Source organism: Bacillus cereus group sp. BfR-BA-01380, from assembly GCF_022663535.1.
Taxonomy (GTDB): Bacteria; Bacillota; Bacilli; order Bacillales; family Bacillaceae_G; genus Bacillus_A; species Bacillus_A cereus_BB.
This window is the reverse complement of the sequence record NZ_JAKUFS010000009.1, coordinates 115,344-167,499: the sequence shown is the minus strand read 5'-3', so window position 1 is coordinate 167,499 and position 52,156 is coordinate 115,344. Positions and strand designations below refer to the sequence as shown.

The window sequence follows — 52,156 nt, the reverse complement described above, 5'->3', positions numbered from 1 at the left end:
ACCACCTAGAATTAGTACAACCATTATTCATAAAAAAAATGAAAATTATACATAAAAAGTGAAAGCTTCTTCGATTAAATCGAAGAAGCTTTCACTTTTTCAGTGGCCTCTTTATGTAGGGGATGTTTTTTTGTTTCATAAAAAGGTGTTTTATGATGCTACATAAGAAGAGGAGTCCTTGCGTTCTAGGAAGAATAGATAGTAAATATTTTAGAAAATGGAAGGGAATGAAATGTATGAAAGGTATAAAAGAAAGCGCACAGCGAGTACAAAATAAATTATTAGAACTAGGATATACGAATCAAGTAATAGAATTACCAGAAAATGCATGGACTGCTCAAGAGGCAGCAGAAGCAATCGGCTGTAAAGTTGCGCAAATTGGTAAACCAATTATTTTTAGGCTACAAACTTCCGATAGACCACTGTTAATTGTTGCAAGTGGAATAAATCGGATTAATGAAAAGAAACTCGCGAACCAGTTACATGAAAAATTAAAAAAAGCTGATGCTGATTTTGTACGGGAACATACTGGATTTGTAATCGGAGGTGTTCCGCCATTAGGACATGAAGAGTCAATTATAACACTTATTGATGAAGATCTTTTGCAGTATGATGTGATTTGGGTTGCTGCAGGACACCCGAAAGCAATATTTCGTTTAACACCTGATGAACTAGTACAAATGACAAAGGGTCAAGTAGTTTGTATAAAGTAAACTAACAAAATGGAATGTATATAAAAAAACTACCTGTCTCTATACTCACCGAAGGGGCAGGTAGTTTTTTAATTTCCCCTTTCAATATGTCACAAGTAAATAGGTCAAATCGTTTTAAGGGTAAAGGGGGAATGAAGATGAAACATATTGTTATTTTAGGCGGAGGATTTGCTGGTATTAATTTGTTAAATGGATTAAAGAAAGAATTGGGTCATTCATTAGGAAAAGAAGTAAAAGTTACGTTAGTGGATAAAAATTCGTTTCATTTTCGGAAGGTCTTATTGTTTAAGTCAGTTGTTGAAGATGCGGATTTAAAAGTTCCATTAAAAAGGTATTGTACAGATAGAATGGAATATATAAAAGGGGAAGCGATAGCGTGTAATCATTCCGAAAGAGAAATAGATATAAAATTAGAAGATGAAAGAATAAGAACAGTGCAATATGATTATCTTGTATTAGCTCTAGGGAGTGTTATTCAAGAAATTCCTAGTACGTTAGGCGGGACAACATTAAGTAATGTGCAGACTGCTTTGGACGTAAGACAAAAATTGCTTTCTTTAATTCAACTAGCAAAAACAGAAGGAAATAAAGAAGTAAGACGAGAACGATTGCGAATCGCTATTGTTGGCGGAGGAATTACTGGTATTGAGACTTCCGCAGAAATATGTGTTTGGTTTAAAGAAGAAGTTCAAAAAACTGGGCTTAATCCAGCTGAGGTAGAAGTCATTTTGTTTGATTCAAAAGAACATTTATTACGTGGTGTTCCGGTAAAAGTAAGTGAACGATTAACATATGAACTCAACAAGATTGGAATAAAATTTATGTCTAAAACGAGAGTGATGAAATTTGAAAACGGTCAGTTACTTTGTACAGACGGAACAACATATGCAGCGGGAGAGTGTGTTTGGACACCAGGTGTGAAAGTGAATCCTATCATTCAAACATTTCATCTGCCATTGTCGAGTGGGAACCAAATATTAGTTACGGATACGTATTGTATAAAAGGGCACTCACATATATATGCAATCGGAGACTGTGCAAGAGTTGTTGACAAAAAAACGAATCAAGTAGATGGAATGACGTGTAAAGAAGCGATTCCTCAGGCAACGAGATTAAGTAAAATTTTAAAGAATGAGATATATGGAATATCTAACTCTATTACTCACAAAGCGTATCCGGTAAAATTATATTGTATTAGTCTTGGACCTAATAATGGATTCGTTTGGGTTCAAAAATGGGGACTTGATTTTATTTTATCCGGTAAAATTGGTGCTCGAATTCGAGAGCGAACATGGGATCAAGCCAGTTTACTTGTCTAATTGCGCCTAATGGAATAGAAAGTGAGGATTTTACCTATGGAAAACGCTGAACTAAGCCAATTATATATCGAGTACAAACCTCTTCTTTTCTCACTTGCTTATAAAATGACAGGTAGTATTGCTGATGCAGAAGATATTATTCAAGATGTGTTTATAAAGTTGAATGAATATGAAATGAAGTATAGATCAAATATAAAAACATTTCTGTGTAAATTGGTTACGAACCGTTGCCTAGATCTATTGAAATCTTCTAAGAAAAAACGAGAACTATATGTTGGGACATGGCTGCCGGAACCTATCGCTGTAATAGAAGCAGATCCATTACAGGAAATGATGGTAAAAAATGATATGTCATATGCTTTGCTTGTACTATTTGAACAATTGAATCCAATTGAAAGAGCCATTTTTATACTTCGTGAAATTTTGGAATATGACTATGATACGATTGCTGAAATTGTGCAAAAAAAAGAAGCAAATTGCCGTAAAATCTTAAGTAGGATAAAAAAGGCGCTTCCAGAACTTGAAAAGCAAATTGCGGTTGAAAGTGTGAAAGGAGATCATGAACAAGTCATCACATGTTTTATACACGCTATTCGGCAGGGAAATACAAATCAAGTGATGGAAGTTCTATGGGAAGACATCGCTTATTATGCAGATGGCGGCGGCAAAGTAACCGCTGCAGTCAAACCGATTTATGGTGCAGTGCGTGTAAAACAACTTCTTATTGCTTTAGTAACTAAATTTCTTATGAATCAAGAAGAATACTCTATGATGCAAACAGAGGTAAATGGTTCTCCCGGAATTGTAATAAGAAATCACACTGGAGTACAAGCGGTAATGAGTTTTGAATTTGAAGGGGATAAAATTAAATCCATTTATAATATTTTAAATCCTGATAAACTAAGAGGTTTTCATATTGATACCCATTCTGCAGATTAAAAAATAAGATAGAAAAGTAGATATTTCATATGGAGCATACATGTAATTATAAAAGGGCTGATTCCTATCATATAGAAATCAGCCCTTTTATTTATGTTAAATTCGTTTATCATGCCAAAAGTTTAATTCGAAATGTTCGTTTTCATTATAACTGTCAAACTCATAGCCTTTTTCTTTTAACCCTTTAATAATAGCAGCTACGGCAGAAACAGATTGTGGATGAATATCATGAAGCAGGATTACTTCTCTGTTTGTTTTTGCACCTGCAACTACATTTTCTACAATTTTAGCAGAAGCAGCATCCACTGGCATTTTATTATATTTCCAATCTAAAGAATCAATAGTCCAATCCCATACTCGCAAACCATTTTCAGCGACTTGATTTCGCAATGCATCAGTAAGTCCTGGCATAGAACCATATGGTGGACGTGTTAATTTTGGATCTCGTCCAATAATATTAGAAATTAATTTTTGATCTTCTTTCATTTCATTCACATAACCGCCTTGCTTGTATAGCTTCGCGTAGTCATGTGACATACTATGCATGCCGACATAGTGACCTTCTGATAATTCTCGTTTCACTAAATTTGGATATTCTTTAACGTTAGAGCCAATAAGGAAAAAAGTAGCTTTCGCATCATTTTGTTTTAATGTATCTAATAATTGAGCTGTGTACTTTCCTGGTCCATCGTCAAAAGTAAGATAAGCTACTTTTCTAATTTGACCATTGTATTGTTCTGGCGCCTCTTTTGGAGCTAGTGCAGTTTGCATTTCACTTACTAGCTGAACAGATTGTGGGGAATCTTCTGTACTAGCACTTACAATGTAGTTCGATCCTACAGATGCCCCGTATAGGCATGAAATTCCTACACACATAATAAGAGTTCTTTTAAATAAAGTTACGAGAGATGATTTGTTACGCATAAATGTCCTTCTTTCTATTTCTAATAATCCCATTCTTTATCATTCTATTATATTAGTAATTTTATGTATAGTACTGTAAAAAAATATATTTACAAGTAAAGAAATGATTTATGAAATCAATGCAAGATTTTTTGGATTTTGTTTATGAATCGTGTAATAAAATCATACATTTAAAAAAACGTATGATTTTGAGGTGAAGTGGAACTATGAAATTCTTTCATTTAAAGGATGGGAAATTCCCTTTTTTTCAACGACTTATACGAAGGGAAAACTTAAATACGCGTACAATTATTATGGGAGCAATTTTGCAAAAACAAAAATGGAGAGAAGGAAACGCACAAAGTGGTGAAAGAATACAAAGAGAAGAGAATATAGAAAAATATTTTCGTCCTTCATGCTTTTCTGTTCTAAATAATCGGTTTAACTATCAATTTTTTGATCCTTTCATTGATAAACAGTACAATCAAATTGTTCTTCCACCGTCGCTTATGAATTCACCAGAACATACAATTATTCATTATTTTAGTGTTTTACGGGAAGCTGAAAATCTTACAAAAAATAAAAAGGGAGGATGCGGAACTGTTGGAATGTCAAAAATACCGTACCCAATCGCTTATAACTTTTTTACAAGTCAATATCAAGAAAAGGTTTCCTATAAAAGCTATTTTCGTTCGTTCGAAGGAATTGGACATATCAATTTAATAAAACTAGCATCGTTACAGCGAGATAAAAAATATCCAAAGGCAACTCGTTATTTCTTTGAAATTGAAACAATTGAAGGTTCAGCCAAAGAGGTAACATATTTTTCTTATTATTACGGTTATATTTATATTGAAAAGGAAGGCAATTCATACAAAATTGCTGATATCGACCTATACGGTGAAGATTTTTTATGTGCCGCTTATCATCTTTGGCAGCATAATGCAGAGGCGGTTGTTGATATCCAGTTTGGGAATTGGTGTAAACTAGTAAAGGAAAGACTACCAACAAAACAAGAAGGTTATACGAAACAAATTGATGTGATTGGAACCGACGGGAACAAATATCGCTTTGTATTTTTTCAACTAACAAATGATACAGATATTTTGGTTACGCAATATAAAAAGAATAAGAAAGGACAATGGGAGTTTATTGAAATCGATCCTGAAAAATGTTTGTAAATTAATTTATGTAAATACAAATTGAAAAATCGACATCCTCCTTTTTTAGGGGGAATCTGGAAACGAATAGAAACGGTCAGGTCCTTTTTCTGCCACATGTAAGGTTAAAACAAAAAGAGAAGACGAGTGCAGGTCATGTTTTATTCTGCATAGCAGCGATTTATATGTTAGAAAAATATAATAGAGAAAAATTTAATTACTAAAAAATTTATTAGAAATTTATTTTTATCTCGTATCCTTTCAATATAACTTGAAAGGAGAATGCTATGAGAAATTTGTTTAAAGTATTAAAAAATATATTTGTTGGGTTCATTGCGGTTATTTTACTTGTTTCAATATCTGTATGCATATACCATAACTACCAATTAAGCAAGGAATCAGCGTTAATTAAAAGTAAGGGAACGTTCGTTCATTTTAATAACAAAAAAATGAATGTATATAATGAAGGTAGCGGTGAGGATACATATGTATTTATGTCTGGTGCTGGGATAGCTGCTCCTGTTTATGAATTGAAAGGTTTGTATAGCAAATTTTCAAAAGAAAACAAGATTGCTGTCATTGAAAGAGTGGGTTATGGTTACAGCGATGCTTTTAGAGATGACAGAGATATTGATACAATATTAGAACAAAGTAGAGAAGCACTACTTCAAAGCGGAAATAAACCACCGTATATATTAGTGCCACACTCTATCTCAGGTATAGAAGCGATTTACTGGGCACAAAAATACCCAAATGAAGTAAAGGGGATTATTGCTTTAGATATTGGTTTACCTCAGCAGTACGTAACTTGTAAAATGGGTCTAGTGGATTCATTGAAAGTAAGAGGAATAAATATGTTAACGAAAATTGGTTTTCAGCGACTCATTCCCTCTGTGACTTATAATCCCGAAGTCATTCGACAATCTTTTTTAACTGAACAGGAAAAAGAGGTATATAAAGCACTAGCATATAAACAATTCTTTAATGATGATATGGAGCAAGAGCTTTTACAGGCATATGAAAATGGGAAGAAATCAATTCACCTACCGTTCCCAAAAGAAACACCGATATTGTTTATAGATGCGGTTGCTGAACAATATAAAAATTCGAAAATTACAAAACAGAAGAATGAAGATTATAAGTATTTTGCTAAACAGCTGTCAAATTCAGAAGTGATAACAGTTAGTGGTACACACTGTATTTATTTATACGAACCAGATGAAATCTACAATCTTACAATGGAGTTTATGAATAAGAAAGATAAAAAATGAAGGGTTTTACGTGATGAAAGGATATAATATTTTAATTATTGAAGATGATTTGATGATTGGTGATTTATTGCAAAAAATTTTGCAACGCGAAGGGTACAATGTATGTTGGAAGAAAGAAGGAAAAGATATTACTGAAATCATCCATGAGATAGATTTAGTCATAATGGATATTATGTTGCCAGGTGAAGATGGCTATCAAATTACAAAGAAAATAAAAAATCTCGGGTTAAATATTCCAGTTATTTTTCTATCTGCTCGAAGTGATATGGATAGCAAACTCCAAGGTTTGACAATAGGTGAGGATTATATGGTAAAGCCTTTTGATCCGAGAGAGCTGTTACTAAGAATGCAGAAAATGCTAGATAATCAATATGGTATTTTTACGCAAATTAAACATTTATATATTGATGCAGAACATAAAAAGGTTTTCAATACTAGCTTACATAATGAAGTTGTTTTTACCGCGATTGAACGTAAAATATTCTTTTATTTATATGAAAATAGGGATAGAGTTTTAACGAAAGAACATTTCTTTGATTATTTATGGCAATTGGAAGACAGAAACCCCAATATTGTGAACGTACATATAAAAAAGATTAGAACAAAAATTCATGATCAAACGGGTGAAATTATTCAAAATATATATGGAGAAGGGTATCGACTAAATACCTATATGAAGAAATGAAATTAAAGAAGAAGTACCAGTTATTATTATTTTCCGCTATTATTAGCGTACCTTTGTTATTGCTACTGATTAGTGTGCTTATGTCAGTAATTTATGATAGTGTCTTTAAGACGAAGAATAAGTACATTCCTTTCCATGAATCATTTGCATATCCTACAATGCTAGTTATCTTTTTTGTATCACTATTATTGTTAGCCTTTTTATTTTCGAAAACAATTAACTCGCTATTAAATAAAATAAATATATTAAATAAGACAATTCGACATTTAGCTAGCGATAAAAAGGTTCCAAATACATTAGATGTGGAAAGTGAAGATGAAATAGGAGAATTAATTAAATCAGTAAATTTATTAATTGAAAGAACTACATATCGGGAATTAGAACTGAAACAGCAAGAGGAAATGAAAAAGGAACTTTTAAATAAATTAAGGCATGATATTAATACACCTTTAACAGCTATGAGATTACAACTATTTTTTATAGAAGGCCAATATAATGAACAAACACCAATACTAGAATCTTTATATCAACAAATACAGTATATTGCTGAATTAACCAATGAATTTAAATTACAATCTACAGATACGTTAGAGAATTCTTATATTGTAAATGATGATGTGAATATACATAATGTATTAGAAACGATGGTTAAAAAGTGGAGTTATCTGTATAGTATGCATGACATGGAATTAATATATAATCCAATACATAAAGATTTGATATGGACTAGTAACGATTTGTGGCTTCAAAGGTTGTTTGATAACATTTTTCAGAATGCGTTACAACATTCGAAGGCGAAAACACTTGTGGTAACGATTGAAAATAGTGTTGTTTCGATTAGAGATAATGGAATGGGGTTTGATATGAATGTTGAAAGTACGGGACTTGGATTAAAAATAATTGAGGATATATGTAGATTGCTTAATATCAAATATACTGTACAGTCAAATAAAGAGGGGACTATATTTTGTTTTACTACCATTGGAAAAATAACGTGAAACTTTAATCAGCGGGTTTTTTTCATTCCCCACTGATTATCAGCTCTCACCAATCGGGCGCATGCCAGCAGTTTATCTCCCACCTAACTTTTTAAGAAAAGCGGAAACGACCGGAGATTCTAGCCACTGGAACTGGACAATGCTTTCGCCGAATTTTGAGGTGGGAGTATTACTGCCCGCGAATAGCGGGATAAAATTAAGTTTATAGGAGAAGGATTCATTTTGATTACTGTCTTGTCAAAATGGATCCTTTTTAATTTATTAAGAGATATGCAGGCTATATAAAGAAGTAGTTTTTTAAAATTTCACATACCGTATTTTTAATAAATAATAGGAAAAACAAAAATAATGTCGAATATATCAAAAGTGGTAATAGATAGTAAAGAATATATAAATAATGAATTATTAGGAGGGATAAATGTGGAACCAGTAGAAGCAGCTAAACAAATACTTGCATCTCAATTTCCAAATTGTGATGCGGCTCTTTTAGGTGGAAGTATTGCAAGAGGAGAGGGAACAAAAACTTCAGATCTAGACATTATCATTTTTGACAGTTCGCTTTCTTCAGCATATCGTGAATCATTCATAGCAAATGGATGGCCTGTTGAAGTGTTTGTACATAATTTTACATCTTATAAAGACTTTTTTGCGAGTGATTGCAAACGTGGCCGTCCTTCTTTACCGCAGCTCGTTACAGAAGGAATTGTGCTAAAAGATATAAAAGGCATCATACCAGCTATTAAGAAAGAAGCGCAGCAACTATTGGAAAAAGGACCTGAACCTTGGACAAAAGAAATGATACAACAGAAACGTTATTTTATTACAGATGTATTAGACGATTTTGTTGGTGCAACAAAGCGAGAAGATGAATTGTTTATCGCAAATCATCTTGCTAATCTTGTTCATGAGTTCGTGTTACGTATGAATAATTGTTGGACTGGGCAATCAAAGTGGTTTATGAAAACCTTAAAGAAATATGATGAACAGTTTGCTGCAGAGTTTGCAGCGGTGTTTGAACAATTTTATAAAACGGGAGCGAAAGAGCAAGTTATCGTATTTGTTAATGGCATTTTAGACATGTACGGAGGTCGACTTTTTGAGGGGTTTTGTATTGGGAAGGTGGAAAAGTAATGGGACTTAATAAACTTTTGATAAAGGATATCCAACAACTCATTCCTTCTTCTGTTGAAATAGGTCTGTATTTGTATGACACAAAAACAAGGGAAACGCTATGTATAAATGAAAATAAAAAGTTCCCTCTAGCAAGTTTGGCAAAATGGATTGTAGGTAGTATTGCTTTTCAGAAAAACGAGCATATAGCACCAATAACAATTAAAGAGGCTATTCGTAAACATTCGAGAGAAGCATATGATTCTATTTTAGAAAAAATTGATATAAGAGAGATGAATATTGAATTACAGCATATGAAACTCGATATACTCGTTAACAAGGATAATACGAGTATAACTAAAAATTGCGGTACACCAGCTAGTGTATTTCAATTCATGAAATTCTTATATAAGCATGAAACAGAGAATATGTTTATCTTCGAATCTTTAAAAGAACAAGAAGACCCAGACGGTTTCCGATTCTCAAATCAACATGAATGGCTACATATGACTGGTGGGCTTGAAACAGTTTGTAATGATGCTGGTTATTTATATTTAGAAGATCGAGTGTTATTTTGTATTGGATTTGTTCAAGCAAGCGATGAAAATACAGAGTGGTATCAACTAGAACAAGTGCTGCAAAATATAGGAGAACTAATTGTACAAACATATAAAAATGAGGAATGATTACATGTTTAATTTACCGAATGTTCAATTAAGAGAATTATCACTAAATGATATAGAAGAACGCTATCAATGGTCTTTAGATAAAGAAGTAACGAAGCATTTGGTTGTTCCAGATCAATATCCACCTTTCACACGTGAAGAGACAAGAAAATGGATTGAAATGTGTGTTAATCGTACAAATGGTTATGAACAAAGAGCGATTTGTTCTGAAGATGGTGTGCATATTGGCTGGGTAGATTTGAAAAATTTTGATAGAACAAATAAAAATGCAGAGCTCGGAATTGCGATTGGAGATAAACGATATTGGGGAAAAGGATACGGAATGGCTGCTTTATACCAAATGCTGCAAATTGGCTTTAATCAGTTTGATTTAGAAAAAATTTGGCTGCGAGTAGATGCAGATAATATAAAAGCGATGAAAAGTTATGAACGGGCTGGATTTGTATGTGAAGGATTAATGAGAAAAGATCGATTGAGACACGGGGGATTTATTGATCGTTATCGTTTTAGCATGTTAAGAGAAGAGTTTTTTGAAATGTTGCGGAGTGATAAAAGTGCACATCGTCAAAAATAATCAAATATCTGATGAAGTGATAAATAGCTGGCAGGATTTATTTGTTCCTGATGAAGACTATTTTTTCTTTGAAAAGAAACCAGCATTTTGCAAGGTAGAGGAGAGAAATGCAGTATATATTCCTGTAGATAAAAGAACCGCATATTTAACATGGAATGTTCGAAATGAAGCCTTTTATATTGCTAGAATGTCTAATGAAGAATTTTTAACATTAAATAATCAAATCCAGAAACAAATATTAAGAGAACAAGTTCGATTACAGCGTGGGTTTATTTTCGAAGTACATCAATTAAGAGGAATATTTCAAAATGGTGTGCGAATCAATCCAGTAGAATGGGAATCTTGGCTCGAGAGACATACTTTCTCATATGAAAATAAGGAACTGATTATTTTGCAAGGACATATGTGGAAAGAACTTTCGGAGCAATTAAGGATCTTATTATTAATACATGTTGCAGAAATGTTTGTGCAGGAACAGTCCGTATTAATTGATGATTTCATGAAGAATAATATTTCGCCTTATATAAATCAATTCATTAATAAAAATGGACCTAATTGCTTAGCTGCTACTTTGGCGGCGATTGAAACAGATAAAAAAAGGCTACAGAATACATAAGCGAATAGATACAAAGATCATTCAGGAAGGTGATGTGCTCGTTTGGGAACAAGATGGATTAATTGTTCATGCTTGCTATGCATTAACTGATAATCTCGTATTTAATAAAGATGGTCAAACGATGTTTAATCCGTACCAATGTATAACGGTAGAGCAAGCTATGCGTAATTGGGAGCATATTATAGAGCGAGGTGGTCGTTTTATTTTACATAGAAAAGGAGAGTAGCCTATTGAAAATATATAGATTTGATAAAGAATTTGGAAAGCAAATGCTACAAAAGTAGCACGTAGAGTATCCCTCTTTAAGTGGATTCTTTTACTATGTATATCTTATACACTAGTAGTAAATAAACATTGTGAGGGATGCTAGATGATTACACATTTTTTAGATATAGAATTACAAACATTATCCATTGAAGGCGTAAAACAAGTATATGCTGATATACTACAATTTCCTATTGCAAAACAAACGGAAACGTACATTCAATTTCAAATTACTCCTTTTACAACCATTAGCTTCAAAGAAATATTAGAACCAATTGTGCCAACTCATTTTGCTTTTCAAGTGCCGTACTCTCTGTTTGATGAAATCGCATTGTGGCTCACACAATCGGGTGTCCAAATTTTAAAGGATAAACGAGGCGAAAAGGTTATGCATCATTCTACAATCAGTAAAGCTGTATATTTTAAAGATGGTGACGGAAATATTCTTGAGATTATTTCACATGAATATGTACAAGAAGATGTTTTACAAAGAAATGGTCCTTTGCAAGTTATGTATGTAAGAGAAGTTGGATTTCCAGTTCCGTCTGTTCCTATGTTTCGAGAATGGCTAAAAAATACATTGCAAATGAGGACGATACATGACCAAGATATATTTAATTTTGTAATTGGAGGAACTGCACATGCGGTTGTTGTGAAAGAAGGAAGGCCGTGGATTCCAATTGATATGAAGGCGTTAATGCCAACAATGAATGTTACCTTTGGAACTCCAAATCTTGAGTTTATCCAAAACGTAAACAAAAAAGAAAATACATTACAGTTTAACCAGCATTCTTATTCTATTAGATTGAAATATACACCAGAGTTTTTACACGCTATTCCGAAACAACTGCATTTACCTTTATCTTTGTGAAATAAGGAGGAATTTGAAATGAAGGAAGCTGCCTTATATGTAGAGAAAAATAACAATTATTATATTTCAACAAATAAAGATTTGTTACAAATCGATACGATTCATGATTTTCATTTGCAATGACTCCTATTGGGCGGAAGGGATGCCTAAAGAATTGGTTGTCGAAGTAATTAAAAATTCATCGCTTTGTTATGGTGTATATGAAAGTGAAACAGATCAACAAATAGGGTTTGCAAGAGTTGTTACCGATTTTGTTCGCTTCTCTTGGTTAGCAGATGTCTTTATTTTACCAACTTATAGAGGAAGGGGATTAAGTAAGAGGTTAATAGAGACGATTGTAAAGCATCCAAAGCTTCATGGCACACGATTTATGTTGGTTACCAAAGATGCACATGCGTTATATGAGCAATATGGATTTGAAAAAATTACAGAATCAGAGAAATTCATGATGAGAAAGTTAAACATAGAAGTTGTTGTGGGAAAATATGGGTTAGAGCTATAAACTTATAGTGTAAATAGATTCTTTAGAAAATGGGGGATACATAGATGGTTCAAATATTAGTAATGGGTGGTACGCAGTTTGTCAGTGAAGCTTTAGCAAAGTTTTTCATTTCTAAAGGATATGAAGTAGATATTTTTACTAGAGGAACACGTGAGATTACGTATGAGGGAGTACGTACACATCTGATAGGAGATCGAAATGTTCCTTTAGACGTAAAGAAGAATATTTCAGATAAACAGTATGACTATATTTTTGATATTACGGCTTATCATAAGAATCATGTGAAAACATTGCTTGATTATGTAGATACAAGTAAATTAAAGCGATATGTATTATGTAGTTCAGGAGCAGTGTACGCTCCTTCTAATCAAACTTTATTTGAAGATTTTGAGCGGACAGAAAATTATAATTGGGGACAATATGGACTCGATAAAAAAGAAGCGGAAGATTATTTATTTTCCTTACATAAACAAGAAAGATTTCCAATTACGATTTTTAGACCTTCGTATATTTATGGTGAAGGCAATAATTTGTATAGAGAAGCGTACATATTTGATCGCTTGACAAAAAAACTTGCTATTCCTATTCCAAAACATGTGGGGCCAGTGCAATTTGTGCATATTGATGATGTCGTTCGAGTGATGGAAAGTGTAATAGGTTCAGAACAATCTAATGGACAAGCTTATAATTTGTCGTATCCGGAAGATATTACATGGAAGACACTTGTCGATACAGCAAGCCAAGTAGTAGGAATAGAAGCACGTACTGTGGAAATAGATGAAACAGCATTAGACCCTGCCATTTCAACACGAAATTATTTTCCGTTCCGTAATGTTATTTACACGATGAATATAGAAAAATTAAATGCGCATCATTTATATGTGCCACAAGTAAATTTGCATACCGGTCTACAAAAGGCATATCATTTCTATCAAACTGAAAATCATCAGTTAACTGATGCCACTATGAGTAAAGTTGATGAAGTGCTTCGTATTTTTTCATTAAACAAGTAAAAATATTTTATAATATTATTATGTAAACTACTCGTTGATTCATAATATAGAGGGGAAAATCTAATTTTGTAGAACCTGTCTAAAGGCAGGTTTTTATTTTACATGTAAGAAAGGATGTAGCCGGATGATTAGAGTGTTAACTGAAGTGGATGCAGAAAATTATTGGGATTTACGCTTAGAAGCATTGCAAAAAAATCCAGAAGCATATGTTACGACATATGAAGAAGCAATCAAAAAGGAAGAGCCGATTCAGGAAGTAATAAAAAATCTACAAGGGGAACATAGCTATACATTTGGTGCTTTTGATGAGAATAATAAGTTAGTAGGGGTTGTAACACTATTAACAGAATCAAGAGCAGCGCGGCGTCATAAAGGGCATATTGTTGGAATATATGTAAGTGCTCAAAGTAGAGGAAGAGGGTATGCACGTAATTTAATACATGAAGTCGTAAAAAAAGCAAAGAAGTTAAATGTAGAACAAATTGGCTTATCAGTTGTTTCAGATAATATTGCAGCAAAAAAATTATATCATTCAATTGGATTTGAATCGTATGGTGTAGAAAAAAGGGCATTGAAAATGGATAACGTCTATCGGGATGAAGAATTTATGGTGTTATTTTTGTAAGAAGTGAAAATACGTGATGTTGGCTTATATAAATCCATTTTAATTTTTCAACATATTAATTACTGCTGTGCTGGATACAACATGACCTGTACTCGCTTGCTCCATTTGTTTTAAACCTTGCGCGTGGTAGGAAAAGGCCTGGCCGCTTCTACACATGGCCAGATGTTCTCGTCCTCCCTAAAAAAAGAAATTGGTTTTTATGTCGTTTTTTAACTTATATATAGTTAGCGATTTCATAATATTAAAAACTTGAAAGAATGATAGATATACAAGCAACCTCTATCTCTATTACATATTTTAAAATAGAGATAGAGGAGGTGATTTAGAATGTTTCATATTATTGATTACCAAGCAACGGAACCACTTCGTAAAATAGATGAAACAAAAGCTTTTAACATTCCGCAATCTCCAAAAAGAGTTAAATTGGCGGAACTACGTGTTCACATCCCTAAAAAACAGGCAAAAGAAAATCATGTGGAACTTATTTTTACTGTTGGTATAAAAGGAGTTACTGGAATTGCTCAAGTTGTGTTTAGAATTTTTCGCGATGATCAAGAAATTTTTGTGGCTCAACAAGGAATAGAATCTGCTGACTCAGAACAATTTTATATCGTAACATTTCAAGCGATAGACACGAATGTAAAATCTGGCTCTCATAAGTATCGTGTAACTGCTGAAAATATTACTCAAAATACAACAGCAGAAGTTGTTGGGCCAATTTCTTTTAGCGCTCTAGCTATCGCACGTGAGCATGATTGTGACGATTAATATATCATGAGTACAAATTGAAGGCATCTTTATAGTATTTAGGAGGGGGATTTCTTTCCCCTTCCTTTTTTGAATGAGATGATAAGAAAATTACTATTTTAGGGAGTTATAAATGAAGGCGATTATATTAGGAATAGTGGCTTCTATTTTCTTTGCATTTACTTTTGTGTTAAACAGAGCAATGGACTTACAAGGCGGAAGCTGGATTTGGAGCGCATCTTTCCGTTGTTTCTTTATGGTTCCGCTATTACTTATCATTGTTATGTATAGAGGGAATTTGAGGCAGCTTGTTTAGTATATGAAAAAACAACCAACTGAATGGTTGCTATGGAGCGTTGTAGGATTTGGACTGTTTTATGCACCGCTGAGCTTTTCTGGTGCTTATGGACCAGGATGGCTTGTTGCTTCAACTTGGCAAATGACCTTATTTACCACAACGACATGGATAATCGTTCTTCAATTAACCCTACCCGTTAACTTAATAAGCAAACATATTTATCATATTTGGCGAGAAGCCCCCTACCTCAAGCGTGTAACGGTAGGTGGGGGTAGTTCAATATCACAGTAATAATTGACTAAAAGATTAAGTTTTTTAGAAACAGAATTCCGAATAACAAAGCACAACTAATTACAATAAATAAACCAACCATTACAAATCCGTATATAAAGCCTTTACTCATTGAGAATAAATCTAAGAAAGCATTTTTAAAAGTACCAAGTACCTTATTCATAATTATCCTCCCTATATTTTCATTAACTCACACCTTTATTTTGAATATTCATTCTAAATTTATTACATAAACCTTATTGTTGTAAAGTTAGCGTATATTTTCATTGAAATGTGGGTGATATGCCAACATAAAAAAAGCTTCTTACCTAAGAAGCTTTTTTTACTAAATTCTAAATTGTTCCTATCCTTGTAAAGATTAAAGCAACATAAAGTGAAACTTCCATCAGTGGAGAGTTTTTTCATCTCCCACTGATGGTTAGTTGAACCAATCGGGTTTTTACTGCCCGTTAATGCGGGATAAAAAAGAAATTAGATTGCTATTGAGTATTATGCTTGTTCAGATTGTTGAACATGTAATGGAGGCGGAATAATCCAACCTTTTTTCTTATTCAAACGTATGGGCAAAACGAAATCGAATATCTAAAGAAAAAGGATGGAATCTTGGGAAGAGCCATAGACCGGTATGATTACATAACAACTCGTCATTGTAATTTCGTTATCTTGCTGTTACATTCCAAAATGCATACAATACAGGGTTTCCAGGGTTATACTGAAGCTAGAGGTGATTCAAAGTGACATACGATTGGAAAACGAATCTGAAACGAACTAATCAACAACCAGACTCTGAGAAGCCAATTCTATCCGTCCCTGTTTCTGATGAACAATGGCAGGCTATTGCCAATAATGATGCTTCTTATGACGGACAATTTTTTTATGCAGTGAAAACAACAGGGATTTTTTGTCGCCCTTCTTGCAAATCAAGAGTACCCAAAAGAGAAAACATTGGCTTTTTTGAAAATGCTGATCAAGCACTAGCCGCACATTTTCGTCCCTGCAAACGGTGCAAGCCAACCAGGCAAAGATTGCCCGATGAGGAGTGGATTGATTTCATAACCGAATATGTGGATAGCCACTGCGATGAAACGTTGACGCTTGAAGTCCTTGCGCTTCTGAGTCATGGAACCCCTTATCACTTGCATAGAACCTTTAAAAAAATCAAAGGCATGACCCCGGTGGACTACATCCAGCATGTCCGAATGGAAAAGGCGAAAATGTTATTGACTACTGTTGATGACCCAGTTGCTGAAGTCGGTGAGTCTGTCGGACTTTCCAATACACCTTATTTTATTACACTGTTTAAGAGGAAAACCGGACAAACGCCGGAAGCTTATCGTAGACAGCAAAAACAACACTTGAAGGAGGCATTTTCAAATGGCACCTAAAAAAAGCAGTTCTCTCTATTGGTCCTTGTTTTCTTATGAAAACTGCAATACACATTGCCAAATGGGGGGGATATTATGAAAAATAACAAACATTTTAATTTTCACAAGCTTTGGCTAGGGCAGTCTATAAGTTTGTTAGGTACCCAGTTTACAATAGTAGCTTTGCCTCTTTTTGCATTAGAGGTGCTACAAACAAGTGAGGCAAATGCTGCCATGCTTCGTGGGATTATATTCATACCCTACCTAATTTTCGGATTAGTAGCCGGTGCTTTGATAGACATCCTTCATAGAAAAAATGTTTTGCTAATTTGTAGTATATGTCAAGGCGTTTTATTTTTATCAGTATTCATACTGACTGTAACAAATATAATAACGTTCCCTTTATTGGTGTTTCTCATGTTTTTAAATGGAATATTTACCACGTTTTACAATATTGCAATTCCTTCTTTCTTACCGGAAATATTAACAGATAAAGACAACTTAAAAAAAGGAAATGCACAACTAGCACTTTCGGAGTCTCTTTCTATAGTAATTGGTCCTATGCTAGCAGGAATCGTTATTACTCTAGTTGGATTAACAGGCTCTTTCACTGTTGACGCAGTAACGTATTTTGTTTGTTTTGTGTTTGTATTATTTATTTCAAAGTTTAAACCGCATACAGAGGGCTCTTTAAAAAACGTAAATATAAAATCCGTATACAAAGACATATATGAAGGTTTGATATATTTTAAAAAACACCCTGTATTGGAACCAATTGTAAGCTGTGGCGCTGTTTACGGTTTTTTTAAATACATACTAAATAGCATTTTAGTAATATTCCTTTATAAGGTAATAGGTCTATCTGAACTTGAAATAGGTTTTGTTGTAGGTTCAGCAGCGGTGGGATTTTTAATAGGCAATACGATACTCATGAAAAAAAGTCAACAAATTAATAATACAAAAATGCTTATTTATAGCGCTACTGTATCAGTTATCGGTCTGGCCTTTATACCGATAATGGGATACTTGGGAACCGTTTACGGTATAGTAGCTGCAAGTATCATACATGGTATGGGAGAAGGTGTATTTGGCCCTTACGCTGCAACCATACGACAACTTGCTTCACCAAGTCACATGCTAGGCAGAGTAAATGCTGTACAGCGTACGCTTAATTGGGGAGCTTGGGCATTGGGAAGTTTTGCTAGTGCATTTTTAGTTTCTATATTTGGGCTTCAAACTACGTTATTTATAGGGGGCTTCGGAACAACATTGTGTTTAATGGTGTTGTTAAGGCGAGGCGTATTAAAAGGAACCGACATTGAATATACGAGTTCATTTTAGAGGAGATGATTATGATGTATAAGGTATCAAAAGGAACTGACATAGAAAATACACCACACATTTTATTTATAGGGGGATGGACAAAACCTATACAAGATGCTGTAGACAGTGGGTATACTGTTTCGTATATAGGGTCTTACACGAAACACATATATTTTGATGGAACTATCTTAGAAAAGTGTTTCTATAAAAAAGAAATAGACACAACAAACATACCCTTGTCTGTATACTATGCTGAAGAATTGTATAAAGAGAAACCATTTGATGTGGTTGTATCTTTCAACGAAGCAGCCTTAGATACGGCTTGCATAATTGCAAAGATTTTTAATGTTAAAGGACCTTCTTACAATGCTAATATGATAACCCGCAATAAAGACATGATGCGTGAAATTCTAGCAGGCAAAGACTTTTCGATAGATTCGATAGTTTGCAATAACATAAAAGACGTTGATAAATTTTTGAACAATAAAGATAGTATTATAATAAAGCCCCCGATTGGCGCAGGTGGTAAAGGAGTATCTAAGCTAGACACGGGAGATGACGTAGAGGTATTTATGAAAGAAAATGGTATTCAACTACCTGTTTTAGTGGAAGAGTACGTTGAAGGTGACGTAGTTTATACGGTCGAAACCGTTTCTTATAACAAAAAACATTCTATACTAGCTATATCAGCTGAAATATTTAAAGAAGATACGTTTATAATAAACTATACTATTATGCCGGCACCTATAGATGAATCTCAAAAAAAATTAATTATTGAGAAAGTAATGCTATTTTTGGACGATATGCAACTGGAAGACGGCATTACTCATACAGAAGTAAAAATAGACAAACAAAATAAGCCAATAATTATAGAGTCTCAAGTTAGGATAGGTGGTGGTAACATCTGGAAAATGGTGGAACTAACAACCGGCATATCTCAATTTGGATACTATTATGATGCGTTAGCTACTAAGACTATAGATGAATTTAGATGTGTACCTTCAAAATGTCAAGCTATGTCTTTAAGCTTGATTCCAAAACCAGGTTGCTTAAAAGAAATCAAGTATAAAGGGTTGGCTAACATATCCGAGGTTGTATTAATTGATCTATTAGTAAAAGAGGGCGACACCATACCAACTATTGTAGACAGTACTCAACGCAAAGGATCTATATTATTTACGGCTAATGATATAAAACATATGTACGAAGTTGCAGATAAAATATGTGACAATATAACGTTTGTTTATCAGGATTTATCAGAATGGAAACCTTCTTTAAAAAAAATATTTAAAAAGGAATGTGGCACATGACTGGTCTATGTCAAGAAAAAGGACAATTCCATAAGGGTGAAGTGGTACATAACCAAAATGTTAGTGCCTAAATGATGCTTTAAAATGTATATATGAAACCTGTTCAATTTAGTATAGGCAATTTTATTACTTTTTGAAAATGTATTACTATAAGTTTCATGTCAAAAATTTTACTTAGCGTACGCTAAGTAAATTTCAATCTTTTTACAGACTGTGTAAGCTGCTAGTCGAGAAAGCTAACTTTTGGGTATAATAATAAAGAAATTTATCAATTTATAGTATCGGTTAGGAGCTCAGTAGATATGAAAACAGTTGTTGTCGTAGGTGGAGGTATTACGGGACTCTCTACTATGTTTTACTTAGAAAGATTAAAAAAGGATTACAATATAGATTTAAAATTGATCCTTGTAGAAAAAGAGGAATATTTAGGCGGAAAAATTCACAGTGTAAAAGAAAATGATTTTATTATGGAAACAGGAGCAGATTCAATTGTTGCTCGAAATGAAAATGTGATGCCTCTTGTAAAAGAACTGAATCTAGAAGATGATATGGTATATAACGAAACTGGTATTTCTTACATTTATTCAGAGAATACGTTACATCCTATTCCCGCTGATACAGTATTTGGAATCCCTACAAGTGTAGAGTCGTTGTTTAACAGTACGTTAGTCTCAACGAAAGGGAAAATTATTGCACTGAAAGATTTTATTACTAAAAACAAAGGCTTTACGAAAGATACATCGCTTGCTTTATTTTTAGAAAGCTTTTTAGGAAAAGAATTAGTTGAGAAGCAAATTTCTCCTGTCCTTTCAGGGGTATATTCTGGTAAATTAAATGAACTTACAATGGCATCTACATTACCATATTTACTTGATTATAAAAATAAATACGGCAGTATTATTAAAGGGTTTGAAGTGAACAAAAAACAATTCCAGGCAGCTGGAAATAAAAAGTTTTTATCGTTCAAAGGGGGACTCTCTACGATTGTTAATCGGTTAGAAGAGGTGTTGACTGAGACGGAAATACGAAAAGGAGTAACAACGACGAATATAAGTAGAGTCGGTAATGGGTATGAAGTTTCTTTTTCGAATCAAGAGAAACTAAAAGCGGATTACATTGTTTTAGCTGCTCCTCACGATATTGCACAAACAGTATTAAATTCTGCCGAATTAAACAGTGATTTCAATAAATTCAAAAATTCATCTCTTATTAGTATTTATTTAGGATTTGAAATACCTGATAATCAATTACCGGCAGATGGGACAGGCTTTATTGTTTCAGAAAATGGTAATTTATATTGTGATGCTTGTACATGGACAAGTAGGAAATGGAAGCATACATCGAATAAACAAAACTTATTAGTAAGAATGTTTTATAAAAGTTCAAATCCAGCGTATGAAAAGATTAAAAATAATAGTAAAGAAGAATTCATTCAAGTTGCTTTATCTGATATTAAAAAAAGTCTTGGAATTCAAGGTGAGCCGCAGATTGTTGAAGTTACAAACTGGAAAGACTTAATGCCAAATTATCATTTAGAACATAATCAGGCAGTTCAATCTTTGAATGAGAAATTGTCAGCTGCTTTTCCAAATGTTTACTTAGCTGGTGCTTCATATTATGGTGTAGGCATTGGAGCTTGCATAGGGAATGGAAAGAATACGGCAGATAAGATTATGAAAGCATTACATAATTGTTCGGAGTAATGCCACCTTTATCACGCTATTTGTGGGCAGTAATACTCCCACCTCAAAACGAATAGATTTAATAGCGACATCTATTCAACAAATTTCGTTATGTCCTCGCTGTTTTATTTCGAGTTGCTCCTAAACAGGGTAGAGGGAGTAATCGTGGTGTGAAGTGCAAAGTAACATCCGATAAATGTATTAATGAAGAAAGCCGCTCATTTTTAGGCGGGCGGCTTGTTCTTTAAATCTATTAAAATGTTACGCTTGTAGTGTAGGAAGATTCGCTTCACCTTCAGTACTTACACTACCACCACCAACACCGGGATCTCCGTGCGTATAAGCTAATCCAGATTTTTGTGGTGCAGGGAAATCAGCATGACTGTAAGAAGGAGAATCAGTACCGGGATCTCCTACAGCTTCATTACTTACAATACCACCTGTATCGCCTATATTGTAGGCTAAGTCAGGTCTTTGAGGTACTGGATAATCCCCATAAGCATATGATTGCGGTGAATCGTTATTTATTCCAAATGATAAAATTCCAACACAACTCAATCCTAACGCAATTACTCTAAGTTTCTTCATTACTTTAACGCCCCTTTTTCAAAAGTTTTTTGCTTAGCTTGGTGATATAATTTCTTGTTTTAAATTAATTGCTTTTAAAACTTGCTGTTGTAACATGGCTTGATACCAATCATTTAGCAACTTTGTAATCTGTTCATTCCCCTTCACTGATACGTTCATAATATTCTCCTCATCCACATAATTGTTGATTAAATATTAACACAATTTGGATAAATGGAAATGATAGATTAATTATTTTTCAACAAAAGATAGAATATTCGGTTTTTTTGTTAGAGTAAAATAAAAAAGGACAAAAGCTATTCCTTTTTCAAGAGTAGCTCGTCCTTTAATATTTTATTTTTCTTCTTCTTCTTTATAGTTCAAAGCAATTTCTACTATCTCTTCAGGTGTTAAGTCTCTAAAATCCCAAAAAATTAAGTCGCTTGGGGCGGGATGAGGTACGTTTGCCTCTAAAATATCAATATACTTACTACCTAATTCATCTGGTAATTTAGAATTACATATTTGCTCTACAAGTTCAATAAGTTCCTTTTTCGTCATTTTGTTCAATTTAATGCACCATACTAAAGAAGGGTTATTTTTAATGCTTCCTCAAGCATTGTATTGCAATCATTATATGTATTCATTATTGTACCAGATGGTTTATCAAGCTCTAAATAAGTACCATCAGATAAGCTTTTACAAAACCATGCTATATTTGAATCTCCAAGGAAAAGATACTCTTTTTGAAATTCATTTTCATACCAAATTTCATTCATTTCTATAAGTCCGCAAATTTGTTCATCTCTTTCTGTTTCTAGTAAAGAAGGATCAACTCCGTAAAGTACCAGCCCGTTAAAATCTAGGCCATTTACGGTTTTGAGAAACTCTTCATACTCAATCGGTAATTCAATACTAAAATTCTCTTTCACATGTTCTCTTAATCTTTGAACTTCATTCTCTGTTGCAGATGTATTCAATTTATCATTAAAGCTTTTCTCTATTTTTTCAATTTCTAAAATCAAATTTTCCACATGTAAAAACCTCTTTCTAAATTTGTTTATTCTCCTTTAGGATAAATGTTGTGTTTTGGGATAGGACAGCTTATGTCTACACTATCTCCAGGCTCTAAGTGTTTAGTTAACGTACGTTGTGTATTAGTTACCGCTTTATGGTATGGATGATTTTGTATTAAAGTCAAATTTTCAAAGTCGTTTGTTCGTTCCTCCGTCATCTAAAGGTAAATTATGATGTACTTGCCATCCTTTTGGGTTGTTTCCTTTTTTCATCCTTTCTATATAGCATCCGTTATTCCTGCTTTCTTAAGTTCGGAAAGCTTAACAGGGTCATTTACTAAAGAATTAAGAAAGGCTTTCCTTACACTGCTATCAAAATTTCTCCGAAGAACTTCAACTTTTTCTTTAGTCCTCTTAGAATAATTGATATCCTCAACTTTGACATCCTTAAGAGTTACATCTTTACCGTATAAGTTACCAATAAAAACGTCTTAGTCTTGTTGTCATAGGGATGATTTTACATAGTTTTGCGGCGGTTATGGAGAAAAAAGAGGAGAAAATAACGGCATGAGAAGATGATCTTTTAAGGTCATCTTTTTCTGTTTTTGAAAGGATAAAGTATGTATGGTGGAAGGTAGTTCCTATTTTAGATTAAAAATTAAGAAAAATATGATAATATATAAATGGAAGATTAAAGAAATTTTATTAGAGGGTACGAGGGGATTTATTATGAGCATAAACGATATAATTGCCAAAACAAAAATGCCAAATACAATTCATACAATTGTAAGCGATTTACGAAAATTAGGTGTTACAGAAGGAATGAATGTTATTGTACACTCATCCCTTAGTTCGATTGGTTGGATAAGCGGAGGGGCTTTGGCGGTAGTAGAAGCTTTAATGGAAGTAGTTACAGAAGAAGGAACAATTATTATGCCGACTCAAACGAGTGATCTATCTGATCCGAAAAATTGGCAAATGCCACCTGTCCCAGAAAGTTGGTGGGAAATTATTCGTGACAATGAACCACCGTTTCATCCAGAAACAACACCAACACGAAGTATGGGGAAAGTAGTGGAATGTTTTCGTACATATCCGAATACAAAAAGAAGTAATCATCCGTTACATAGCTTTGCAGCGTGGGGGAAATACGCAAAACAAATTATTGATGGTCACATCCTTGCTCCTAGTTTTGGAGAGCAGTCACCTTTGGGGGAAATATATGATTTAGATGGATATATATTATTAATCGGAGTGGATCATGATTCGAATACATCACTTCATTTATCTGAAGTTCGTGCGCACTATCGAGAAAAAGTTCAAATTGGAGCACCAATTATTGAAAATGGAGTTCGTATATGGAAAGAGTATGAAGAATTTGACTATGATTCTGATGATTTTGAGCCGTTAGGAAAGGCACTTGATGAAACAGGAGCGGTTACATATGGGACGATTGGAAATGCATCATGTAAATTAATGAAACAACGAGAAGCAGTTGATTTTGGAACGGAATGGTTTTTAACACAAAAGAAAACGAAGAAAATATGTAATTAAAGGATGGGGCAACATGAAGGGAAAAAAAGTACTAATTACAAGTGGTGGCTGTTTAGAAAAGTGGGATAAGGTACGAGGACATACGAATTTATCAACAGGAAAAATGGGAAAGCTTCTTGCGGAAGAAGCGTTGAAGAACGGGGCTTCTGTTATATATTTACATGGTTACTTTGCAGAAAAACCTGAAGCGGCTCATAATCTTTCCTCTCATTCTTTTGAAGGAATTATCGATTTACAAGATAAAATGAAACAAATTATAACAAGTGAAAAAGTAGATATTGTTATTATGGCGGCAGCTGGATCGGATTGGGTTATTGATAAAATTGTCGATCAAGAAGGGAATGTAATGGATAAATCAGGAAAGTTATCGAGCGATATGCCGCCAGTTATTCATTTTAAGAAAGCTCCAAAAGTACTAGCACAAATTAAACAATGGGATCCGGGTGTTTTGTTAGTGGGGTTTAAGTTAGAGAGCGGTATAAGTCAACAAGAATTAATAACGAGAGCACAAATCCGAATGGAAGGTGCACAAGCAGATTTCATAGTTGCAAATGCTTCACATGCACTATATACCTCTGAAACGAATCACTACATTATTTCTAAAGATAGTGAAGTTCAAGTATGTACTGATAAAGCAAATACAGCAAAAAGTCTTATCGGTAAACTTGCGATGATACATTTTGAAAAAGAAAAAGTTTATAGTCATTATTGATAACTAAGAAAGAATATATGTTGTGAAATGATGGTGAGATAATGGAAAATCTATTAAAAAAAGCAATTCAATTACGGAATGAGAAAAAATTCGCTCAATCAAGAGAGCTATTGTTAAGTTTAACAAACTTTACTCAAAATCCAGAAATCTTGTATCAATGCGCATGCACACACGATGCTATGGGAATGGAATCGGAAGCCGTTCCATATTACGAGAAAGCGATTGAACTAGGAGTAGAAGGGGAAAGTTTGCGAGGGGCTTATATCGGTTTAGGAAGTACATATCGATGTATTGGAGAATACGAGAAAGCTATTGCTATATTAGAAGCAGGAATGAAACGTTATCCAGATGATGACGCTATGAAAGTGTTTTTATCAATAGCAAAATACAATGTACAATCTCATGAAGATGCGATGAAGCTGTTGTTAGATGTAGTAGTAAAGGCAGACGGTGTAAAAAAATATGAAAAAGCAATTACATTTTACAAAGAGCATGTAAATGAAATTTTCAAATAAAAAGGAATGATTACATGAATCATGCAATAACGAAGAAACGATTGTTAATCTGGTTTGCTATTACGAGTTTAATTATCCTTTCAAATATGCTTGTTTATGCACTACCAATCATGTCGCCTTTACCAAATAGAGTAGCACTTGGTTCTCTATTTGATTTTATAATTACTATTCCAATCGTTACTTACATTCTTATTATAAGAAAACGATATTCACTAAAATACATCTTTCCTGTTATACTTGCAGGCTATGTTGTTGCAAGATTTATTATTCCAAATCCGTATTTTGAATCTTTTACGTTTGTCACGTATATAGTAGTAGCTGGGGAAATTGCATTTCTTTGCTTAGAGCTGTATCTTATTTACAAAATAGGAAGAAAACTCCCTGCGATTATTCGCTCTTATAAGAAATATAGGTATGCATATCCATCTTTTTCATATGCAATCGAAAAGGCAGTGTACCAGTCAGTTTCCAAAAGTGTTGGTGTGGCTGTATTGTTATCTGAGTGTAAGTTGTTATACTACGCTTTATTCTCTTGGCGTAAAAAAGAGCGTACAAGTTCAGAGATGTTTACGTATCACAAAAAAACAGGTTCCATTGCATTTTATATGATGCTCATACATGCAACTTTAATTGAATCAATTGGTTTTCATTATTTTCTTCATCAATGGAATCCGGTTGTAGCATGGATTCTTCTAATCTTAAATATTTACGCTGTGATATTTTTCTTGGCAGAAATACAAGCAATTCGTTTATGTCCATATGTTATAACTGATAAAGAGCTTATTTTACAAGTTGGTCTGACGAAACAGCTTATCGTCCCATTTTGTAATATTGAAAGCATACATCATAATAAAGGAGCATTACCTTCTGAGATTGAACAAAGACAAATTTTTGATGCGACAGTAAACGAGTTTATGAAAGAACCAGCAAAACTCGAAATCGTATTGGTAAAGCCAATGCAGGCAACTATGTTTTTGGGGTTTCAAAAAACAGTAACAAAAATTCATATTAATGTGGATGATGAGAGAGTTTTTTATGATGGTGTTATGCATAAAGTTCAAGAGAGAATCAATCAGGAAACATAAAAAGCTGACCACCTAAGAATCCTTACTTACCGAAAGATAAAGTGCTCGGCAGGTAAGGATTCCTTTCATAATGCCTATTCTTTCGGAATAATTACAAATGCATTCGGAAGATAGCGCATTCCTACCGACGTTTCGGTTGCTGGTTTTAGCTGTAGTTCTCCTTTGTATATCATCGTTGTGGAACCTCCGCCGTCAAGGGCAAATGCATCTATACATCCGTATTTTTTGAAAAGGGACACCATATCTCTCATAGAAGCACCGCGATGTTTTTTGTTCCAATAAAACCTGCCGTCTGTTACAATCATGATGACATTTCCTTTAGCATCTTGCCCGATGCCTGTTCGTGGTGCCCAGCCAAATGCTTCCTCAATATGATCTGTCACCATATTTTCCCCATCCACAATCAACTGCGGTCCGAATGACACAGCTTGCGTCACGTTCATACGCTTTAACTCATTTATAGAATACATTCCTGTAATGAATTGTCCTTTTTTGGTAAATCCACAAATAAGATTGCGTGCGTCTTGACTAAAACCAGGCTCTGAACGAATCATACCATTAGAAAGCGCAATACCGATAATTTGGCCACCACGTCCAATACCTCCCGGATCTTTAAAGCCTCCTGCGTTGATACCCGCAATACCTCCATTTTGTTCAATGAGATCAGATAACGGTTGTCCCTGATCATGATATTTCGTACTTACTAAATGGATGGTAGTTGGGTCATTTACTTTCATTACTTTTGCTGTGAAATGTGGATCTTCAATTGTTTCCACAGTTACAGATAACGGTTGTTTTTTACGAGGAAATGAAATATTAGGAAGTTTTGATTTTTGTGTTGGCGGTGCATAAATAGCGGTTTCTAATTGATGAATTTCATCTTTCGACAAAAGTAATCTTGCAAATTGTGGGTGCTGTGATGATAGAATAGATCCTCCTATCATTTCGCGCAGTTTGTGACCAGAATTCGTACCATACAACCAAATTATTCCTCCTGCAAGAACAATGAGAGCTATTAGACTTACTTGTTTTATTCCTCTTCTTATCCAATTCGCCATATGACTACCTTCTTTTTTTCTTAGTATGTCATATTTTTTATTTCTCAACACAATGAAAAAACCGGCAAGTACAAAGCTTACCGGTTTTCATCGTAAAGTAGTGAAAATTATGATAAAATGGAAGAGTAACTCATGGTCAGAGTGGTTGTTCTATTATCACTTCTCTAAGTGAAGGGAGGTGATAATTTGAGTGAACTTACGTTGCTTTTGCAAGGCGGTCTTTTTCTCGTTGCATTGCTAACGTTTGTCGTATTATTAATCGACAAGCTCAAAAAATAACAACCCACTCTACGCCAATAGAAGGTGGGTTGTCAAATTCATGAGAAACAAATAGGATAATGAATAATCCACTCTACTGAGTTATATGGGACTAGTGTGTTGCCGCACGCTAGTCTTTTTTTATTTATATGCTAATTTATGTGATTGTATCGTTCTTTTCATTGTTATTATAGCACAATCTTGTTTATGTAAAAAAGGAGAGCGTACGTTCTTCTTTTTGAAACTACATCGATTATTTTTTAAGATTGCATTCCGATTGTTGGTTTGAATAATCCATTCATATATTCTTTCAAACTTTTTTTATAAAACACTTGGTTGATTGCGTCATTCACACCAACAATTGGTGACGGAAGACTGTATCTTTTTTTAGACAGATGAACAACGACATCAAACACATCAAAGAGACGAATAAAGCAAAATAATCCATCTTTGTCGCTTAATAAAATGAAATAATGGTTTTCACAATTGGTACTTAATGTGTTCCACAATGAACTTTTGCTTAAATCTCGTACAATATTTCGATCTTTTAATTCAATGAAATCTATGTTAGATAAAATGTTAGAAATGACAACTGCGTCGGGATCATGAAAATAACCATCTATTGTATGTACAGCAAATAAATAAGCCATTTTCAATAAACTCATCTTATATTTGCGGTTATCAAGGAGTAATTCACGTTGAATAGAACCCGCAACTTTTGTTACTCGTTCTTCTTTCCATATTTCATTATGAAGTGAGATATCATGTCTTTTACATAGTTTCATAATGAGGGAATTTGAGAATTGGAACTCATCACTATCCGTTTCTTCATTTGTATAATCTTTATCATCATATATATCTAGAAGAAGAGGAGAGTCAATTTGCTGTTTAAGCTGATCTATTTTATACTGTATTAATTTATGGCTAATTAATAGACGATCTACACTTTCTATTACGTTTTCACTGCATGTTTCACACACTGTGTTGATATAGTAATATCCACATAACACTTCTGGAATTACATATTGTTCTATACATTGTTTATCATCTCTACATATACTGCATATTGGCATAGTTATCACCTTTTAGTTGCAAATTTTTATCTTGTTATTTGTGGGCAATAAAATCCCCATTTCACGACTTTGAGAAATACAAAGGAGATAAGTTGGGGATAATTACCCGTAAAAGTTCGTTTGGTTCAACTCATGACCAGCAGGGAATGAAAACGCTACTGACAAAAGTTTCACTTTATATGTCTTTATTGTAGTTTATTTATTTATGTTTTGGAATAAAGAACGAGGAAATAACATATAAATTTTTGCTTCGATTTGTTAAAATGGTAAAAGAAATTTAAAAGGAGGCTCTTTTTTTGAAATCAAAAGTTCACTTTTGGACATTAGAAGTATTGATGGCTGTAGCGATTATTTTTATCTGTACAAAAATTTCGTTTTTATTTCAACCAATCGGTATTTTTATATCCACTTTATTTTTTCCTATTTTAATTGCTGCATTTATGTATTTTATGTTTAATCCTGTGCTGCTCTTTTTAGAGAACAAAAAGGTACCGCGAAATTTAGCCATTTTGTTACTGTATGTATTTATTATTACATTAATAGCTGTTGCAGTCGGCGTTGTAGTTCCAACTGTATCTCATCAACTGATGGATTTAATAACGAACATGCCAACGTATATTAAAGTAGGGAGAGAGTACATAACAGATTTATCGAATCATAAGCTATTTCAATGGCTTACAACGCAAGATTATGTTTCGTTAGCGACATTAGAAAAGCATGCTCTTGCGTATTTGAAAGAAATACCAAATACACTTACAGCGAGTGCAACAGCAGTATTTGGTATTATTACAAACGTTGCATTAGTTGTTTTCACAGTTCCATTTATTTTGTTTTATATGTTTAAAGATGGTCATAAATTCCCTGGAGCAGCAGTTCGTTTTTTACCAGAATCATATCGTGAAGAAGGACTTCGTGTTTTTAAAGAAACGAATGAAACCCTCGCGGCGTATATTCAAGGACAAGCACTTGTTTGTTTATTTGTCGGAGCTTTCACGTTTGTTGGTTATTTAATTATTGGATTGCCTTATGCTTTTATTTTAGGGATTGTGGCAGCATTTACGAATATTATTCCAAATTTAGGTCCGTTTATTGGGGCAGCGCCAGCGGTTATTGTTGGGCTATTTGTATCGCCGATGCAAGCGGTATGGGTTATTGTTGTGGTAACGATTGTTCAGCAATTTGAGAGTAATATTTTATCGCCGCGAATTATGAGTGAAAAACTAAATATTCATCCTTTAACAATTATCATCTTAATTCTTGGTGTCGGAAATTTTGCTGGAATTATTGGAATGATTTTAGCTGTACCAACCTATGCCGTGACGAAAACGATCATTTCAAACTTAGTAAGGCTTTTTAAATTGAAAAGAAATAAGAAATAGAAAGAAGACCAGTTACAGATTGTAACTGGTCTTTTTTCGTTTTAAGTATAAATGTAATACGAATAATTAAAAGATACGTATGGGTTATTTGACTTTCATCCGTTACTTAAAGTTAAAAATTTCTATTGAAAATTATTTATGCTAGCAGTATTCTATACATATTCAAACATTTGAAGATGTATAGAATACTGCTAAAGTCATTAAAATGAAAAGGAAGTTATGGAGGCGTTTGAATGGGAAACGAAATGCAACAGTTTAAGGCTGATTTTTTTAAAGCCTTATCACATCCTTTACGGATCCGTATTCTTGAATTGTTGTCAGAAGGTGAAAAAAGTGTAAATGAACTTCAAAGTATTCTTAATAAGGAGGGTTCTGCAGTCTCACAACAGTTAAGTGTACTACGTGCAAAAAATATTGTTGTTGGCACCAAAGATGGGAAACGAGTTTTATATTCTCTTCGAGATCCTATGATTATGAACTTACTGGAAGCTGCACGAGCAATTTTTAATAACCATTTAATTGATACGATTTCAATGTTGGAAGAACTAGATGACGAAGACGATAAAACGATAGTTAAGGAGGAAGTTGAGTATCGAAGTTAAGAAAGAAGTTATTATTCAACATGGAATTGAAATATTTCGCTTAGTAGGAGCTCATCACGTTTGTGATGTATGTATTAAAAGTGGGAATTCATGTTGTTTTTCATGCCAACATTTACAAGATGAAGTTGGGTGTCAAAAGAGAAACACGTCTTGTACAGCCTGGTTATGTGGGATGCAAAGTTTTTTATTTGATCAAATAGGATTATTAGAAGAATGGAATCGTTTTTGGAGTGAAATTCCAGGTCAAATGTTTCGTGGAGATCATACGCCAGATAAGGTATGGATTAAATCATTTATAGATACAAAGAAGCTAGATAGCCGAGAGGGGGAACTTCTAGCAGAAAGGTTAAAAACCTATGTGGAAGAAGACGGAGATATAGGTGAATTAGAACGTCATTTGAGCAAAACGTATAGTAAATATTAAGCTAATGATTTCCTTATATAAGAGCATGGGAAATGTATTTACAATTCAAATTTATTAAGAGGTAGTTATTCTTTCAGAAAAAGTAAGATTTATTAAAAACAGAAAAGAAGGGTTTAGAATGAAAGGGTTATTTACAGGAAGATTTGAAGGATACTCGTTGGGTCACTTTCAAAAGGATCTTCTTTCAGGAACGATTGTCGGAGTTGTTGCGATTCCACTTGCTATGTCTTTTGCTATAGCTTCTGGGGTTAAACCAGAGTATGGGATTTATACCACATGTATTGCAGGGATTCTTACTGCGCTATTTGGTGGTTCGAGATATCAAATTGGAGGGCCGACAGGTGCTTTTGTTCCGATTCTTTTAGGTATTGTAATTACCTATGGATATGAAAATTTATTACTGGCGGGTTTATTAGCTGGAATTCTTTTATGTCTTATGGGTATTTTTAAACTGGGATCTTTAATTAAGTTTATCCCGCGTCCTGTAACAGTTGGTTTTACATCAGGTATTGCTGTTAGTATTTTTACAGGGCAAATTGCTAGCTTTTTAGGTCTAACAGGCATAAAAAAGCATGAGGCATTTATAGCAAATCTAAAAGAAATCTTTATTCATATTGATACTATCAATTATTACAGCATTATAACAGCTATCATTTGCCTTGTTGTTATACTCATAACACCAAAGCTTTTTCCAAAAGTACCTGGTTCATTAGTAGGTATTATCATTTCAACTTTAATTGCAACGGTATTTTTCTCAAGTCATATACCTACTATTGGTACAGCATATGGTACGATACCTAATACACTTCCGCAGTTTCATATACCAGAAATTACATTAGAGCGTATAAAGCAGTTAATGGGTCCGGCATTTGTTATCGCGATGCTCGGTGGTATTGAATCACTTCTATCTGCTGTTGTAGCAGATGGTATGACAAATAGTAAGCACAACAGCAACAAAGAACTTATTGGTCAAGGAATTGCTAATATTGTTACACCGTTATTTGGAGGAATTCCAGCAACTGGAGCGATTGCCCGAACAGCAACTAATATTAAAAGCGGAGCTACTTCGCCGATGTCAGGTATTATTCATGGGATACTTGTTTTATTAACACTTTTATTACTAGCTCCATATGCTTCGCATATTCCACTTGCTAGTATGGCTCCCATTTTAATGGTGGTAGCTTGGAACATGAGTGAACAAAAACATTTTGCTCACATCCTTAAAATGAAGAGTGGAGATTCGCTTGTATTACTTGTAACATTTTTGTTTACTGTATTTACGAGTTTAACAACAGCTGTAGAAATCGGCCTTATTTTAGCTATTATTTTATTTACAAAACGTATGAGCAACATGCTCGTTATATCTAAAGTGCTTCCAGATCATTCGAGAAAGAATGAAAAATTGTTACCACATGTAGTGAATAAAACTCATGATTGTCCGCAAATTAGCATTTATACAATAGAAGGACCTTTATTCTTTGGTGCTGCTCAAACATTTGAACAAAACATTTTAGCAACCATTCATTATAAACCTAAAGTTTTAATTTTACGAATGGGAAAAGTTCCTTTTATTGATACTACAGGAGAGTCTTACTTTAGAAGTATTGTTCATTCTTTTAAACAACAAGGTGGTATACTTCTAGTCTCAGGAATTCAATCTGAACTAAAAACAACTTTAGTTAGAAATGGACTGTATGCTGAGATTGAGGAACAGAACTTCTTTGAACATACAGGAGATGCAATTACGTATGCTTTAGAGCATTTGGATACGAAAAAATGCATAGGATGTAAACATTTTGCATTTCGTGAATGCACGCAACTTTCTCATCAATCTGAGAAAGTGAATACAGTAAAAGATAAAGTAAATGCATTAGAGTTTTAAACAAGTAATAAATAAAAATTGAGAACAAGGTTGCATATATTTTTATATAACAACCTTGTTTTTGTTTGCCCGTCAAATTTTATCCGAGGAAAGAGGGTTTTTATGTCGATTTGTTAATTTGTATTTATCCCGCATTAACGGGCAGTAAGACTCCCACCTCAAGATTGAGAGAGAAGTGAAGAAGATAGGTGGGGGATAACTGCCCGTAAAAGCCCGATTGGTTCAACTAACCATCAGTGGGGGATGAAGAAAATCCCCACTGATGGAAGTTTCACTTTATATCGTTCTGTTATGCGGAGTCTACCTCTACAATCCAAATCATAATTTTCCGCTTTGATAAAATCATTCTAAACATCTCCTTTCATCGCTATTTGGTATTTATAATTACAGATGGTTATAAAACGATATTTGACGATCTTTTACTTCGTCCACGATTTGTTGAACACGTTGTTTTTGTTCAAGTTCTTCTTCAGATAAACGAGTTTTTTGAATCGTAATCGTTAAAAAGAATACATGAAATGTCATGTTATTTTTAACTCCTTTCAAGTGTATAAAATTGTAAGAATATGAAAATCGCACAAAAAAGCCGCAGGAAGACAGAGTGCTCCTGCGGCAAGGCATGAAAAAGCCACAGGAAGGCATTCGACCTCCTGTGGCAGAATAATTTAAATCATAGTAAACACGATTTTCAATTCTCCATACGGGTGGTCGAACATTTATTTGATTGTGAAACAGGTGCTACATATACAGCTACTTTCATCATATCATTCGACCTCCTTTGGAAATTTTTTCTTACGTAAGTAAGTATATACAGTTGGGTAACATTTGTAAACCCTGAAATGTAAAAATAGGGTGATTTTTTTGAATTTTAATGAAAATATACAGTTTTTAAGAGAGATTTCATAAAAAATGGCGAATAATTAGTATGGAGAGGGATAAATTGAAATTACTCATTTTTGGAAGAACTTTGTTTAATTGCGAGAACAACGATTATTAAAAAACTAGATGGGAGTACAATCATTACCATGAGTTTTCAAACCGATTATTTTTTAAAAACAGCAATTAGCACAGTACTATTTCCGTTTACAGCCACAAATCTGTACATAATAAAAAAGAATGAAACGAAAGAACCTGGAAGTATCGTGAATATCGACGGTTGCAACGTTCATGCTATTATTTCCGGTGAAGAAAATGGAAATCCTACTGTTATTTTAGATGCAGGATTAAGCGGAAATTGTTTAGCTTGGTGTCTTGTTCAGCCTGAATTATCAAAGTTTACAAGGGTTGTTTCTTTTGACCGGGCTGGGTATGGCTGGAGCGATACGAGAAGTGGTTTATCGACTAGTCAAGAAGTGGTGAATGATTTGAAAATGGCTTTGGATAAAATGAAAATTTCTCCTCCTTATATTTTAGTAGGACATTCATTTGCAGGACTAAATATGCGCTTATTTGCAAGTCAATATCCTGATGAAGTAGCAGGTATTGTATTGATTGATGCGGTCCATGAAAATCGATACTTGAAAGAGGAAATGGACACAGATAGGTCACAACAATACGTAAAAAGTTTAAAACAAATGAGATTAGGGTATATCACCGCAACTATTGGTTTGCCGCGCTTATTAAAAATACCGGTAGGAGGGAGAAGACTTCCTGCGCAAGTTCAAAATCATGTAAAACATGTGGGATATACACCCGGAGCATACGAAGCAGTTTACAAAGAAATGCTGTACAGCGAAGAATCAGCGAAACAAGTAAAACGAGCAGAAAATTTACGAGAAAACTTACCGGTAATTGTAATTAGTTCTAACAATTCAGATCCAACATGGAAAGAGCAGCAGCAACTTTTGTGTCAATTAACGAACTGTACGAAGCATATTCAAACAGGGGCCGGTCATTCGATTCAATTGGAGAATCCAGAGGTCGTGATAAAAGCTATAGCAGAATTATTGTAGAGGGAATAGAAAAGGGAAGTTATCAAAATTTCATCGAGGTTAGAATAGAGTGTTTAAGAGGCTTGATGTTTCTATGGAAAAGGAGAAACATTGAGCTTTCTCTTTTTTATAGATTTCGTAACTAAAATTAAGTATGGGGAAATATGTATAAAAAGAATAAACTTGTAGAAGGAGGGATGGGAAATGAGGAACTGGAAAGATGATATGTTTAGAATACTTGGAGTATGGTCTTTACTTGCTGCTTATATCGTTTTAACAATGTCGATGCGTTATTCATGGTTAACGGTGTATCAAAGTTTAGCGGTATTAGGAGTGCCGATCATTGCAATCGTATGGTACTTTGCGATTAGAAATGTAATGTTTGCAAACATGTTGTTTATAAGAGGGATACGTGTAACTATATATCTTGCTTATGCGTGGTCATGTTGGATGCTTCGAAATATTTACGGTATTGAAAATGAGAAAATGTGGCTTTCTGTTAGTTGGCTACTTCCGGTATTATATCTTTATTTCACTGATAAAAAACCAGAGTGGTATGTGCTTGGCGGCGGAGCATTGCTTTTCTTTTTATCAAATATAGATGAAATGACGTGGTTTGTTGTATCACACAAATGGCAATCTATTATTATAACGATTGCTTCAATTATATGGTACTGCTTGGAACGAAAAATGCCGGGGCGCTATTTATTTTATACAGCTAGCTTATTAGGGTTATGGATGGTATATCTTGCAAGTTTATATGAGAGAGGAGAGCCTAGTTACTGGGTAAAAGTGGTGTGTGCAATCTTTATGACACTCACATACATTATTGTATTCAAAAAGATAAAAGAAGGACATTTATATAAAATAACAACTGGTGCAATCTTAACGTCCTGGTCATTGTATGCATTGATAGACATAACGAATTTATTTGTAAATTTAACGATGAATCTCTCTTATATATTGATGGGACTTGTCGGCTTGTTTGTTGTTATTTCACAGCTATTTTTCACTTGGCAAGAAAAAAAGAAACAAACGAACACAAACTCTCGAAAAATAGGAGAGTACGTGCTATATGTTTTAGTAAGCTCAATAGGAAGTGTTCTTTTCCTTGCGAGTCTTTACTTCATTTTATGGGAAACTGTAAGAGAAAGTAGCATAATCATGATTGTAAGCGCTACGCTAAGTGTACTTGGAATTTGGGGATATAAAAAAATAGCAGCAAAATTTTTGCGTGTTTTTTTATTTGTTTTCGCTATCACAGCAGGAATTACAACGCTTGTAACAAGTCACCATTACATATGGGGATTGTTGTATGCTAGTTGCGTATTTGGGTATTGGTTATTTGCAAAACATAAGGCAGAACAATATAGTTTATGGTGGTTATTAGAAGGAGTCATAATAAGTGAATGTATGAGAGATACGGAGTATACAACAAGTATGGGTTATCTCGTACTCATTCATATCGGATTTTTCATTTTTGCGATTATACGGAAAAACAAATTTTTATTACGAAATAGTGTTGGGTTTGGAATGATATATGCGTTTTTCTATTTGTTAGGGAAATACGAAGGTGCAGATCCTTGGTTTATTGTAGGTGTACATGGTGGATATGTATTACTTCTTGTACTAGGCATGTTGTATGTAAGGGATACTGTAATAAAGCGAATTGGTATCGTTATCTATTTGTTTACGAATCTTATTATGTATGAGACAAATTACATGGGAAACTATGGATTGAGCTGGATGTTGTTTCTGGCAGGGGTTGTATTGTTACAAACAAAAAAGCAGCAAAAACAAGAGAACATTATAAAACATAACAGCACATACAAGAAAAAACACGTATGGGTAGTAGGGATACTTTCCACTTTTATTTTACTAGGTACTGTTACACAACAAGAATGGAACTATTATAACAGTAAAATTGTATTACTAGAATTGGGAAATCCAATTAAAGAATTAAGAGATATGAAAAAAGTGTGGTTTTCGTTCAAAATAGAAGCGGAAGCAAACGAAATGATGTTGAATCGTGAAAGACAAAAGGAAACAAAAATACCTGTGTTTATAAAATTGAAAAAAGAACAAGGAAAGAATTATCGTATAGATCAAATAAAATTCAATCATTACCCGAAAGAAAAGGGAATTTGGATAAAAGGATATATGAATTATGGATATGTTACGATAGGTAGTGCACGTGAAGTTCCTGTTACTCTTGTAAAAGGGGAGGGGATGTATGCAAAAGTACAAATTGCGAAGAATGGAAATAGTAGAGTAATCGAAATTCAATGACATAAAGTGTGCATGGATAAGAAGTGATAGGGTTAAATGGGATATTAAGGAATAAGGATGTGTAAATCGAAGGTGAAATACTAGTATAAAACAAAAATGGGTCATAGTTTGGATTGTAATTCCAAATATGACCTATTTTTTTCATATATCTCAGTCTTACCTTTCATTATTAGAAAAAGTTAGAGTAGAAAATCTAACTTGTTTTATGTCGAAATTTACTTAACGTATATTTTCGTTAAAATTCGGGTGAGGCTTCAATAAACAATTCTTCAAAAACTTTTACTCTATTAAGAAAAGTCTTTCCAAGTAAAATCAACACTCAAAATACCGACAGGCCGTTCATTGGCTATATAGTTTTTTGTAGAAGCTAATTCTGGTTTGCGAATACAAACAAGATTTTTGTAATTCCCAAATGCTCGACAAATGAATGGACGTATCGAATGAATGCCGCACCGATCGTTAATTTCGTCATAAAAAATACAGGTCCCAAAATATCGTTGTTGTTGCTTTAAATCTAGGCGTTTTTTAGTAGGCATTGCTTTTAACTTCTTTTTTATTTTTTTTAACTCGTTTTCTGTAATTGGAACAGGACCGCAACACATTCCTTTACAACCTTTACAAGGCAAACTTTCCATTCCATCATCTCCTAGAATAGGTAATTGTCATCATGAATTTAAAGATACGAGTTTTCTAGCTCTAAAATTGCAAAAGCGATAAAAGTAAATGGCATTATAGGTACAATCATTGTCAACTCCTTTACTTACCCTCTAATCCAGGGAGTTTATTTATATTTTTTTCTGGACACTTGTTTGCTGTCTTTCTTGCTGATTCCAGAGGTGTTGCTTTTCTTGGATTTTCTTTTCTCGTTTTAGACCAACACAAAAAGGTCTTTAGACACACTTGAAGAAAAATGTTCCTCAAATGGTCCAAAAGACCCTTGATCTCTGTTATTCAGATAAAAGCTCGATAACGAGATACCCGCTTGCATCTCTTTTGAAAAGAAAAAATGTTACTATTATTATAACAAATTTATCCATTTATTACAAGAATAACTGAATTTAAAAGAAGATAAATCGCTTTTCTTGTATTACATGCTTACAATTAATTAATCTATGATATGAAACTCATTACCCAAAACGGTTCATGGTTCGTTCTTAACGTACAGCAAAACTAAGTTTTTTGAAGTGAAAAATCCGTTGTATACAAAATGTCTAGAATTATAGTTGAACTAAGAAATATGAGTGTGCTAAAATTAAAAAATGACCTGTTGGAAAATTTGATTTTATTCGATAATTATCCAATATAATTGTAACAAAAATCACCTGTGTTTGTCAAACTTTTGGTCAAATTTTTTTTCGATAAGGAGTGACAAGATGGAGCGGCATGAACGAGAGTGGGAGAGAGAACAGCATCGAATAGAGGAAGTTGTAAAAAAAATTCAAGAGCGCGTGGAGAGTCTTCAACAATATGTAAGCAGCGGGCAAAAAGAGGTAGTTCATATTCGGAAAAACTTTTGGGACGATGTAACAGCTAACTTTGATAATGCTGAAGAGGCCGTTGAAACAGCAGCAAGTATAAAGCAACAAGCAGAGTTGTTAGCTGAAAGAGAACGTAGTCACTATCATGCAAACAAGCAGCTGACCATGTTAAAACGACTAGAACAATCTCCATATTTTGGGAGAATTGATTTTTTAGAAGAAAGTGAAAGAAGTCCCGATCAAATTTATCTTGGCATTCATTCGTTTTTTGATGAGAGTACAGATCAATTTCTTGTTTATGATTGGAGAGCACCAATATCTAGTCTGTATTATGATTATTCGTTGGGTTCGGCCGTGTATAAGGTGCAAAATGAAATGATTACAGGAGAAATAACTTTAAAGAGACAATTTATCACTCGTAACGGTCAAATAGACAGTATGTTTGATACGGGAGTAACAATTGGTGATGCCTTATTACAAGAAGTGTTAGGGAAGAATGCAAATACACAAATGAAAAGTATCGTTGCTACGATTCAGAAAGAACAAAATCTAATTATTCGCAATGAAACGAGTCGTTTACTTATTGTGCAAGGAGCAGCAGGAAGTGGAAAAACATCGGCTGCATTGCAGCGTGTAGCCTATTTACTATACCGATATCGAGATACATTACATGCAGATCAAATCATTCTTTTTTCTCCTAATCCAATGTTTAATAGTTATATTTCGACTGTTCTTCCTGAATTAGGAGAAGATAATATGAAACAAACAACATTTCAAGACTATTTAGAAGAGCATATAGAAAAAACTTTTCATGTAGAAGATCCGTTTACGCAAATGGAATATGTACTTGCAGGGAAAGAAGACTCAAAATATTTCGTACGTATGCAAGGTATTCAATATAAAGCAAGTGCCTCTTTTTTGAAAGTTGTAGATAACTATGTGACGTATTTGAGACAAGATGGAATGCTTTTTAAAGATGTGAAGTTTCGCGGAAATGTATTAATCTCAAAAGAGGAAATAAAAAAGGAATTTTATTCTTTTCCTCTGTCGATGAGGATTCCTAATCGACTAAAATTAATTTCTGAGTGGCTGCTAAAAGAATTAAAGAAAAGAGAGCTGCTAGAACGAAAAGAACTTTGGGTGGAAGAAGAAATACAGCTATTAGATAAAGAGACGTATGCTAAAATTCATAAAAAACTTCAACAAGAGAAACAATATGACGATAATACATTTGATGATTTTGAACGTGAACAACAAATGTTAGCTGCAATGATTGTGAAAAAGCATTTTAAGCCACTTCGTAAACGAGTGAAAGGGCTCCAATTCATGAATGTACCTGCGATTTATGTACAGTTGTTTGCAAATCCGTTGTTTGTTGAGAGATTTACGAGCAAGACTGAATTACCGCTATATTGGAAAGAAATATGCCAAGAAACAGTGGAACGTATACAGCGCTTTCAGATGGCTTATGAGGATGCGACGCCTTATTTATATATAAAAGATCAGCTTGAGGAATTACAACGAAATACATCTGCAAGGCATATATTTATTGATGAAGCACAAGATTATTCTGTTTTTCAGTTTACCTTTTTGAAGCGATTATTTCCACATAGTAAAATGACGGTACTTGGTGATTTTAATCAAACGATACATGCGCATGCGACTGAAAATGGATTTTCGCAATTATATGCTTTATATGGAGAGGAAAAAAGTAAGCGGATTGAACTTACACGTAGTTATCGTTCAACGAAACAAATTATTGAATTCACACGGCAACTTATTTCAGAAGGAAACGGTATTGAACCCTTTGAGCGCGAGGGGAGTAAACCTGTTATAAAAGCAGTAGAAACGGATGAAGATTTACACCAAAGAATTGTAAATCGGATTCAATATTTGAAAAAAAATAATCATAAAACGATAGCGATTATTTGTAAAACTGCCGAGGAAAGCAAAGCGGCATATGACATACTACAGCAACATATACAAATTCACCTTATCGAAAAAGAAACCACTTCTTTTGATTCGGGAGTACTTATTGTACCTTCCTATTTAGCGAAAGGTGTAGAGTTTGACGCTGTTATTATTTATAATGCTTCAAACCAACAATATAGAAAAGAAAGCGAACGTAAGCTTTTCTATACAGCTTGCACACGTGCTATGCACGAGTTATATATTTATTATAAAAACGAATTAAGTCCGTTTTTAGCAACAGTCGAGGTAAATACTTATATGCAAAATAAATAAACGAAACAGAGGTCACGCTATGAAGCATGACCTCTGTTTCGTTTACATTTTTATATGGTAGTAAAGCGTATTTTGTTGGATTAAATTTCCGCACATCACACATAATAATGCGTAAGAAATTTTGATGATTTAGGATGGTTAACATGTGGAAAACGATTGTTTCCTACCTTCCGGAGTGGAAAGTTTTTGGGCAAGCTTTTATTGTATTGTTCATCCCGTATATGATTTCAAAAATTTTTAGTTGGATTCATAAATTAGAGGGGAAATAAAGTGAAACTTTAATCAGTGGGGGTTTTCTTCATTCCCCACTGATTATCAGCCCTCACCAATCGGGCTTTTACGGGCAGTTTATCTCCCGCCTAACTTCTTAAGAAAAGTGGAAGTGGCTCGTTCAGAATGTGAGGGGGATGGAGCTTCTTCCTAAGAGGTGTTTTTTACCTCTTAGGAAGAAGCGAAGCCACCGAACATTCTAGCCACTGAAGCTGGACAATGCTTTTGCTGAATTTTGAGGCGGGAGTATTACTGCCCACGAATAGCGGGATAAAGGAATAAATGATTAACTGTATTTATTTTGGGGTCAACCACAGAAAAATAACTTTATCAATTTCCTCTCAGTCTGGAAACCATTTGCTGCAATACTAAGGAAAATTTTTTGATTGCTGCTGAAGTTAATATAGTATAAGGCTACCGCTTAATCTGGATGCACACTAAGCTTTTTAAGAGAAAGAGTGATAAGAATGAGAGAGCAGAAAGTTAGTTCTATTCCAGACCCAAAAGAAAAGTTTATAGGCGATTTCACTTTGGATCTGGAACTCGTAAAGAAAGAAATTAGTTATAACTCAGATGTACACTTTCGGGAATTTAACATTGGGCGTACAGGTATTAAAGCGGCAATCATTTTTGTAGAAGGACTGTCAGATAAAGAGCTCATCGACACACATATTATGAAATCATTAATGGTTGATTTTTATGAAGAATACATGAATGACTCATCTTACAGGGAAGGGACAGTTTCAAAAGAGTTTATTAAAGAGCAAGTCCTTTCTATTAGTGAAATAAAAGAAGTTCATGATATTAAGGGGTTGATGTCAAAAGTATTGACAGGATCAACGGGACTCTTGGTTGATGGTTCATCGGAAGTATTGATTCTCAGTACAACAAAAGGAAGAACTCGGAATGTTGAAGAACCTATTTCAGAGGTATCAGTCAGAGGTCCGCGGATCGGATTCACGGAAGTTTTAAGTGATAATACTGCTCTTTTACGACGTCATGGTGAAAATGCAGGCTTGTCATTAGTAAAATTCCAAGTAGGAAAGCGGGCAAAAAAAGACCTCGTCGTCGCTTATATGAATGAGATTGCTGATTCAGAATTAGTAGAAGAAGTGAAGAGGAGAATTCAAAAAATTGACATTGATAATGTACCGGAATCAGGATATATAGAGCAGCTCATCGAAGATAATTACTTCAGTCTTTTTGCACAAGTACAGAGTACGGAGCGTCCTGATCGTGTCATTGCTGCATTGATGGAAGGGCGAGTTGCCATTTTATTAGACGGAACGCCTTTTGTGTTAATCGCTCCAGTTACATTTAGCATGATGATGCAATCGCCTGAAGATTATTATGAACGTTGGATTCCAGGCACTCTCTTCCGCATATTACGTTTTGGAGCGGCTATCATTTCTCTTTTTACACCTGCTTTGTATATTTCCTTTATCTCGTTTCATCCTGGATTGATTCCAACTAAGTTAGCCATTTCTATCATAGGAGGAAAGATGAGTGTTCCTTTTCCTGCGATTATTGAAGCACTGCTTATGGAAGTAGCTATTGAAATTTTACGAGAAGCCGGACTGCGTTTGCCAAAACCAATTGGCTCGGCAATGGGAATCGTGGGCGGACTAATCATCGGGCAGGCAGCGGTAGAAGCTGGAATTGTTAGCCCTATTATGGTTATCGTAGTAGCCGCAACGGCCATTTCTTCATTTGCGCTCACGCCTTATAGTACAGCAATTCCACTTCGCATCCTTCGTTTTGCAGGCATGTTTTGCGCTGCTTTGTTTGGATTGTACGGACTTATTCTGTTTTTTCTCTTCTTATGCAGTCATTTGGTGAAACTAAAGAGTTTTGGTGTACCATACGTTAGTCCAGCGGTTCCTTATAAAACAAGTGATTGGAAAGACTTTATCGTTCGCGCTCCATTTCAGATGATGAAACGACGTCCGGAGATGCTACATCCGAAAGATCCAATACGAAAAGGATAGCTTACTTTGAAAAGGAAGTGACCAGTGATGATTACCAATCCTAAAGATCGAATTGAGACTTCACAAGCAGCTGTCGTTCTAATTAATTATATACTTGCAGCCGGTATTCTCACCTTACCTAGAACAGCTGCAGAGAAAGTGAAAACACCTGATGTTTGGATAACTGTTATTATCGGCGGGTTGATAGCGATGGTTACGGGGATAATCATAGTCAAATTAAGCCAACAATTTCCCGAAAAAACATTTTATCAATACAGCCAAGACATTGTAGGAAAATGGATCGGCGGGTTACTTAGTCTATTTATTATCGTTCACTTTTTTACTCTTGCCTCATATGAAGTAAGAATACTGGAAGAAGTAACAAATTTCTTTTTACTGGAAGGAACCCCCAACTGGGCTATTATTATGACATTTATGTGGGTGAGTCTCTATTTAATGATAGGTGGCATAAATCCAATGGCTCGTATGTTTGGAATTATATTCCCAATTACAGTATTTATTTTTTTACTGACTGCCTTTATGAGTATTGGAATATTTGAGATAGATAATCTTCGTCCGGTATTAGGATTAGGTTTTATGCCTGTACTAAAAGGGTTAAAAACAACAACTCTCGCATATTCAGGCGCGGAAATCATGTTGCTCCTATTGGTGTTTATGAAGCAACCGAACAAAGCTGTAAAAGTTGTTCTAGTTGGAACTGCTATTCCCTTGGTTTTTTATGTAATTACTGTAGTGATGGTTATTGGAGCGTTATCTGTCGATGGAGTAGTCACGAGGACGTGGCCAACAATTGATCTTATGAGAAGCTTTGAAATCCCTGGTTTAATATTTGAACGGTTTGAATCTTTATTGCTCGTGATATGGATTATGCAAATCTTTTCAACGTATTCAATCTGTTACTATGCTGCTGCTTTTGGATTGGCTCAACTTTTTAAAAAGAACATTCATTCATTTTTATTTGGATTACTGCCAGTCGTTTACATCATTGCATTAACTCCAAAAAATATTAACGACTTATTCAAACTTGGGGATATGATTGGTAATTCGGCTATGTTCTTATTCGGTATATTGCCAATTCTTCTCCTCATAATTGTGAGATGGAGGAAGGGAAAGTATGAAACAAAGTCTTAATAATATACGATTCCTTCTGGTATTACCGTCAGTTCTTTTACTTTTTTCTCTAACAGGCTGCTGGAGCAGTCATGAAATTGAAGAACTAGGTTTCGAGGTAGGTTTGGCATTTGATAAAGGGAAGGAGTCAACTGCTGAGAAAGCACTAGAAGAAAAGGCTAAGGGATATTCAAAAAAGAATATTATAACAACAACCTACCAATTCGTTAAACCGCAATCTTCAGGTGGAGGTGGGAAGGGCGGAGCACCCGGACAAAAAGCTTATACGAATGTTTCTGAAACCGGAGATTCTCTTCATCAAATGATTCGTGAAGTTTCGTTAAGAAGGGATCGGCCCGTAATCTTTCACCACACGAAAGTAATTGTTATTAGTGCAGACCTCGCACGTTCGTATAGTTTGAAAAAGTTACTTGATCTTTATCTTCGTGATAATGAGATTCGACCAAGCTGTCTCATGTTAATTAGTAAAGAACGAGCTAGTAAGACGTTAGAAATGAAAGAAAAAGGAGAAATCCCGGCGCTTCGTTTGTATGGAATTGCAGATAATGAGTATAGAACATCAAGGATTTTACCTCCTGTGCCGCTTGCTAAATTACCAGGTAAAATGCAATCTGGATCTAGTTTTCTTTTGCAAAATGTGATTTCGTCAGATGGAGAAGTAAAATTTTCGGGAGCTGCTATTATTAAAGGAAAGACAAAAAAACTGCACGGTTTTTTAAATGAAGAGGAATTGGAAGGTTTAACGTGGATAAGCGGGAAGGGGAAAGGTGGTTTAGTGAAAGGCCGTGATAAAGAGACAGGACAAATCATTATGTATGAGGTTATATCGATGAAAAGTACGATCACTCCTCACGTTAAAAGAAACAAAATTTCTTTTGATGTAAATATCAAATCAGAGGGACGGATATCTGAAAATTGGGTTGCTTCAGGAACACCTTTTAATAATAAATTTCTAACAAAAGCAGAAAAAGCAGCTGAACAAGAAGTGAATAGACTAGTGGATCATACACTAAAAAAAATTCAAGAAGAATATGAAGTCGATGTTGCTGGTTTTGGAAACATATTAAGAATTAAGTATCCGAAAGTATGGAAAAAAGTCGAAAAAGATTGGGATAAAACATTTAGTAAAGCTCCAATCAAATATACCGTGAAAATAAATATAAAAGATTATGGCGCCGAAGGATCTTAAAAATGAGAGGTTTTAGAAAGAGAAAAGAACAGTGAGCACAAGTATCACTGTTCTAATTTTTATAAAATTGACTTTGGCTTCATTGTTACAAAGACTCCATATACACTAATAATTTATCTACACTGACAATGGTTTTCTCATTTACAGAGGCATGACCCTTTCCGAGAACGAATCCCCGTCTATTGCGAATCACTTCATAATATAGGTCTAATCGATCACCAGGCTGAACGGATCCTAAAAATTCTACTCCTTCGAGTGATGAGAGAAATCCTAACCCATCAGTATTTTCCGTGCTGACAAATGCTCCGAGTTGCGCAATTGCTTCAACAATTAACATGTGTGGCATCGTCGTTTGTGATTCTGTTATAAACCATTCATTGCAACTTATATTTTTATACCCTTTTACCCACTTGCCGGATTCCACTTCAACGATACGATCAACCATTAAAAAAGGATATCGATGCGGCAGTATGCTTTGAATGTTAATTTTACTCATGCATTATCTCCTTGATTATATATTATTGTGTAGCTACTAGGCCTAGATAAGAGAGAGGAACAGTAAGTGTGTTCTCGTATACCTATTATAAAACGAAACCCCTTGCTTTTATATAAATCCATTTTCATTTTTCGACATCTTTGTCTAGCTCTGCCTCCTAAGCCCTCATGTCTAAGAACCTTCCACACGAGAAGATAAAAAAACACCTTCTGTGTGAAAGAACCTTAGCCAACGGGCCTAAACAGTCGGCTCCACTTTTCTTTATGATCCAGCTCCAGCGGCTAAAACAGTCGGTGGTTTCGCGTCTTCCGACGAGGCAAAAAGCGCCTCTATGTCAGAAGCTCCATCCCCCTCTTGTTCTGAGCGAGCCGCTTCCGCTTTTCTTTATAAGTCACTGCTATGCTGAATACAACATCGCTTTTTAAATCTTGCATGTGGCAGGAAAAGGCTCTGACCGCTTCTATGCACGGCCAGATGCTCTCGCTCACCTAAAAAGAAAGAGGGTTTTTATGTCGTTTTAAAATTTGTATTTAATTTTCGATTAAAGCACCCTCATTAGAAAAAATCCCACTATTTTTCATGTTGTTAACTACTTGTTTTAACTTTTCTTCATTTTGAACAAGAGCAATTCGAACAAATCCTTCTCCATGCGGACCAAATGCATGACCAGGTGTAACAACGACATTGGCACGATCAATTAATGCATATGCAAACTCTAAAGAAGTATAGCCTTTTGGGATTTCTGCCCATACAAACATGCTTCCAGCTGGTTTTTCAACATACCAACCTACTTCTGCCAGGCCATCAATCAGTGTATCTCTTCGTTTTTGATAGATCGACCGGTTTGCTGCGCAATATGCTCCCCCCTCTTTTAGAGCAACAGTTGCTGCTTTTTGAATGGGAAGAAAGACGCCATAGTCTGTATTTGATTTAAATTGCTTAAGTGCTCCGACAATTTCTTCGTTTCCGATTATATAGCCAATACGACTGCCAGCTAAGCTATAGCTTTTAGATAAAGAGTTGATTTCCACACCAACGTCTTTTGCTCCAGGAACCGAGAGAAAGCTAATAGGTTTTTGATCATCATAATAAAATTCAGAATAAGCGAAGTCATGAACGACAATAATATTATGTTCTTTTGCAAAAGCAATCACATCGGTAAAAAATGATTCCGTTGCCATTGCCGGTACGGGATTACCAGGGAAGTTTAAAATCATCATTTTTGCTTTTTGAGCAACTTCTTTTGGGATTCTATGTAAATTAGGAAGAAAATGATTTTCTTTTTTCAATGGCATAAAATACGGCGTTGCCCCTGCCATTGCAAGTCCTGTTGCGTATGCTGTATAACCGGGATCGGGAACAAGAATCATATCATCTGGATCAGCAAAAACCATTGGTAAATGAACAAGTCCGTCTTGTGATCCCATTAATAATAAGATTTCATTATCAGCATTTAGAGTAACATGGTGATTCATTTCATAATATTCTGTTACAGCCTCATGAAATTCTTGTGTACCTGTTAATGTATATCCATAATTCTTTTTTTCATTTGCGGCACTTACGAGTGTTTCTATTACAATATCAGCTGGTGGCATATCTGGATTTCCAATACTTAAATCAATAATTTCATGACCTTCTGCCATCTTCTTTTTTTTATATGCTGCTAGTTCACTAAAAATTGATGATTGAAATGCTTTCATTCGAGTTGCTAGCGTGTAATTCATGAATAACGCCTCCTAAAATACTGTTGTTTGTATTGGAATTTATCTGGGTATTCGTATTATTTTGTTTTTCTGAAAACACACACAAATTCATTTTACCATTTTTAATGGGAATATAAAAATAGCGATGATAATAAAATTTCCTTTACCGTATTTAAAAAAACAAAAACAATACGTATACAAAAAACTCAAACTGTAAGCACATTTGTTATCTGCTATTTTTATCCCGCATTAACGGGCAGTAATACTCCCACCTCAAAATTCGGCGAAAGCAAAGAAGTTAGGTGGGAGATAAACTGCCCGTAAATGCCCGATTGGTGAGGGCTAATAATCAGTGGGGGATGAAGAAAACTCCCACTGATTAAAGTTTCACTTTATAACTAATTTTAAAAAAGCAGGAAATAATAGAGAGTGTATATCGACAAAAGGAGAAATAAAAATGAAGCAAATTCCTATTGGTGTATCAAATCGTCATATCCATGTGACAAAAGAAGATTTAGAAAAGCTTTTTGGACATGGTTATGAATTAACGGTAGCAAAAGAGCTTTCTCAGCTAGGAGAATTCGCAGCAGAAGAAACAGTTACGATCAAAACAGAGAAAGCCGAAATTGTGAAAGTAAGAATTCTTGGACCTGTTCGCAAATTTACACAAGTAGAGATTTCGAAAACAGATGCTCGTAATCTTGGCATAAATGCTCCGCTTCGCTCATCAGGAAACATTGACGGGACACCTGGTATTACCCTAATTGGTCCAAATAGTGAAATTCAAATTGATAAAGGGGTAATTGTCGCTGAGCGGCACGTTCATATGACACCACAAGATGCCGCACAGTTTCAAGTGAGTGATGGACAATATGTGAGTGTTAAAGTTAAAGGTGATAGAGGATTGATTTTTAATCAAGTATTAATCCGAGTGAAGGATACATATGCTTTAGACATGCATATTGATACTGATGAAGCAAACAGTGGAAACATAAAAATAGGCGATTTTGGTGAACTAATTTTATAATAATGAAAGCCATCTCAAAAATGAGATGGCTCCTACATATTGGATGTTTGAGAAGTATTTTTGCTTACTTGTTTTTGCTGTAATATTGAAATGAAAATAATAAATAAGGAAATAACACCAAAGATAAGCACCATATATTGCAATCCTATTGTATCCAAGAAAAAACCAGTTCCAAGTAAGACAATTTGGAACATTACACGTTCAAACATATTACGGAATGAGAATATTCGTCCGTGGTAGCTTTTGTCAATTTTCGTTTGGAAAATGGTTGACATAACAGGAAAGAAGCAGCCGACACTAAAACCAAACATACCAAAAGAGACAAGTGTCATCCATTTTATATCGCTGAAAAAGAGAGATAAGTGAGAGAAAGCAATACAAAATGAAAAGATATACAGTAACTTATATGATGAAACACGTTCGGATAAACGTTTAATGACAAACGCACCAAGCATGAAAGATAAACCTTCAATTGTATAAATAAACCCTTTAATTGTTGTATCATGCTGCATTTCACTAATATTTATAACCATTAAATTAAAACCGCCAATAAATAATAGTGGAATAATACTTAAAATTAAAGCGCGAAACGCAATTGGGATTTCTTTTAAAATGCGAAATACTTCCATAAAACTTGTATTTTGACGTTTCTTTTCATTTGTAATATTTGTTTTTGTATCTTCAAAGTTCAATAAAAAAGTAGAAAAGAATAAAAATGCGTATGCAGCCATCGAAAAAGCATACATATATTTTAAACTCATGATGACGAGAAGAACACCGCCGAGCGAAGTACCAACAATACGAGCGATTGTTCCGATATTCATGTGAATTCCGTTCATTTGTAATAGTTCATGCTCCTGAACAATAAGTGGGATAACAGATTGCAAGGCAGGGAAATAAAAAGCAGCAGAAATTTGAATGGCGATCATAAATAAAATCATAAATGAAATACTTTCGTAGTGAATAGCGAAAAACATAAAAGTAACACTTACGACACGGCCAAATCCTGCATATAAAAGTACTTTCTTCTTGGAGTATTGGTCAATACATCTTCCAGCCATGGGACCAACAAGAACGCCAGCTAATAAACCAATAAACATAATAACGGATTTCATAAAATCAGATGGAACATGCTTTTGCATGAATTCTAAATTACCTAAAATCCCAAGCCATAAACCGACACCAGCAATACATTCACCTGTGAGAACAATCCATACATTTTTATTCTGCCACATAGCATAACCTCTCAGTCTATAATTGTAGTAAAAACCGTATATAAAACCTCCTTTTTCATGCTTTCGTATAACTTCATGTTCTGAGTCAGAGTATATATTAAAGGTTTAAAAAAGAATTTTCAATTTTTTTGATTAAGAGGTTATGAACCTAACGAAGACGGGTTCGTTCAAAAGGATATTATTAGGGAATATAGAATTTAAATAGGGGGGATATAGTTGGCGATTTCAAAAGATATTGAGAGTTACATTGTGCGTACTGGAAAAATAGAAGATGCCGAAGCACTTTTAGACATACAGAAAGCAGTTGTTTCTGAAGGCGAGTTTCTAATCTCGGTATCTGAAGAGTTTAATAAAACATCATCTCAACAAAAAGAATGGGTACAGAACATATTGGAGAGTGAAAATGAAACATTAATTGTAGCTGAAAAAGACGGCGAAGTTGTTGGTTGGATCGTATTTGAAATGACTAAAAATAGAAAACGATTGTCTCATACAGGTTCTTTTGGAATGTTAATTAGAAAAGGTCACAGAGAACTAGGAATTGGAAAAATGCTACTAAAAACCTTATTAGAATGGGCAGAGAAGAATCCTTTCATTGAGAAGGTAAGTTTAGGAGTTTTCTCAACAAATCATAGGGCAATATCATTGTACAAAAAGATGGGGTTCATTGAGGAAGGTCGTAAAATTAAAGAATTTAAATTTAATGATAATGAATATGTGGATGATATTCTTATGTATAAATTAGTTAAGTGAAATTGATTTTATTAGGCTTTATTCTTAATAGGTACGTTTCTACATTAAGTGGAAACGTATTTTTTTATTCAGCAAACGGGTATTTGAGTTAAAGAAGAACAGAAAACAAAGAAAGTAATCGGCTTTTAGAGAGCCGTTGACAAAGAGAGCTATCTCCAAATTCCTTAACATTAACAAACACATATGTTTGTTAATTTAGAATTTATCGTTAATTATTTATCAACTTTAATAAATACAGTATAAAATTTTATAAAATCCAATACATTCAGGTGCTAATAGTGATTTATTAACTCCATCCCCTTAAATTTATATACATATTTTTACATAATATACAAATATCTACCTTTACTTTAATTTCCATAAAAAATATAATCTTCTATGTAATTACATTTTTATGAAATTTTAGCGTAAAAATTGGAAGGGGGGTCAAAAAACAGGGCTAAACAGTGGGTTTTTATTAGTTTGTTAACTTTGTTAAGTTTTTTATCCCGCATTAACGGGCAGTAAGACCCCCACCTCAAGATTCAGAGAGAAACGAGAAAGATAGGTGGGGGATAACTGCCCGTAAAAGCCCGATTGGTTCAACTAACCATCAGTGGGAGATGAAAAAACTCTCCACTGATGGAAGTTTCACTTTATTCGCTTATAAGTAATTTAAGTATTTTTATATAAAGAAATTGAAAATAGATGTCTATAAGGAGATAAGCATATATGAAAGATATTTTAGAATTATTCCCAAGTGCTGATGGTAATCAACAAACACAAGAGCTATTTTTTGAATCCATAAAAAGAATAGTTAGCAATCTTGGTCATTTAAAAAATGAAAATCGAGCAACCTTAGGAAATATTGAGGAAAAATCAGTAGAATATTACAATGAATTAATTTATAGCAGTCATATACCCGAAACAGGTATTGGTATCCCTAATGTTATTGAAGAGTTAAACCAATTTATGAACGGGCACCCTTATTCGAATAAATATTATTTATCTAATGCTGTACCTCTGCCGAGCATCCCATCATTACTAGGTACAT

The 52,156-nt window shown here is 34.2% G+C and carries 52 protein-coding genes and 3 pseudogenes (1 of these 55 running past the window's edge); 41 read left to right on the top strand and 14 right to left on the bottom strand.

The genetic code is table 11. The features are described 5' to 3' along the window. Positions 1 to 236: 236 nt before the first annotated feature. From MR076_RS11320 to MR076_RS11310, 3 genes are all read left to right on the top strand, one after another. Positions 237 to 713 (top strand): YbaK/EbsC family protein, encoded by a 477-nt coding sequence (locus MR076_RS11320; RefSeq protein ID WP_242220614.1) that lies wholly within the window; start codon positions 237 to 239, stop codon positions 711 to 713. A gap of 137 nt (positions 714 to 850) precedes the next feature. After that, positions 851 to 2,032 (top strand): NAD(P)/FAD-dependent oxidoreductase, encoded by a 1,182-nt coding sequence (locus MR076_RS11315; protein WP_242220613.1) that lies wholly within the window; start codon positions 851 to 853, stop codon positions 2,030 to 2,032. A gap of 36 nt (positions 2,033 to 2,068) precedes the next feature. Next, on the top strand, positions 2,069 to 2,971 hold the full coding sequence (locus tag MR076_RS11310) for an RNA polymerase sigma-70 factor (protein ID WP_242220612.1): 903 nt from the start codon (positions 2,069 to 2,071) through the stop codon (positions 2,969 to 2,971). A 96-nt stretch (positions 2,972 to 3,067) separates the two neighbouring features. Here the strand turns inward: MR076_RS11310 and MR076_RS11305 are convergent, their stop codons facing one another. After that, positions 3,068 to 3,895 carry a peptidoglycan-N-acetylglucosamine deacetylase gene (locus tag MR076_RS11305; protein WP_242220611.1) on the bottom strand — a complete coding sequence of 276 codons (828 nt, stop codon included), beginning with the start codon at positions 3,893 to 3,895 and terminating at the stop codon, positions 3,068 to 3,070. A gap of 206 nt (positions 3,896 to 4,101) precedes the next feature. Here MR076_RS11305 and MR076_RS11300 point away from each other — a divergent pair, with 206 nt between their 5' ends. The 15 genes and pseudogenes from MR076_RS11300 to MR076_RS11230 all read left to right on the top strand — a co-directional run. Beyond that, entirely contained in the window at positions 4,102 to 5,055 is a 954-nt protein-coding gene (locus MR076_RS11300) for a hypothetical protein (protein ID WP_242220610.1), read from the top strand. Between the two features lie 266 nt (positions 5,056 to 5,321). Continuing rightward, positions 5,322 to 6,305: an alpha/beta fold hydrolase gene (locus MR076_RS11295; protein ID WP_242220608.1), complete on the top strand. Its 984-nt coding sequence runs from the start codon at positions 5,322 to 5,324 to the stop codon at positions 6,303 to 6,305. A 13-nt stretch (positions 6,306 to 6,318) separates the two neighbouring features. Beyond that, a complete protein-coding gene (gene ybdJ, locus MR076_RS11290; RefSeq protein WP_242220606.1) occupies positions 6,319 to 6,990 on the top strand; it encodes a two-component system response regulator YbdJ in 672 nt (223 codons plus the stop codon). Beyond that, complete coding sequence (locus MR076_RS11285; RefSeq protein WP_242220604.1) at positions 6,987 to 7,988, top strand: sensor histidine kinase; 1,002 nt, start codon at positions 6,987 to 6,989, stop codon at positions 7,986 to 7,988. Before ybdJ ends, MR076_RS11285 begins: the two co-directional genes overlap by 4 nt. Positions 7,989 to 8,408: 420 nt before the next feature. Then, the gene (locus tag MR076_RS11280; RefSeq protein WP_242220602.1) at positions 8,409 to 9,119 is read left to right on the top strand and encodes a nucleotidyltransferase domain-containing protein; all 711 of its coding nucleotides are present in this window, start codon (positions 8,409 to 8,411) and stop codon (positions 9,117 to 9,119) included. After that, on the top strand, positions 9,119 to 9,784 hold the full coding sequence (locus tag MR076_RS11275; protein WP_242220601.1) for a serine hydrolase: 666 nt from the start codon (positions 9,119 to 9,121) through the stop codon (positions 9,782 to 9,784). Before MR076_RS11280 ends, MR076_RS11275 begins: the two co-directional genes overlap by 1 nt. 4 nt (positions 9,785 to 9,788) lie before the next feature. Continuing rightward, positions 9,789 to 10,358 (top strand): GNAT family N-acetyltransferase, encoded by a 570-nt coding sequence (locus tag MR076_RS11270; protein WP_242220599.1) that lies wholly within the window; start codon positions 9,789 to 9,791, stop codon positions 10,356 to 10,358. Further along, positions 10,339 to 10,974 carry a hypothetical protein gene (locus MR076_RS11265; protein ID WP_242220597.1) on the top strand — a complete coding sequence of 212 codons (636 nt, stop codon included), beginning with the start codon at positions 10,339 to 10,341 and terminating at the stop codon, positions 10,972 to 10,974. Before MR076_RS11270 ends, MR076_RS11265 begins: the two co-directional genes overlap by 20 nt. A 34-nt stretch (positions 10,975 to 11,008) precedes the next feature. Next, the gene (locus MR076_RS11260) at positions 11,009 to 11,200 is read left to right on the top strand and encodes a hypothetical protein (protein WP_242220595.1); all 192 of its coding nucleotides are present in this window, start codon (positions 11,009 to 11,011) and stop codon (positions 11,198 to 11,200) included. 144 nt (positions 11,201 to 11,344) lie between these two features. Then, positions 11,345 to 12,109, top strand: coding sequence for a VOC family protein (locus tag MR076_RS11255; RefSeq protein WP_242220593.1), 765 nt, complete (start codon positions 11,345 to 11,347; stop codon positions 12,107 to 12,109). Between the two features lie 142 nt (positions 12,110 to 12,251). Next, complete coding sequence (locus MR076_RS11250) at positions 12,252 to 12,611, top strand: GNAT family N-acetyltransferase (RefSeq protein ID WP_242220591.1); 360 nt, start codon at positions 12,252 to 12,254, stop codon at positions 12,609 to 12,611. Positions 12,612 to 12,655: 44 nt separating this feature from the next. Then, a complete protein-coding gene (locus MR076_RS11245) occupies positions 12,656 to 13,624 on the top strand; it encodes an NAD-dependent epimerase/dehydratase family protein (RefSeq protein ID WP_242220589.1) in 969 nt (322 codons plus the stop codon). A gap of 124 nt (positions 13,625 to 13,748) precedes the next feature. After that, a complete protein-coding gene (locus MR076_RS11240) occupies positions 13,749 to 14,249 on the top strand; it encodes a GNAT family N-acetyltransferase (protein WP_242220587.1) in 501 nt (166 codons plus the stop codon). Between the two features lie 327 nt (positions 14,250 to 14,576). After that, positions 14,577 to 15,017 (top strand): exosporium protein C, encoded by a 441-nt coding sequence (locus MR076_RS11235; RefSeq protein WP_242220585.1) that lies wholly within the window; start codon positions 14,577 to 14,579, stop codon positions 15,015 to 15,017. 112 nt (positions 15,018 to 15,129) lie between these two features. Continuing rightward, positions 15,130 to 15,444 (top strand): annotated as a pseudogene (locus tag MR076_RS11230) (multidrug resistance efflux transporter family protein); the annotation flags it as partial. Between the two features lie 148 nt (positions 15,445 to 15,592). Here the strand turns inward: MR076_RS11230 and MR076_RS11225 are convergent. Both MR076_RS11225 and MR076_RS26985 read right to left on the bottom strand, forming a co-directional pair. After that, positions 15,593 to 15,748 carry a hypothetical protein gene (locus tag MR076_RS11225; RefSeq protein WP_242220583.1) on the bottom strand — a complete coding sequence of 52 codons (156 nt, stop codon included), beginning with the start codon at positions 15,746 to 15,748 and terminating at the stop codon, positions 15,593 to 15,595. Between the two features lie 326 nt (positions 15,749 to 16,074). Then, positions 16,075 to 16,146 (bottom strand): annotated as a pseudogene (locus MR076_RS26985) (DUF3231 family protein); the annotation flags it as partial. A gap of 173 nt (positions 16,147 to 16,319) precedes the next feature. Here MR076_RS26985 and MR076_RS11215 point away from each other — a divergent pair. The 4 genes from MR076_RS11215 to MR076_RS11200 all read left to right on the top strand — a co-directional run bounded on the left by MR076_RS11215 (position 16,320) and on the right by MR076_RS11200 (position 21,285). Then, positions 16,320 to 16,970, top strand: coding sequence for a bifunctional transcriptional activator/DNA repair enzyme AdaA (locus MR076_RS11215; protein WP_313897327.1), 651 nt, complete (start codon positions 16,320 to 16,322; stop codon positions 16,968 to 16,970). Between the two features lie 75 nt (positions 16,971 to 17,045). Beyond that, positions 17,046 to 18,290 carry an MFS transporter gene (locus MR076_RS11210; RefSeq protein WP_242220581.1) on the top strand — a complete coding sequence of 415 codons (1,245 nt, stop codon included), beginning with the start codon at positions 17,046 to 17,048 and terminating at the stop codon, positions 18,288 to 18,290. Between the two features lie 14 nt (positions 18,291 to 18,304). Then, positions 18,305 to 19,582 (top strand): ATP-grasp domain-containing protein, encoded by a 1,278-nt coding sequence (locus MR076_RS11205; protein WP_242220623.1) that lies wholly within the window; start codon positions 18,305 to 18,307, stop codon positions 19,580 to 19,582. 302 nt (positions 19,583 to 19,884) lie between these two features. Continuing rightward, the gene (locus tag MR076_RS11200) at positions 19,885 to 21,285 is read left to right on the top strand and encodes a protoporphyrinogen oxidase (protein WP_242220579.1); all 1,401 of its coding nucleotides are present in this window, start codon (positions 19,885 to 19,887) and stop codon (positions 21,283 to 21,285) included. Positions 21,286 to 21,525: 240 nt separating this feature from the next. On the opposite strand, the gene MR076_RS11195 is transcribed toward MR076_RS11200, so the two are convergent. The 4 genes and pseudogenes from MR076_RS11195 to MR076_RS11180 all read right to left on the bottom strand — a co-directional run bounded on the left by MR076_RS11195 (position 21,526) and on the right by MR076_RS11180 (position 22,856). Beyond that, entirely contained in the window at positions 21,526 to 21,852 is a 327-nt protein-coding gene (locus MR076_RS11195) for a Phr family secreted Rap phosphatase inhibitor (protein ID WP_242220577.1), read from the bottom strand. Positions 21,853 to 21,900: 48 nt separating this feature from the next. Further along, a pseudogene (locus MR076_RS11190) lies at positions 21,901 to 22,011 on the bottom strand (response regulator aspartate phosphatase); the annotation flags it as partial. Between the two features lie 174 nt (positions 22,012 to 22,185). Then, entirely contained in the window at positions 22,186 to 22,392 is a 207-nt protein-coding gene (locus MR076_RS11185) for a bacteriocin immunity protein (protein ID WP_242220622.1), read from the bottom strand. 23 nt (positions 22,393 to 22,415) lie between these two features. Next, entirely contained in the window at positions 22,416 to 22,856 is a 441-nt protein-coding gene (locus tag MR076_RS11180; RefSeq protein ID WP_242220621.1) for a YrhA family protein, read from the bottom strand. 660 nt (positions 22,857 to 23,516) lie between these two features. Here MR076_RS11180 and MR076_RS11175 point away from each other — a divergent pair. Genes MR076_RS11175 through MR076_RS11160 form a run of 4 tightly spaced genes read left to right on the top strand, consistent with a single transcriptional unit; the run spans position 23,517 to position 26,713 of the window. Further along, a complete protein-coding gene (locus MR076_RS11175) occupies positions 23,517 to 24,401 on the top strand; it encodes an AAC(3) family N-acetyltransferase (protein WP_277928451.1) in 885 nt (294 codons plus the stop codon). A 13-nt stretch (positions 24,402 to 24,414) separates the two neighbouring features. Then, the gene (locus MR076_RS11170; protein WP_242220576.1) at positions 24,415 to 25,113 is read left to right on the top strand and encodes a phosphopantothenoylcysteine decarboxylase domain-containing protein; all 699 of its coding nucleotides are present in this window, start codon (positions 24,415 to 24,417) and stop codon (positions 25,111 to 25,113) included. A gap of 41 nt (positions 25,114 to 25,154) precedes the next feature. Continuing rightward, the gene (locus MR076_RS11165; protein WP_242220575.1) at positions 25,155 to 25,628 is read left to right on the top strand and encodes a tetratricopeptide repeat protein; all 474 of its coding nucleotides are present in this window, start codon (positions 25,155 to 25,157) and stop codon (positions 25,626 to 25,628) included. A 14-nt stretch (positions 25,629 to 25,642) separates the two neighbouring features. Further along, on the top strand, positions 25,643 to 26,713 hold the full coding sequence (locus MR076_RS11160) for a hypothetical protein (protein ID WP_242220574.1): 1,071 nt from the start codon (positions 25,643 to 25,645) through the stop codon (positions 26,711 to 26,713). Positions 26,714 to 26,787: 74 nt separating this feature from the next. On the opposite strand, the gene MR076_RS11155 is transcribed toward MR076_RS11160, so the two are convergent. Continuing rightward, on the bottom strand, positions 26,788 to 27,771 hold the full coding sequence (locus tag MR076_RS11155) for a phosphodiester glycosidase family protein (RefSeq protein ID WP_242220573.1): 984 nt from the start codon (positions 27,769 to 27,771) through the stop codon (positions 26,788 to 26,790). A 186-nt stretch (positions 27,772 to 27,957) separates the two neighbouring features. On the opposite strand from MR076_RS11155, the gene MR076_RS11150 reads away from it, so the two are divergent. Next, the gene (locus MR076_RS11150) at positions 27,958 to 28,050 is read left to right on the top strand and encodes a putative holin-like toxin (protein ID WP_090914879.1); all 93 of its coding nucleotides are present in this window, start codon (positions 27,958 to 27,960) and stop codon (positions 28,048 to 28,050) included. Positions 28,051 to 28,289: 239 nt separating this feature from the next. On the opposite strand, the gene MR076_RS11145 is transcribed toward MR076_RS11150, so the two are convergent. After that, positions 28,290 to 29,102, bottom strand: a complete 813-nt coding sequence (locus MR076_RS11145) for an HNH endonuclease (RefSeq protein WP_242220572.1) — start codon at positions 29,100 to 29,102, stop codon at positions 28,290 to 28,292. A 296-nt stretch (positions 29,103 to 29,398) separates the two neighbouring features. Between MR076_RS11145 and MR076_RS11140 the strand changes: the two genes are divergently transcribed. From MR076_RS11140 to MR076_RS11125, 4 genes are all read left to right on the top strand, one after another. Beyond that, positions 29,399 to 30,481, top strand: a complete 1,083-nt coding sequence (locus tag MR076_RS11140) for an AI-2E family transporter (RefSeq protein WP_242220570.1) — start codon at positions 29,399 to 29,401, stop codon at positions 30,479 to 30,481. Positions 30,482 to 30,714: 233 nt separating this feature from the next. Continuing rightward, positions 30,715 to 31,083: an ArsR/SmtB family transcription factor gene (locus tag MR076_RS11135; protein WP_242220568.1), complete on the top strand. Its 369-nt coding sequence runs from the start codon at positions 30,715 to 30,717 to the stop codon at positions 31,081 to 31,083. Then, positions 31,067 to 31,507 carry a DNA mismatch repair protein gene (locus MR076_RS11130; protein WP_242220566.1) on the top strand — a complete coding sequence of 147 codons (441 nt, stop codon included), beginning with the start codon at positions 31,067 to 31,069 and terminating at the stop codon, positions 31,505 to 31,507. Before MR076_RS11135 ends, MR076_RS11130 begins: the two co-directional genes overlap by 17 nt. A 118-nt stretch (positions 31,508 to 31,625) precedes the next feature. Further along, entirely contained in the window at positions 31,626 to 33,389 is a 1,764-nt protein-coding gene (locus tag MR076_RS11125) for a SulP family inorganic anion transporter (RefSeq protein ID WP_242220560.1), read from the top strand. Positions 33,390 to 33,773: 384 nt separating this feature from the next. Here MR076_RS11125 and MR076_RS11120 read toward each other — a convergent pair whose 3' ends face one another. Continuing rightward, a complete protein-coding gene (locus MR076_RS11120) occupies positions 33,774 to 33,914 on the bottom strand; it encodes a YrzI family small protein (RefSeq protein WP_242220558.1) in 141 nt (46 codons plus the stop codon). A gap of 500 nt (positions 33,915 to 34,414) precedes the next feature. Between MR076_RS11120 and MR076_RS11115 the strand changes: the two genes are divergently transcribed. Further along, on the top strand, positions 34,415 to 35,341 hold the full coding sequence (locus MR076_RS11115) for an alpha/beta fold hydrolase (RefSeq protein WP_242220555.1): 927 nt from the start codon (positions 34,415 to 34,417) through the stop codon (positions 35,339 to 35,341). A 183-nt stretch (positions 35,342 to 35,524) separates the two neighbouring features. After that, positions 35,525 to 37,609 (top strand): hypothetical protein, encoded by a 2,085-nt coding sequence (locus MR076_RS11110; RefSeq protein ID WP_242220553.1) that lies wholly within the window; start codon positions 35,525 to 35,527, stop codon positions 37,607 to 37,609. Positions 37,610 to 37,896: 287 nt separating this feature from the next. On the opposite strand, the gene MR076_RS11105 is transcribed toward MR076_RS11110, so the two are convergent. Then, positions 37,897 to 38,244 (bottom strand): YkgJ family cysteine cluster protein, encoded by a 348-nt coding sequence (locus MR076_RS11105; protein WP_242220552.1) that lies wholly within the window; start codon positions 38,242 to 38,244, stop codon positions 37,897 to 37,899. A gap of 738 nt (positions 38,245 to 38,982) precedes the next feature. Between MR076_RS11105 and helD the strand changes: the two genes are divergently transcribed. The 5 genes from helD to MR076_RS11085 all read left to right on the top strand — a co-directional run bounded on the left by helD (position 38,983) and on the right by MR076_RS11085 (position 45,909). After that, positions 38,983 to 41,331: an RNA polymerase recycling motor HelD gene (gene helD / locus MR076_RS11100; protein ID WP_242220549.1), complete on the top strand. Its 2,349-nt coding sequence runs from the start codon at positions 38,983 to 38,985 to the stop codon at positions 41,329 to 41,331. A gap of 143 nt (positions 41,332 to 41,474) precedes the next feature. Further along, positions 41,475 to 41,600 (top strand): hypothetical protein, encoded by a 126-nt coding sequence (locus tag MR076_RS26375; RefSeq protein WP_277928448.1) that lies wholly within the window; start codon positions 41,475 to 41,477, stop codon positions 41,598 to 41,600. Between the two features lie 468 nt (positions 41,601 to 42,068). Then, positions 42,069 to 43,589 (top strand): spore germination protein, encoded by a 1,521-nt coding sequence (locus tag MR076_RS11095; protein WP_242220547.1) that lies wholly within the window; start codon positions 42,069 to 42,071, stop codon positions 43,587 to 43,589. 27 nt (positions 43,590 to 43,616) lie between these two features. Then, the gene (locus MR076_RS11090) at positions 43,617 to 44,720 is read left to right on the top strand and encodes a spore germination protein (RefSeq protein ID WP_242220545.1); all 1,104 of its coding nucleotides are present in this window, start codon (positions 43,617 to 43,619) and stop codon (positions 44,718 to 44,720) included. Further along, positions 44,704 to 45,909 (top strand): Ger(x)C family spore germination protein, encoded by a 1,206-nt coding sequence (locus MR076_RS11085; RefSeq protein ID WP_242220544.1) that lies wholly within the window; start codon positions 44,704 to 44,706, stop codon positions 45,907 to 45,909. The genes MR076_RS11090 and MR076_RS11085 overlap by 17 nt, the downstream gene beginning before the upstream one ends. A gap of 85 nt (positions 45,910 to 45,994) precedes the next feature. Here the strand turns inward: MR076_RS11085 and MR076_RS11080 are convergent, their stop codons facing one another. Both MR076_RS11080 and MR076_RS11075 read right to left on the bottom strand, forming a co-directional pair. After that, on the bottom strand, positions 45,995 to 46,405 hold the full coding sequence (locus MR076_RS11080; protein ID WP_242220542.1) for a 3-hydroxyacyl-ACP dehydratase FabZ family protein: 411 nt from the start codon (positions 46,403 to 46,405) through the stop codon (positions 45,995 to 45,997). A 530-nt stretch (positions 46,406 to 46,935) separates the two neighbouring features. After that, positions 46,936 to 48,129: an LL-diaminopimelate aminotransferase gene (locus tag MR076_RS11075; protein ID WP_242220540.1), complete on the bottom strand. Its 1,194-nt coding sequence runs from the start codon at positions 48,127 to 48,129 to the stop codon at positions 46,936 to 46,938. Positions 48,130 to 48,565: 436 nt separating this feature from the next. On the opposite strand from MR076_RS11075, the gene pduL reads away from it, so the two are divergent. Next, positions 48,566 to 49,135, top strand: coding sequence for a phosphate propanoyltransferase (gene pduL / locus MR076_RS11070; protein WP_242220537.1), 570 nt, complete (start codon positions 48,566 to 48,568; stop codon positions 49,133 to 49,135). Between the two features lie 32 nt (positions 49,136 to 49,167). Here pduL and MR076_RS11065 read toward each other — a convergent pair whose 3' ends face one another. Next, positions 49,168 to 50,370 (bottom strand): MFS transporter, encoded by a 1,203-nt coding sequence (locus MR076_RS11065; RefSeq protein WP_242220535.1) that lies wholly within the window; start codon positions 50,368 to 50,370, stop codon positions 49,168 to 49,170. Positions 50,371 to 50,586: 216 nt separating this feature from the next. Here MR076_RS11065 and MR076_RS11060 point away from each other — a divergent pair, with 216 nt between their 5' ends. Together MR076_RS11060 and MR076_RS11055 are read left to right on the top strand one after the other, a co-directional pair. Further along, positions 50,587 to 51,123 (top strand): GNAT family N-acetyltransferase, encoded by a 537-nt coding sequence (locus tag MR076_RS11060; protein WP_242220533.1) that lies wholly within the window; start codon positions 50,587 to 50,589, stop codon positions 51,121 to 51,123. 711 nt (positions 51,124 to 51,834) lie between these two features. Next, positions 51,835 to 52,156: the 5' portion of a pyridoxal phosphate-dependent decarboxylase family protein gene (locus tag MR076_RS11055; protein WP_242220531.1), read on the top strand. Its footprint extends 1,331 nt past the window's final position; the window shows 322 of its 1,653 coding nt (coding positions 1-322); it begins with the start codon at positions 51,835 to 51,837; its stop codon lies off the right edge, out of view.

Coding starts and splice junctions, on each gene's coding strand:
- MR076_RS11195 (WP_242220577.1), bottom strand. CDS start 21,852: ATGAAGAAACTTAGAGTAATTGCGTTAGGATTGAGTTGTGTTGGAATT.
- MR076_RS11125 (WP_242220560.1), top strand. CDS start 31,626: ATGAAAGGGTTATTTACAGGAAGATTTGAAGGATACTCGTTGGGTCAC.
- MR076_RS11310 (WP_242220612.1), top strand. CDS start 2,069: ATGGAAAACGCTGAACTAAGCCAATTATATATCGAGTACAAACCTCTT.
- MR076_RS11275 (WP_242220601.1), top strand. CDS start 9,119: ATGGGACTTAATAAACTTTTGATAAAGGATATCCAACAACTCATTCCT.
- MR076_RS11095 (WP_242220547.1), top strand. CDS start 42,069: ATGAGAGAGCAGAAAGTTAGTTCTATTCCAGACCCAAAAGAAAAGTTT.
- MR076_RS11080 (WP_242220542.1), bottom strand. CDS start 46,405: ATGAGTAAAATTAACATTCAAAGCATACTGCCGCATCGATATCCTTTT.
- MR076_RS11155 (WP_242220573.1), bottom strand. CDS start 27,771: ATGGCGAATTGGATAAGAAGAGGAATAAAACAAGTAAGTCTAATAGCT.
- MR076_RS11320 (WP_242220614.1), top strand. CDS start 237: ATGAAAGGTATAAAAGAAAGCGCACAGCGAGTACAAAATAAATTATTA.
- MR076_RS11065 (WP_242220535.1), bottom strand. CDS start 50,370: ATGTGGCAGAATAAAAATGTATGGATTGTTCTCACAGGTGAATGTATT.
- MR076_RS11110 (WP_242220553.1), top strand. CDS start 35,525: ATGAGGAACTGGAAAGATGATATGTTTAGAATACTTGGAGTATGGTCT.
- MR076_RS11175 (WP_277928451.1), top strand. CDS start 23,517: ATGATAATATATAAATGGAAGATTAAAGAAATTTTATTAGAGGGTACG.
- MR076_RS11210 (WP_242220581.1), top strand. CDS start 17,046: ATGAAAAATAACAAACATTTTAATTTTCACAAGCTTTGGCTAGGGCAG.
- MR076_RS11135 (WP_242220568.1), top strand. CDS start 30,715: ATGGGAAACGAAATGCAACAGTTTAAGGCTGATTTTTTTAAAGCCTTA.
- MR076_RS11145 (WP_242220572.1), bottom strand. CDS start 29,102: ATGCCAATATGCAGTATATGTAGAGATGATAAACAATGTATAGAACAA.
- MR076_RS11200 (WP_242220579.1), top strand. CDS start 19,885: ATGAAAACAGTTGTTGTCGTAGGTGGAGGTATTACGGGACTCTCTACT.
- MR076_RS11225 (WP_242220583.1), bottom strand. CDS start 15,748: ATGAATAAGGTACTTGGTACTTTTAAAAATGCTTTCTTAGATTTATTC.
- MR076_RS11305 (WP_242220611.1), bottom strand. CDS start 3,895: ATGCGTAACAAATCATCTCTCGTAACTTTATTTAAAAGAACTCTTATT.
- MR076_RS11090 (WP_242220545.1), top strand. CDS start 43,617: ATGATTACCAATCCTAAAGATCGAATTGAGACTTCACAAGCAGCTGTC.
- MR076_RS11250 (WP_242220591.1), top strand. CDS start 12,252: ATGCCTAAAGAATTGGTTGTCGAAGTAATTAAAAATTCATCGCTTTGT.
- MR076_RS11295 (WP_242220608.1), top strand. CDS start 5,322: ATGAGAAATTTGTTTAAAGTATTAAAAAATATATTTGTTGGGTTCATT.
- MR076_RS11120 (WP_242220558.1), bottom strand. CDS start 33,914: ATGACATTTCATGTATTCTTTTTAACGATTACGATTCAAAAAACTCGT.
- MR076_RS11255 (WP_242220593.1), top strand. CDS start 11,345: ATGATTACACATTTTTTAGATATAGAATTACAAACATTATCCATTGAA.
- MR076_RS11160 (WP_242220574.1), top strand. CDS start 25,643: ATGAATCATGCAATAACGAAGAAACGATTGTTAATCTGGTTTGCTATT.
- MR076_RS11245 (WP_242220589.1), top strand. CDS start 12,656: ATGGTTCAAATATTAGTAATGGGTGGTACGCAGTTTGTCAGTGAAGCT.
- MR076_RS11170 (WP_242220576.1), top strand. CDS start 24,415: ATGAAGGGAAAAAAAGTACTAATTACAAGTGGTGGCTGTTTAGAAAAG.
- MR076_RS11105 (WP_242220552.1), bottom strand. CDS start 38,244: ATGGAAAGTTTGCCTTGTAAAGGTTGTAAAGGAATGTGTTGCGGTCCT.
- ybdJ (WP_242220606.1), top strand. CDS start 6,319: ATGAAAGGATATAATATTTTAATTATTGAAGATGATTTGATGATTGGT.
- MR076_RS11235 (WP_242220585.1), top strand. CDS start 14,577: ATGTTTCATATTATTGATTACCAAGCAACGGAACCACTTCGTAAAATA.
- MR076_RS11300 (WP_242220610.1), top strand. CDS start 4,102: ATGAAATTCTTTCATTTAAAGGATGGGAAATTCCCTTTTTTTCAACGA.
- MR076_RS11165 (WP_242220575.1), top strand. CDS start 25,155: ATGGAAAATCTATTAAAAAAAGCAATTCAATTACGGAATGAGAAAAAA.
- MR076_RS11075 (WP_242220540.1), bottom strand. CDS start 48,129: ATGAATTACACGCTAGCAACTCGAATGAAAGCATTTCAATCATCAATT.
- MR076_RS11115 (WP_242220555.1), top strand. CDS start 34,415: ATGAGTTTTCAAACCGATTATTTTTTAAAAACAGCAATTAGCACAGTA.
- MR076_RS11205 (WP_242220623.1), top strand. CDS start 18,305: ATGTATAAGGTATCAAAAGGAACTGACATAGAAAATACACCACACATT.
- MR076_RS26375 (WP_277928448.1), top strand. CDS start 41,475: ATGTGGAAAACGATTGTTTCCTACCTTCCGGAGTGGAAAGTTTTTGGG.
- helD (WP_242220549.1), top strand. CDS start 38,983: ATGGAGCGGCATGAACGAGAGTGGGAGAGAGAACAGCATCGAATAGAG.
- pduL (WP_242220537.1), top strand. CDS start 48,566: ATGAAGCAAATTCCTATTGGTGTATCAAATCGTCATATCCATGTGACA.
- MR076_RS11240 (WP_242220587.1), top strand. CDS start 13,749: ATGATTAGAGTGTTAACTGAAGTGGATGCAGAAAATTATTGGGATTTA.
- MR076_RS11185 (WP_242220622.1), bottom strand. CDS start 22,392: ATGACGAAAAAGGAACTTATTGAACTTGTAGAGCAAATATGTAATTCT.
- MR076_RS11285 (WP_242220604.1), top strand. CDS start 6,987: ATGAAATTAAAGAAGAAGTACCAGTTATTATTATTTTCCGCTATTATT.
- MR076_RS11270 (WP_242220599.1), top strand. CDS start 9,789: ATGTTTAATTTACCGAATGTTCAATTAAGAGAATTATCACTAAATGAT.
- MR076_RS11085 (WP_242220544.1), top strand. CDS start 44,704: ATGAAACAAAGTCTTAATAATATACGATTCCTTCTGGTATTACCGTCA.
- MR076_RS11315 (WP_242220613.1), top strand. CDS start 851: ATGAAACATATTGTTATTTTAGGCGGAGGATTTGCTGGTATTAATTTG.